Genomic DNA, 47,564 nt, shown 5'->3' on the forward strand with positions numbered 1-47,564 from the left:
CTTGCTCTCCTTGCAAAGGGCCGAAAGTGTAACCCATCTATCCGGAATGAACTGTCACCCATCTCTCGGGAAGGGCAATGCTCTGCCGACGAGACGGCCCCCGAGGCTTGCTGCGAAGACAGCGCCGTTGTCGTTTTGGCAAGTAAATCAAACGATTGTCGAAAAACAGCGCGAACCTCGCCGTCTGCCATGTGCAGTTCGACAGCAGCAGATTCAGAAGCCGTTTCTTTTCACCTGGAGCCTGCCGGGCGAGCAGTTGGCGGGCGTTGCGCGCCAACTCCAGCAACCGCACGCCATCCTCCATGTATGATTCCTCGGCCTCGCCATGCCGCTCGATCTCACGGAGTAGGCGCGTCTGCTCGACCCGCCATTGCGCTGACATTCGATCGTAGAAGGCACTGTCGATGCGTCCGTCGAGCTTATCCAGGTACATTGCCTGAAGCCGATCCTCGAGGCGCCTGTATTCCTTTTGGCACCGCAGGATCGCCTGTTCCTGCTCCTTCCGCTCATCGGCGTGGCTGGCTTTGAGCGCGTCACGGACCCAATCCAGCACCTCCTCATCGAAATGAAGTTTGTCCAGCAAGCCGCCAAAGGTCTCTTCGAGGACCTCCTCGCGGTCGTACTTGCGGCGGCACTCGGCATAGCCGCCGCGGCCTTTGTCGCTGTGGCCGGTGCAGTGGTAGTAGACGTATTTGCCCTTCTTGATCTCGGCCACTACCGCGCAGCCGCATCGGGCACAGGTCATCAGACCGCTGAAGGCAAACTCATGGCCATAAGAGTGGATAGGCGTCGCGTGACGGCCGGTCAGCACGCCTGGACCCGCTCCCACAGCTCGATCGATACAAGAGGCTCGTGTTTGTCATGGTGCAGCTTCCCGTTCCATTGAAACAATCCGGTGTAGAGACGATTCGTAGAATCGAGTGCACCGTGCTCACGGGGACCGGATGCCCACTCTTCGGATATACAAGGCCTTCAGCGTGGGCTGCCTTCGTGATTGCCTTCAGAGAATATCCTCCGGTTGAGTAGCGCTCGAACAGCCTCGTGATCATCGGCGCCACTTCAGCGTCCGGTTCAATGACCTTCTTGCCGTCGCTCCCTGTGACGTTGAGATAGCCCAGCGGTGCCTTGGTAGGCCAGATCCCCTGCTCCGCCTTCTCCATCAGTCCCTTGCGGGCTTCCTCAGAGAGATTGTCAATGTAGTTCTTTGCCATCAGCACCTTGATGCCGTGCATGAACTTTTCCGAAGAGCGCGAGTCCTGTGAGAGGATTACGCCTTCCTTAGCGAGGTGGATTTCGACGTCGAGATCGTCCAGCGTCACCCAATCTTTCAAATTGCGATACAGGCGGTCGGTCTTCTCAACCAGAACGACCCGCACGCCGGGGTGCTTTCGAAGATATTTGACCATCTCATTGAAGTTGGCCCGCCCGCTGCTTTTCGCGGTTTCAACGTCGATGAATTCCTGAGCGATACCAAACTGCTTCTGAGCCACATACTCCCTCAGAAGCTTGCACTGAGCAGGGATGGAAAAGCCTTCCTTCTCCTGTTCTTTGGAGGAGACCCGAGCATAGAGCAGCGCTTTCACCAAGCCGCTGCGAGTTTCGATCTGCGCAGTCTTCTTGACCATCTTCCCAGCCTCGTCTCCTAACCAGCCACGGCGGAGCGAGGGAAGGGACCTCGCTCAATCCTTATTTTGCCATTCGGCGAGGAGGCGGAAGAACCCGGTGACGTTTTCCACGATCTGGCGCGCATCCTCCCTGGTGAGTTTTCGGCCAGTGCGCTGCTCGAACAACTGAGCCGTTCTATCCAGGAAGGCACGATCCACGGCGCGGTCATGGGGAGGCAAGGTCTCCTCAACCGATCGACGGACGTTCCTAGGTCTCTTCATCGTCTGTGCCCGGTTTCAGGCGCTTTGCAGCACCAGGCAAGGATCGCCGATCTCTCTCCAATCTCGAATGGCCAATGTGTACCCTTAAGCCGCCTTTTCCGCGCCGCCGCCTTGGACGGCTAGGCTAATCCCCTACCCTTCCGTTTCCGGGTTCCGTCGGTCTGGGCGCGGACGAAAAACAGTCTCGATCTGCCGACGCAAGGGCAGATTCTTGGCCCAGCCGCAAAACATCATCGAACGCCGAGCGAATCTGCGGCCACGGGAACTCTTCGCCCCCCTCCCGCACCTCGCTCTCAAGAAGCACCGCATTCAATTTGGCCGCTACGCCGGCAAGGGAGGTGGCAGGTGCCGCAGCCAAAGCTTCGAGCAATTCTTCGGCTCGATCAGCTGCCTTCCTTTCCGCCTCTGCCACGGACGAATAGCCAATTCGCCTCTCTGCGGCATCCCAACGTGCTTGATGAGCCGCCAAACGGGCTTCTGCCTCAACGTGAGCGTCATCGGCGTCGGCGCCGAGCACCTCCCGGAGTGCCCCCATGGAATTGATCGTTACGCTCTCGCCACCGGGCAACTGGACGGTCGCGCCCGGGAAGCCGACGGTTTCCACGAGCGTGCGCTCCAAGTGCGCACTCTGATCGCAAAGGCGCTCGCTCAGTTCGTGAGCGTTGTACCATTCCCGCCAAATCGCCAGCGCGGGATCGGAAGCTACATCTGCCGCCGGCGCCTTACCGGCAAAAGCGTTTCTTTCCCATCCTAAGATTGCAATCGCCGTTGCACCAAGTACCCTCCTGCGGGTGACGAAAGACAAAGGCGTGGTATTGTCGGAATCAGCCATGATCCGAGCTCCTAACAGCTTGGTTGTGGTCAGGCCGCACCGAGTGTATCGAGCACCGGTGCGGCCGCTAGCCGCCATTGCTTATGTCACTTTTTGTGACTTTTAACAAGATGAATGTCATGAAAACGGACATACTGCCGCAGCAGATCCGAGCAGCTCGGGCCTTGATTGACTGGACGAGAGAGGACTTGGCAAACGCCTCTGGAGTGACAGTTCGTACGCTCGCCAGAATTGAAAGCTCTCAAACGCTCCCTAGGCCGGCAACACTTCAGGCGATATCTTCTGCGTTGGAAGCGGCGGGGATCGAATTCATTTCGCAAAACGGAGGAGGACCCGGCGTCCGCCTTGCCCATCGACTCGATGGTACGTGACATCAGCACTTTCGTCGAAACCGAAAGATCCAGACTTTCGGTTTGCTAGCAGACCGTCATCTCATCGGCAGCTTTCGGCGGTGATCGATAGATTGCTGCCTACGTCGACGGCCCAGCCCGGAGCAGATTTCCATGTCACATGTTGCGTGGCCTGCCACTGAACTGTCATCCAGCTGCGATTAGAGCCTCGACCGTTTTGATCCGATACCATTCTTTGGACCGCCGGAAGGTGGAGTTTTCCGGCTGTTTCACGATGGCGGGCTGATGGCGCCATCGGGATTGATCAACGAGATCGGAACCTTGTGCCCGATTGCGCCATGTGGGCGCACCTCGTTGTAGTATCTGCGCCAATCCTCCAACTTTTCGGCCGCGTCGGCAAGCGTCAGGAACCAGTGGGCGTTCAAACATTCCGCCCTGAAGCGGCCGTTGAAGGCTTCGATGTAAGCGTTGTCCGTTGGCTTTCCCGGTCGCGAGAAGTCGAGCGTAACGCCCCTGGTGTAGGCCCACAGATCGAGGTCGCGGGAGACGAACTCCGAGCCTTGATCGACCCGGATCGTCTTCGGATAGCCGATCTTGGGGCAGACCTGTTCCAGTATCCTGACCACATCCTCGGCTCGGTAACTGAAGCGCGGGTCGAGCACCGGCACGTAGCGTGAGAACGTATCTACGACCGTCAGGACCCGGATCTTCTTGCCTGTCGCGAGCTGGTCGTGAACGAAGTCCATCGCCCAGACGTCGTTGGGTTCGACGGCTGGCTGGCGATCGTCTCGCAGCTTCGCCTTCACTCGGCGCTTCGGCGTCTTGTTCCTCAGCTGAAGGCCCAAGTCCCTGTAAATGCGATAGGTCCGCTTCATGTTGATATCCCAGCCCTCCCGCGTGAGCATCACGTGCACGCGCCGGTAGCCATAACGAACCCGCGTCGCACAGATGTCTCCGAGCTTCGATGCCGGCCTGGTCACGGCGGCGGGACTTGTAGTGATAGGTCGAGGTGTCGAACTCCAGAATACGGCACGCTCGCCGGATCGACACGTTCCAATCAGCACAGGTATCAGCCACCAGCTCGCGTTTGCGACCAGGCCTCACAGTTTTCGGCGGATCACGTCCTGCAGCATCTCCTTGTCCAGCGACAGGTCGGCGACCAGCTTTCTGAGCTTGCCGTTCTCGTCCTCGAGCTGCTTCAGCCGCTTCATCTCTGTCGGCAGCAGCCCGTTATATTTCTTCTTCCAGTTGAAATAGGTCACCTGGCTGATCCCGGCCCTCCGGCAGATCTCCGCCACAGGAAACCCATCCGCTCCCTGCTTCAGAATGAACGCCTTCTGGGCGTCCGAAAACTTCGATGCTTTCATCGCTTCCGCTCCTCTCCCAGCCGGGAAACTACAGCGGAAAACTCCAATTCTGAACGGTCCAGTTTCTGGGGATCAGATCAGTGCAGCAAACGCTGAAGCAGAATCCGTTCTCGGGTCATCTATTCGCCTTTCGAGGCAAGAAGGCGTCGATGCTGAAGATCCTGTTCTGAGATGGAAACGGACTGTGCCTGTTCACAAAAGCGGCTCGATCGGGGCAGCTTCGCATGGCCGGTGATGGCGGGCTTCGATGGCTCGATCACGCTGACGCCGGCGCAGCTTGCGATGCTGATCGAAGGCATCGACTGGCGCGCTCCCGAGCGTGTTTGGAGGCCTGCCCTGGCCGGCTGAAATTGGCGCGTCGACGGCTACGGAAAGCCCGGAATCCTTGGACTTTGAGACCATTTGTGATGCGATCGACGCTTTGGCCAGAATCTCTACATCCTCGCTCAGCGTCGACGAGAAAGACATGCTCAATCAATGTCTCTCGCAGTGTAGGATTGGAGCATGGTGAACTACTGCTACAAAAAAGCAGCATGACGCTTACGTTCGGCTCCTGGAACTTCAGCGACGATAGCTGGGCAGATGGACACGGCTAGCGAGTGTGTGGCCGGCCGCGTCCAGGGTCTTGCTGAAGCATTCATTTCGAAAGAAGGCCGGGCTCGACTCGAGAAGATCGAGGTGATTTCCAAGGGTCCGACCGGTTCCGGGGAGATGGAGAACCATGAATGCCGGCAAATATCATTTCGGCTTCGCCGTCGACTGGATGCGCGAGGATCTCGGTGCCGACCGCAATGGTGCAAAACTGCCGGTGACAGCGCTCGTCGACAAGTTCTACAAGGATGTACAGGCAATGGGCGCAAGCGCTGGGACACATCCTCGCTGTTCGCGCGCCTGGAAAACTAGGTTTCGACGCGACGCGCTTTTGCGGGTGGGCCATGGAGAAGCAGCGTGGATAATCGTGCCATCGGAATCGTTCTTATTCTTGTGGCTGTGATGTCACTCACTGCGGCTCAGATCGTCATCAAGTCGCGTCTGACCCACCACGGAGTGGTGCCATTCAGTTTCGAGAGTGGCTGGCCGTATCTGCTCGGCCTCCTCGCCGACTGGCGGGTCTGGATAGGCGGCACCTGCCTAGGGGTCTCCAGCCTGCTTTGGTACGCCGCGATTTCCAGAATCCCGCTTTCGCTCGGGTTTCCGTTCGCGGCGTTGTCCTATCCTCTGGTCTTCGCCAGTTCGATCGTCTTCCTGCACGAACGATTTGGCTGGCAGACCCTTGCCGGCAATGGTCTGATTGTCGTCGGCGTGCTGCTGGCGGCGACCCAGACGCCGTAGCTGTCGGTTTTGTGCGCGCTCGGCAGGAGCGTGTGCGCCCCAAAGCGGCTGCGTTCTTTTGGCGACATGCATTATGTGCGCGAAAGCGGCGCCTTCATGAAGTCGCGAGCGTTGTCGCCCGTATTGAACAGCAGGTCGATGACCGACACACCCGGATCGAAACTGCCGTGTAGTTGCGGATAGGTCGGATAACCGGAATAATCCATCCACTCCACCTGAACATTGGCGGCATCGAACTTGTCGGTCTCGAGATAGGCTTTGGCGGCGGGGCCGCTGAGGTAACGGGTGGCGCCAAGTTCACGGCAGATGCCCAGCAACCGATCGGTCTTAGCCCCGCCGGCGGTGAGTTCGCGTGACAGCACGAACTGCGTATCGAAGCCAAGATGCGACGCCAGGGCGGTAAGGAAGTGCCGATTGAGATCGCTGAGGTGGGTAAAGGTGGCCGCGGCCTTGTAGAGTGATTCGAGTTTCGGACCGAAGGTCTTGTAGTAAGGGGCTCGTGCGTAGGCATTGGTTATCGACTGCCAGTGCTTGTCGAGGAACGGCAGGGGCAGTTGCAAAGCGTCGATGTTCTGAAACGAGCCGTCCGCCTTCGACACCGGTACGGTCAGCCATTTCGGACCATGCTGCGTCTTGATGAGATTGCGGTTATGCCAGTGGCCCTTCTGGGGATATTGCACGTCGTCATACACAACGAAAATATCGACCGAGCCGATGATATCGAAATAGCCTTTCCAGGGAATATAGGCCGATTGCAGGATCGCGATCCGCTTGTCGGAAACGCGCCGCGGATTGCGGACTGCTGTTGACGCGGGCATCCCATGTTCTATCGAAACCATTGGGCATTGGTATATCGCGGCAGAGGGAGCAATCAAGGCACGATCTGTGCTGCGCTCTGACTCGAACCTTCGGGAGCTGCGGTGGGTCAAGACCAGTTCAGGGTCGCCTTGCCACCACCAAGCGCGATCCGCCGGCTGGCAGGGTGACGCCCGTCGCAAGTATCAGGCTTTCGAGCCCCATGACCGCCCGCAAGGATGCGTTGGCTGCCGATCCGATGCGCAACTCCCTGCCGGCGTCGAACCGTTGGCCAGCGCTGTTGCGCCGTCGCGACAGGAACATCAGCGGCAACAGAAGCGAGACGAATGAGGTGCTGTAGACGATGTCGAGCCCGGCGCCTTCGATCTTTTTATGCAACTCCCTCATTTCATAGCGCCGGGAATGAAACGAATACTCGTCGAGTTCGCTCCACAGCCATTTGTGCTGAGGCACGGTAATGATCACGCCGCCTCCTGGCTTGACGGCATGTTTCAGATTGGCCAGCACCTCGACATCCTCGTTGATGTGCTCAATCACGTCGAACGCCCCTACCACGTCGAATTCCGCAGCATAGGGCAGTCTTCTCGCGTCCATCTGCGCAAAGCTTGCCGAAGGCACGCGGGCAGCCGCAAAACCCAGGGCGGCTGTGAAGATTTCAGTTCCTACAAGCCGAACGTCGGGAAATGCACGCGCGACGCCACTCAGGACGAATCCCGTTCCGCAGCCAATCTCCAGGAACGACCGGAACTGCGGAAAAAACCGCTTCAGCATCCGAGCGACGATGGCATTGCGGGCCTCGAACCAGAAATTTCCGGCCTCGCTCGTGGCGAGCTCTGAAAAAAAGGTCTCGTGGAATCCCCCGCCTACTGTTGCCATTTCAGGGGCCCAGGCAGGGAAACCATCCTTACTCGCAGGGAAAAAACCGCAATTCGGACAGGCCGCGTCCCTGAATGCATGCTGCAGACTGCAATGCGGGCAAATGATCATGTGTTCAATCTAGCCTTGACACAGGAGCGCATCCGGCCCTTTCCGGAGGCAAAGGCTTTCTTCATGGTGTTTCCCGATTTCGGCTCCGTCACCGTTCCAGGATGGCGACGCCGAACCCATCCCTCCCATAACCATTGCCGTTGTAGAGCAGAAAGCTAGCCTCGCCAGCATGCAGCAGGCTGGCATAGCATACCATCTCGGAATCCCACCCATTGGGGCTCGTGTCGAGCAGTGGCGCGATGTCGCGCTTCCAGTCGATCCCGTCGACAGATGTTGCACGATATACCCGGTAAGTTTCGCCTAAGCGCCTGGCACAATAGAGCATTTCGTAGCCCACGTCCGTCTTTTGGACGGCCGGCCGGGCGATGGCGTGCTCGCCCTCATGGAAGGGCACACAGATGTGCTCGTCGGTCATCCAGGTCATGCCGTCGAGACTCGTCGCGTGTTTGATGGTGTAGTAGTGGATCGGTGCATTTTCCCCTTCTGGGTCGACCTCCCAGCGCAGGCCGGACACGTACCACATTCGGAAAGTGCCACCTTCCACGAGCACCCAGGGCGCGCCAGCAAGCAGGGGATCGTAATGGTTCCGGCCAAGCACCGGCGCTTCGGATAGACGATCGAAATGAAGGCCTCCGTCGTGCGATTCCGCGACCCCGATAGAGAAGGTGAAAGGCACCGTGCAGGTGAGTGACCAGCCGGTATAATAGAGTAACAAGCGATCTTCGTGATTGACGAGGCAACCCGGCATGGCGCCGGCGTCGTCGAATGTCCCCGGCTGGCCAATATCGAGGGACGGTCCATCTGAGCGAGCGATCGGTGTGAGGCCTTCAGCAGTCGCGGTGACCTCGACCCAGCCGCCCCGCGAGCGATTGCTGTCATCGCGACTTGCAAAATGAATACGGTATTTTTCGTTGCCGAGCCTCTGGGCAAAGGGGTTCTGGCAATGCGAGCGCTCCCAAGGAGAGCCGCTCGGCGAGCACAATAGCCCAGCGCGCTTGAAACGCCTTCCCGCCCCGACTGAGTCAACGCTCAAAGCGGAACTGGAATGGGTCGCACTGGGTTTCACTTTGGTCTCCTAGGTAAATCCGGCCTAAACGACGTGAACTGTCTGGGAGCATTGCGATACATCCCGAGATACCGAAATAGATTCCGAGCAGAGTGCGCGAGATGTGCTCGGCAATCGGCATGGTGGCGCGCGAACACATCCATCCGATATGGTCTGTCGAGCGGAGCAGGCGGCTGAGTTTCTCCCTTCACACCGCGTCAAATCCTTCTGAGCCGCGAGCTCGGCACTTTTGACCGCTGCGTTGCACTGCCGAGGTAGACGCCGCCGGGCGCCGCATCTCCCAGAATCAGCGCCCCGGCACCGATCACGCACTTCTCGCCTATACGGATATGATCGCGAAGTGTCGCATTGACACCCACGAAGCAGGCCTCTCCGATCTCGACCCTGCCCGAAACCACGATTTGCGACGCGAGAAAGCAATGGTCGGCAATGCGTGCATGATGCCCGATATGATTGCCGCTCCACAGCGTCACGTTGTTGCCGATGGACGCAAAAGGCTGAATGGTATTGTCCTCAAGAATGAAACAGTTTTCGCCAATTCTGCCGTCATTGAACAGGCTGGCTTTCAAACTGACGTAACTGACGAGTTCATAACCCATTGCCTTGACCGCTAGGTATTTCTGGCGGCGAACCTCATTCAATTGGCTGTAACTCAGCGCCACGAACGCCGCACATGCGTCTGGCGGATAGTCCTGCGCCAAGGCGTCGAAAGGTACGACGGGAAGCCCCGCCAGTCGATCCGCGCTCAGAAATGCTCTGTCTACGGTGAACGCGACGACATCATGCGGCGAATCGTGCGTGAAATAGTAGTGGGCAAGTTCAGCGATTTCCCCTGCCCCAAATATGATGATCGGGCGCTTCATGTCTTTCGGACCAGAATGGTAAACTCGTAGAGACCGTAATCGTGCAGCAATGCCACCCGTTGCGCGTATTTTGTCTTGCAGATGTCGAAAAGGTGCTTTGGATCCGCATAAAAGAGATCGGCTCTTCTCTTGTCTGGATCAGAATAAGAGGAAAGGCAGTTGAAGGCGAAGCCGCGTCGGCTGGTGACATGGAGTATATCCAGCGCCGCCTCCAGATATGCCGCCCATTGATCGTCCGGACGGGTAAGCCTGACGTTGAAAACGCCACTCGCAAAGCCGAAATCGGCAACCTGCATAGGCGCTGATCCGACAGTAAACTGCGCGTATGAACGATCGCCAAAAAGACTGACCGCGACTTCGATCATCTCTCCAGCCACATCGCAGCCGTAGTACCGTACGCCGGGGAAGCGATCGGAGAGGAACGGTAGCAAGGCGCCGTAGCCGCATCCCAGGTCGTTGACCGTGAAGTCGCCCGGCAGGTCGATCAACGAAGCCAATTGCCTGAATCGGAGGATCTGACCTTCTTCCGTATTCCAGTCCACACCCTTGGGGTTAGGGCCGTGCGCCTGTACCTTGTCGCCATAGTAGCGGGCAACCTCAAGCAGCATTGCCCCACTTTTGTCAGGTGCCGGGGCGCCAATAGACGTCATAAGGATAACCATCGGTGGATTGTCACACAGAGAATCGTGTCGCGAAGTGTAAATGGACGGTGCCGCGAATGATACCGAAATTGAATTTTGTTTCCCTCGACCAAACAGCCGCTGACGAAGGCGCCGGACGGTCTTACGTTGTTGGACGGGCCAGACAAGCGCTCATCCAGTCGCCAATCCAGTCGATTGCTTGAGCCTTTGACAACTAGTTGATTTTGAAAGGCAGTTTACCTTCTCTCAACAGAGACATCGCCGAACTACTTCTTCGCTCGCGCGCCGAACCACGAGTCCACCGAGCGATGTTCGTCCAAACCAAACCCGAGAATCTGCTTCTGATCCGCGCTTAGTCCCGCGAAATCGGACAGGACTGACGGAAGATGGAGCTGCTGCCGCACCATAGGTATCGTGAAGACGTGGTTCACACCGCGTCGGTTTCTGTCGGTGTGGTTGGTCGATCCCGCGTGGTAGAGCATGCAGTCCAGAATGATGAATGTCCCCCGCGGCACGGCTATCTGAATCTGCCGCCGCCGCACTGTCTCGTCCGAGGGAAAAGCCTCGCGATGATGGCTTGCGGGTATGACCTTGGTAGCACCATTTTCAGCTGTGAAATCATCAAGCGCGAACAGGGCATTTATTGCAAGCGGCCTTGAACTGACGAAGTGCTGGTAGGGAAGGTCGCGATGGAAGGATGCCTGTCCGTATCTGCTTTTGTTGGCGCGATTAATCAGCCCATTGACCTGATTGATGATGTAGTAATCACCGAGCATCCTTGAGAGCAATTGCGCCAGTCGTTCATTGAAGGCTATGGTCATGAACGCTGGAGCGTATTTCGGAAGGACGCGGATCGTGTCCCGCTCGCCGATCGTCGAAAGGTCGTACCCGGCGGTTGCAGCCTGTTCGGCGTATTTCACTTCAGCGACGTCAAAGTCTCGGGACAGCGCGTCCAGTTGCTCGCACGACAACCCTGCATCGAGCGTCGTATAGCCGGTGAGCCACAGATCCTCGATCAGGACATCGATCTCATCGCGTACGACCGCGGTTTCCTTGATCCCGTAGCGATCTATCTCGTTCACAGGTGCTCCTTGAGACGGCTGGAGAAGAGGTAGGGATGGACTATGTGTATGCCGCTTTCTCGAAAGTTTCCGGCCACGGCCGGCCAGCTTCGCGGATTCACAGCGGCCACTATGACAGTCCGGGGATGTGCGGAAGCGTAATCGCCGGCTCTCAGCCACGGCCGGTCGTCGAGAGTGGTCGCGAGTGGCTCGTCTGTCAGGAATGCTTCGGCTCCTTTGACGAGACGGGGGGCATAGGCCCGCAGTAGATTTCGGAATTCCCCGGCTCCAAACATCGCGTAGGGCTTGTCATCCAGCCACCGTGACGCGCCGTCATCAATCTCCGACCAGCCATTCAGGAAATCCGATCGCGCCTGCGCCAACGGCAGGTACTGGAGATCCCTGGGGTTCTGCAGCGCGGTCGGCTTGGAATTCAGGAGAGTCAGTCGAAAGCCCTTTTGCTGGCCGCGCAGCGCAACGCTTCCAATGACGCGCAACCCCGCTGCGGCCGCGACCATCTGCAGCGACAGTGTGGAAAAACTCGAGACATGGTCCAGGAACAACAGTTCCGTGTCAGTGACGTCACCGTCGGGGCAGATCACGACCACGTAGCCTTCATCCGAAAGGACCCGCTTGGATGCGGAAAGGAAAGCCTCCGGGCTAACGGCGTGCTCAAGGACGTTTACCGAGAGAGAGACGGCGTGCTGTCCGGCAATCTCACCGGCGACATCTTCGGCATAGCCCTGCCGGATCGTCGCCCGCGCGTGATCTCGCTGCTGAGCGGCGGTGACCAGTGGAGATGCCGCCTCGACGCCCAGCGCTTCCCTCAGTTGCCATCGCCGCGCTAGTTCTTCGAGCAGGGCACCCGTCCCTGCCCCGAACTCGACGACGCTGGGGGGACGAAGAGCGTGTCCAAGTAGCGCGACCGCGGATTCTTCTATGCAGTTGGCATAACCTTCGGCCCGAGCGGCATCGGCGGCCGGATCTACCAAGCCGAGGTCGTAGGCGTCATTGTACACAGCGTCCCGCTCTTCGAGCTTCAGTGGGGTGGCATGAAAGCCATGTCCGCACCTCAGACATGACGCCTTCTGAAGGGGGCGGCTGAGAATTGCGCCGTCGCTTGTCATGGAAAATGATGGATGGGGTAGCGCCAGCTTCAACAGTGCGCTGGCCCCGCAAGCAGGACAAACGGATCTAATCAACCTGTTGACCCTCCGTCGTTTCTATACTCTGCCGATAACCGTCTTGCGTAAATGCCCAAGACGCCATCAAGGTCCGTTCCGCAGCCAATCTCCAGGAACGACCGGCACTGCGGAAAAAACCGCTTCAGCGTCCGAGCGACGATGGCTCATCGGCTCAGGCCAATTGCAAGCCTCTTCCGAAAGCCAGGCCTACTACCGCGACCGAGCGGGCGAATACGATCGGGGAGTGGAGGCGATGTTCGCCATGCCTGGCAGACGAAGAGCAAACTCGCAACCATATGATCGCCCAGCTTGGGCTTAGGCCGAGTGGTGGCCTGCCACTGAACTGTCATCCAGCTGCGATTAGAGCCTCGACCGTTTTTGTTACGCCTTGTGGCGCGGGTTGAGCAACCGGCGGAGGCGCGGAGCCTTCGATTAGCGCAGCGTCGGAGCCGGTTGCGGTGATGACCTCGGCATAGGCTGCCGGGGTCTGGTAGCCGAGCGAGGAATGTGGCCTGGCGGTGTTGAAGTCCTCCCTCCATTCGGCGATGGCACTGCGGGCGTGATCCAGGCCGAAGAACAGGCTCTCGTTCAGGAGTTCATCGCGCATCCGTCCATTGAATGACTCGACATAGCCGTTCTGCATCGGCTTGCCCGGCGCGATGTAGTGCCATTCCACCCGATGATCCTTCGACCAGGCGAGAATGGCGTTCGAGGTGAACTCGGTGCCGTGGTCGGATACGATCATGCCGGGCTTGCCGCGGTGGGCGATCAGTTCCGTCAGTTCACGCGCCACCCGGCGGCCGGAGATCGACGTGTCCGGGATCGCCGCCAGGCATTCGCGCGTCACGTCGTCGACGATGTTGAGCACCCGGAACCGCCGGCCGCAGGCGAACTGGTCATGGACGAAATCCAGCGACCAGCGCGCGTTCGGCTTTGCCTCGACCAGGATCGGCGCCCGCGTGCCGACCGCTCGCCGCCTTGCCCGGCGGCTCACATCGAATCCGCTATTTCGGCAAGCTGCAGCGGTTTCGCCCGAATTGCGCGGCAAGGTGCTGGATGCGGCAGCTGCCGAACGGATGTCGGCGGTAGCATGGTTGGAGAAAACCCTGGGCACCGCCGTGCAGAATTCCGCCCATGATTCTGTCGACGACAAATTTAGTCGACAACGCCGGGCGAACCGGGGGACGACAGATTTTCTCGCGCATCGTTGCCCGCCCCACCGACGCCGTGATGGATGTCTCGAATTATCGTATAGGGCCGCCGTTTCGCCTCCGACAGAATATTGGCGATGTAAACACTGATAACGCCCAGTACGAGCATGGTCATGCCGCCAAAAAACCAGATGGAGACGATCAGCGAGGTAAACCCGGTCACGCCGATCCCTGACACAAGGTATCTCACGATATAAAAAAAGATCAGAAGAAATGAAAGGACGGACACGGACATCCCGAAATACAGAACAATGTATAGAATTCGTGTTGACGTCGTCATCAAAGAGCGCACCGCCATTTGAACGCGACGGCTAACCGAATAGGTCGTGGGGGATAGGGAGTGCTTAGCGACAACCTGCGAACCCTGCCGGTAGCCGGTCAACTGAAATAAATGAGCGATGATAAACTCGTGATCCTGATGGCTGACAAGCGCGGTAACGTAGGCGCGCGTCATGAGCCGCGCGATCACCAGATTGCGTGGCAGTTGGAAGTCGCTCAGCGCATCGTTGATTAAGAAGAACAAAGCGCCAGTCCATCTCTCAAAGGCGCCGCCACGTCGAGATTGCTGGACCCCATAGACCACATCGAGCTGGCGTTCCGACATCTGGCCGGCAAAGGGCAGCAGCCACTCGGGCTCTTCCTCGAGATCGCAGTCGATGAGAAAGACCCGACCGCCGATAGCATGGGCCAACCCAGTCATCATGGCCTTGTGGTGGCCGAAATTCCGTGACAGATCGATAATGGTCAGGTGTCGATCGACAGCGCTGCGCGCGAGCGCAAGGTCCAGACTGTGATCCGGCGAGCCATCATTGACCAGGATAATCTCAAATTCATCGCCGACAAGGTGACGCGCGACGGCAGAGATCCGGTCGCAGAACTCATCGATGTGAGCCTCGGACTTGTAGAGTGTGCTGACGATGGAAAGCTTCATCAAGGAGCGGTGCCTATTATGCCATGTGTCTGTGATCGATGAATTTAAACTCGAAATGTTCGTGAAAACATCGCGCCGTCACCCTGCCCTGCTTCGTTTAAGGCTCTCGTTTAATCTCGGAGCGACCCTGGTCGGCTCGCCACTGGTGGAAGCGTGACCCTTCGAGTATAGCGCTACTTCGTTCCCACGAAACTGGAGCACCGCCGTTCCTAGCAGAATCGCGGGCCATCCTTCAAACTTGGTTTTGATGACCACCAAATCACTCCCCATCGGTTTCAACCGCCCCCACCTGACTGGTCGCGAGATGCTTTACATCACTGAGGCCAGAGCGGCCAAGCATTTGTCTGGTGATGGCGAATTTACCAAGCGCTGCAATGCCTGGCTTGAGCAGCATCTGGGGTGCGCCAAGGCATTGTTGACCCATTCGTGCACGGCGGCGCTCGAGATGTCCGCTCTCCTTCTGGACATCACGGCCGGTGATGAGATCATCATGCCGTCATACACGTTCGCGTCGACGGCGAATGCGTTTGTGTTGCGTGGCGCCCAGCCGGTCTTCGTTGACATCCGTGAAGATACCCTCAACATCGACGAGCGGCTGGTCGAGGATGCGATAACCCCGCGAACGCGGGCGATCGTGGTTGTCCACTATGCCGGGGTGGGTTGCGAAATGGACGCCATACTTGATATCGCGCGCCGGCACGGTTTGAAAGTGGTCGAGGATGCCGCCCAAGGTGTGATGGCGCGCTACAAGGGCCGTCCGCTCGGTGGCATTGGCGATCTGGGAGCCCTGAGCTTTCATGAGACCAAAAATCTTATTTCCGGCGAAGGCGGTGCTCTACTGGTCAACGACGGCCGACTTGGCCAACGGGCCGAGATCATCCGTGAAAAAGGCACCGACCGAACGCGCTTTTTCCGCGGCGAGGTCGATAAATACACCTGGCAGGAGGTCGGCTCGTCCTATCTGCCCAGCGACTTGCTGGCTGCCTTTCTCTACGCCCAACTGGAGGATGCGGAATCGATCACCGCCGAGCGGTTGCGCATCTGGAACCGCTACCATGAGTTGTTGGCGCCACTCGAGTACACCGGTCAGTTACGCCGACCTGTCATTCCCGCCGAGTGCGAACACAATGCCCATCTCTACTACGTGTTGATGCCTCAGGGAGTGGATCGGCATGGTGTGCTCGCAACTTTCCGGCAAAACGGCATTGCAGCCATTTTCCACTACGTTCCGCTGCACATATCGCCCGCGGGGCGACGCTACTGCCGCATTCACGGCGATCTGCGGGTAACGACACAATCCGCGGAACGTGTCATCAGATTGCCGCTCTGGCATGGCCTCGACATCGCCGCCCAGGAACGTGTGGCAGCGGTTCTGGGCACCATTCACAACTAAGAAATCTGCATGCTTTAAGAGTTTTTGATGTGTCGCCTGAGGATAATGACGGCTGCGGCCCCGCGCGGCCGTCCCATCTTCGCTGCCACAGGCATCAGCGGTGCGATCAATTTCATTTCTCATCCGTCATAATCGGTTTCGTATCGCAGGTCTTTCCAGTGGGGGCTTCGTAGATTCCCGCTGGTTGCACTCGACGAAGTCCCGTGGAGGCGAAACAGCCTGCATGACCTTCAATGCAGACAAAGTTCGTTTGAATTCTGTGCTCGAATAAGCCAAGAACGCAGCTACGAAATCAAGCAACTTGGCGAGTCTAGCGCGCCCAAAGGTGACATTTGCCCTCCAACGCTTCCATTCCGATGAACGATCTCGGCCGGCTGTTCGCAGCGCATCAGCCGGCGGTCGAGGCAGCGGCCTTAGAGACATTGCGCTCGGGCTGGTGGCTCAACGGACCGAGGATAAGGTCTTTCGCCGACCGTTTCGCTGAGTATCTCGGCGTTTCAATCTGCATCCCGGTGGCCAACGGCACGGATGCGCTTGAACTGGCCCTGCGCGCGCTCTCGCATCAGTGCAGACCGGGCGCTGAGATCGTAACCGTCGCCAATGCCGGCGGTTATACGACTACGGCTTGTCGACAAGTCGGCTTGGTACCAGTGTACGCCGATATTGAGGTCAGCAGCCAACTGCTGGCCATCGAATCGGCTGTCGCCGGGTTGAGCGAGCACACCGCCGCGGTAGTGGCGACCCACCTCTACGGCAACACAGTAGACGTGCCAGCCTTGCGATCGGCGATGGATGCGGCCGGCTACAAACATGTGGCGATCATCGAAGACTGCGCGCAGTCGCATGGAGCAAGCATCGGCGCGACTATGGCGGGCGCGCTAGGCGATCTTGCGACCTTTAGCTTTTATCCGACCAAGAATCTCGGCGCGGTGGGGGATGGCGGCGCGGTCGCCACCAACGATCCGACACTCGCCGATACCATCAGGCGGCTACAGCAATATGGTTGGCGCGCGAAATACGAGATCAGTCACGCCGGCGGCCGCAATTCGCGTATGGATGAGATCCAGGCGGCGATTTTGGAGACCATGCTGCCGCATCTCGACGCACAAAACGCCGAACGTCAGCAAATCCTTGACCGCTACAGCCTTGTGGAGAATGAACAGGTGCGTTTCATCGCCCGCCGTGACGGTTCAATCGTCCATCTTGCCGTTGCGCTTTGTTCGGATCGCCAAGGCTTCCGCAAGTTCCTTACGGAACGCAACATCGCTTCGGACATCCATTATCCCATCCTTGATACCGACCAGGCGGGCTGGTCCGGCCTGCCGATGCGGGAGTCATCGTCTGGACTGAAAGCGTCACGCGACAGCGTCGCTCGTATCTTGTCACTGCCCTGTTTTCCTGGGATGACGGAGGGCGAGGTCGATCGCGTCTGTTCGGCGATCGTCGATTGGAAAGCCTGATGACCACCCATTCGCTCGTGATCCCGGTCTACCGCAATGCCGAGAATATCCCTAGCCTTGCCGCAGCTCTAGAAAGCCTCAACGCAAAACTCGGCGGCGATCTCGAAGTCGTCTTCGTCGTCGACGGGTCTCCGGACCGGTCCGGACAGCTCTTGATCGAGCTTGCGCCTAAAACCCCCTATACTTGCAAGGTGGTGTTCCACAGCCGCAATTTCGGCTCGTTCGCGGCAATCCGCACCGGGATGGAAAAGGCATCGGGAAAATACATCGCAGCGATGGCCGCCGACCTTCAGGAACCACCCGAACTCGTCCTCGAGTTCTTCCGGATTCTGGCCGCCGATCGTGCCGACATTGCGTTCGGCAAGCGCGAGGGCCGCAACGACCCGGCGCTGACGCGGTTCTTGTCGAATGCGTTCTGGAGCACCTACAGGGCTTTTGTGCTGCCTGATATGCCGAAAGGCGGCGTGGACGTCTTTGCCTGCAACCGGGCGGTTCTGGACGCCGTGTTGGCGATCGAAGAACCCAACAGTTCGCTGGTGGCGCAGCTGTTTTGGGTCGGCTTTCGCCGTGAATTCGTTGCCTATGCGCGCAAACCGCGCCTGCACGGCAAAAGCGCGTGGAATTTTTCGCGTCGATTTCGTTACATGATGGACAGCGTACTTTCCTTCTCTGATCTGCCCATCATGCTGGTTCTTTGGCTGGGAGCCATCGGCTGCGCGATAAGTTTGGTCATGGGTGTGGTAACGCTTATTGCGCGCATAACCGGCTATATCAGCCAGGCCGGCTATGCGACACAGATTGTGCTGACCTTGTTCCTCGGGTCCCTTATTCTGACTGTGCAGGGCATTCTCGGTCTCTACATCTGGCGCACGGCGGAAAACACCAAACGGCGGCCACTGCGCATCATCAGCCACATCGTTTCGGGAGGCAGGGGATCATGAGGGGTCGTGCGCTCTTCGGATGCGAGCAATTGTACCTCGTGATAATATCAAGTGAGCAGCCCTCCTTTTTTAGGACTCTTGAATGACCTTCTGTTCGATCTGCGGCAGTAGCGACTTCCAAGACAGGAGCGTTCTCTGGCCTGAACTCATCGCGGAATGGAGGCTTTCGCCGGAGGAGGTACGCTATGTGGATTTGCAGCAAGGTCGGACCTGTCTCGGATGCGGCGGGAACCTTCGTTCCATTGCCTTGGGCCGGGCACTGATTTCTGTATGGGGCGCCGGGCCGGTCCTCGCCGAATTCACTTGCAGCAATCGGGCGGCAGGGCTTTCGTTGCTTGATCTGAACGGGGCCGCCGGCCTCTCTGATACGCTCCGGGGGATGTCAGGATACCGGTCTGCCAGCTACCCGAAAGAGGACATGCAGGCGTTGAGCTTCCCGGAATCTAGCTTCGACGTGGTGGTTCATTCCGACACGCTGGAGCACGTGCCAGATCCGATGGCTGGCCTAAGAGAATGCCTGCGAGTTTTGAAACCGGGTGGCAGCCTCTGCTTTACCGTTCCCATTATCGTCGGACGCATGACCCAGAGACGTGACAACCTCCCGCCCAGTTATCACGGTGATCCAACGCAGACCGGCGAAGACTGGCGAGTTTATACCGAGTACGGCGCCGACGTCTGGTGCGGGGTGATCGAGGCAGGTTTCGAGGGAGTCAGTCTAATCGCGGTCGAGTACCCGGCTGCGATTGCTCTCACCGCTAAACGCTCATCCGGCGTTAGCCGCCGAGCGCCATAAGTTTCTCGCAACGTTGCGGCAACGTGCCAAGGATTCTTTTCAGGCCAGAGTGTGATATCCGGCGCTGGCAGATTGGTTGGGCTTGCCGTATGGTCAGTCCTTCCGGCCTCGCGAGCAGGTTGATGATATTTAGGATCCTCGGATAATGGTGGGCAGCGGCCGTCGATGGCCTACAGATACGGTAGCTACCCCATTCTCAATTTTGGTTCAGAGAACAGCACAGCGCACGTCATGGCCCACTGCGATCCAGTATAGAGGCGACATAGACGGGCTGCGTGCCGCCGCAGTGATCTTGGTCTTAGGCTTTCACGCCTTCCCGCATTTTGTTCCCGGTGGGTTCCTCGGCGTTGACGTGTTTTTCGTTATCTCCGGCTTTCTGATCACTTCGATCATTGTCAGCGACACATTCACGTACAAGAATTTCTACGCGAACCGGGTGCGTCGAATATTCCCAGCACTTGCCTTGGTGCTGGCATTTGCTTTTGCCATGGGGTGGACTTTACTAGATCCCGAAGAGATGACAAGACTTAGCAAGTCGATTGTCGCCTCGTCGCTCTTTATTCCGAATTTCCAGTTCTGGAGCGAGGCGGGATATTTTGATGCCGCAGCGGAGACAAAGCCGCTGCTCCATCTCTGGTCGTTAGGTGTCGAAGAGCAGTTCTATCTTGTGTGGCCGCTGTTTTTAGGGGTGCTGATCAGGTTCAAGCATCCCATTTTGGCAGCTCTTATCCTAGTCACGCTGGTGTCTTTCGCGTTCGGTTTTTTGTTGTCCCTCCGAGATCCTACCGCCGCATTCTATGCCCCTTGGGCAAGAGCCTGGGAGCTTTCGCTGGGCGGAGTTCTAGCGGCACTTAATCTTCGCTATGGCCACCTTGGCTACGACGTTGCGGGTTATAGAACCGACATTGTCGGGGTCACTGCGGTCCTCGCGATATCAGCGGCGGCATTGTGGTCCGGCTCAACGTCTCCACTTCCACACCTTGTTGCATCTGGTGGGGCAGCAGCGCTGATTTGGGCTGGACCGAGAGGGATCGTCGGCCGACTGCTTGGCGGCAAAGTCTTGGTCGCCGTTGGGCTGATTAGCTACCCGCTATATCTGTGGCACTTGCCGATCCTAGTCTTCGCAAGGTTGCACAATGGCGGCTCGATTCCGGTTGCGCAAACCCTCGCCTGCTTGGGAGGAAGTTTTTTCCTGGCAGCAGCCACGTACTGGTTGATCGAACGGCCGATCAGATTGGGGACCTGGAACAGATGGAGCGTTGTTCCCTTGGTAGGCGCCATTGTCCTCTTGGGGACAGTGAGCTTCGCGGGAGTCTCCACGCAGGGGTTTCCGCTGAGATTTCCGGAGGGAGTTCGCGAAGTTCTCGCCTACGGCCACTACGAATATGCAAAAGAAGGTCGAGCTCTGGATTGCTGGGTCAGGGCTGGAGACCCATTTGAAGCTTTCAATTCGAAGTGTTTTCTCAAATCTCCGACAGCCGGCCGGAAAAGAGTGATTGTATGGGGAGACTCCCATGCCGCGCGGCTCTACGCTGGGATGAGGCCGACGCTTGCGAGCGACCTCGACATCGCCCAATTCACTAAAGATAGCTGTCCACCTCTACTGAATTTCGCTGGACCATGTGGCGAAAGCAACCGCGCCGTCCTGGACGAAATCCGACACGGCCAGCCGGATACGGTCGTGCTGTTCGCGGCTTGGGGATTCTATGGCGACTGGAAAGAAGGTACACAACTCGAGGGCGACCTGGCAGCGACAATAGCAGGGATAAAGGCTGCTGGGCCCGCAAGGATCGTGGTCGTCGGTCCCGCGCCTCGGTGGTCGGATGCATTGCCCAAACTCGTATATTACGCCTGGCTGAACGGCGGAAAGGAATTACCCGACCGTCTCAACGGTGGATTTAGTCCGGATACCTTTGCCACGAACAACAGGATATCCGCCATCGCCAAAGCGGCTGACGCCGATTATGTTTCGCTCGTCGATTTGCTTTGCAAGGATGCTGGCTGTTTGACCCATGTCCCGGGAAATCTGAGCAAGCTCACGTCTTGGGATTACGGCCACCTCACCACTGATGGTGCGGCCCTGGTCACAAAATACATGGTTGAACGACAGCTATTACCCTGACTGCCACCCGAAACTTGGCCCGCTTCTCGGGACCTGATCCGAGCACCTCTCATGTCATGCTATGGCTGGCCACTCGATCGCTGGCAGTTCTGCGAGGAAGCCGTCGACGGTAGGAACCTCGCGATCGCCAGCCGCCACTTTGTCAAGTTCGCCATAGGCAAGTTATCATTTCGATCCCATAACCCAGTCAAAAGTTTCTCGGTTCGCGTCAATGACGGCTCGAACTCCTGCGGGTAATAAATGATTGATATCTCTGTATAAAATTGCGTTGTGGCGATACGGGCGGCACCAGGTGTCATCACACATAGCAGGTACAGGATCAATGATCCTTACGTATGGGAATTGGGCTGCAACTGCCTCCAGCAACTGCATTGCGCCGGTCCGTCGATCCTTTGACGCAGCTTGAGTAACCGAGCATAATTCGTCGACATCAAAACCATATCTCAATGCTCTAACGACACAATCCGGAGCGAAACGAGGCATCTCTGGGACAGGAGCAAACAGCGCGATCCTTTCGACCCCCAGGGAATGAAGTTTCTCTATAGTTTCCGTGAGCTTGCGCTGATAAAAATCGCGCTGCGCGGGAGCTGGCGCATCAGCGCCTAATTCAGCAAGGAACCTACCTTGTTCTCCGGGTCCAGGTTCGCCCGACCATTTCCCATACATTGTCCAGAGGGAGATCAAAATTGCACTCTTGGCATGAACATCGGTCTCCAATTGTGCGAGACCGCGCGACTTTAGGTCGACGCAGTTCGCTTCCGTAGTAGCCTGAAATCCGACTACTCGAATATCGAAAATCGATGGACAGTTAGGAAGCATTAGGCCGGCCATTGCGGGATTGTGATACGCGGCCTCAATAGCTCCGTAACTTACGCCCGCGTGAGAGTCCCCAAACACCAGGATTGGTCTTTTCCCATCGAGATAGGTTAAGCAAGCAGTTGTGCTTTCGATGACACCTAAATTGCAAGCCATTCCATTCGACGGGTAGGGTTCGATACTGGCAAGCAAGGGGGACAAATTCACCACAATCTTCGGAGCCAAATAGACGAATCCCAGGCCGGCGATACAGGCAATAATACAGGCAACTACCCCATTGATGGCTGGATACCAGCCAAGTCGGTATTTCCCCTTCTCTCGTCGCCATGTGAGAATCGGCCGCTCGATCCAGATGTGAGTGCAAATCGCGAGCGCAAAGGACAAGACGCCGACCGCAGCCATCCATTTCGGGCTCGGGTTTCCGAAGTTGTAAATGCGAGCCAATGCAAGAGCAGGCCAGTGCCATAAATACCAAGCGTATGAGACAACACCAATGCCAACCATTGGTGGCGTCGCAAGCCACCAGGTCCCGACACCGCGTCGCAACGCGACGCCTGCACCAATTACCATCGCGGTGCCGACGACGGGAAGCATCGCCCAATAAGACGGGAAAGGTGTTTGTGAGTTGAAACAGAAAACGGCATAGGCAATCAGCACGATACCGAGCACGCCGATCACTTCGATTGCAACCGCCGGCAACCTTTGAAGATACGACACCGCCCCCAAAATCGCGCCCCCGACAACAAATTCCCATGCGCGGAACGGCATCAGATAGAAGGCGTAGTTCTTGGTGATGCCCGTACCTGTATAATAGATGCAGCCCACGAGTGACGTGATCGCGACCACGACGCCGAAGCCGAGGATCGAGATTCTCAGTCGGTACGCCAACCAGAGTAGGAGAGGTGCGAAAAGATAGAATTGTTCTTCCACAGAAAGCGACCAAAGATGAAGAAGAATCTTCGACCCGGACTCCGTATCGAAATAACCTTGCTGGTCGAGAAATAATTGATTAGCAACCATTCCAGCAGAATAGATAACCTCCTGCCCGAATTCTTCAAATTCGCTTGGAAGTACAAGGACGTAGAGGGCTACAATTGTGCTGGTTAAGACAACAAGAAGGTATGGTGGCAGTATCCGCAGCGCCCGTCGCGACCAAAAATCAGAAAAAGAAAATGAGCCCTTCTTCAATCCGAACAAAATCTGATTTATGATGAGGAAACCTGAGATGACAAAAAATATATCTACGCCGACGTACCCGCCTGATACATATGGAACACCCAGGTGGTAAAATACGACACTTGTTACAGCAATGGCCCGAAGTCCATCCACAAAACGGAAATACGAGCTTCCATTAAGGTCATTTGAAATCAAGTCTAAACCTCATTGCCTCGCCGACAGCTGGGCGCGTTCTAGTCCTACGCTTAGGCATTTTCATTGAGTGTCAATGAGAAATTCCGCGCTGACGAGGTGCATGGATATCCAGTGACAATTTTCTTGGTGGGAAGAACCGGTATTCCAAGCGTATCGATGTCCATATTGCGCGCACCACACATCTACTCGCTGTGATACGGCCGGCTACCTCGTTGGCTCGCTTCATGAATTCGAACAGTCATACTCGCCTAGCTCGCTTAGATCGTTGGGTTCGGTTATCGAACGCCAATCCTCTTGAAGATCAAGATACCCCCACCGAAAGCGGCATCGGGTATTAGCGCTGGATCAGAAAATAATCCGCTCTGCCTAACGGCGTCGACAAAGCGTCGCCGAAACGCGGCACTCGCGGTGGGTAGGTTTGGAATGACGTCGGTGAAATCAGGTGTATAGGCGACGACTATATCTGCCTTCTGAATTTCTCGCTCATGCTCATCAAAATCTGCGCTCAATTGCGGAACGGTCCAGCGAGGAAGGGGAAGTCCCTTCTGGCGGTAATTGAATTCTAGTGTCAAGAAATTCGAGTAGTTTGAAGATGTCGAAAACAGGATAGTTTGATCGTCCACGTTATCGCCAATAATTTCGGTCATCTTATCGACCAATGCATGTCGGCTATTTGCTTGCGCTGTAGTGACGTATGCGTGTGACATCGTGAATTCCCACTCAAACTGCCATAGCGAAACCGCTAGAACCAACGCGCAGAATGCTGTCGAATAGATGCGCGGCAAGCTGCGCGCAATTACAGTCGCCGCTAGCGCGGTAGACACTAGCAGTGCAGCAGCGAACGGAAATCCGTGCGGGCCCTTAAAGGTGGGGATTGTGACTGCGACATAAGCGATGAGCACAAGCGCAACAACCAATAGTGCTCTTCGCAGTGCTGTTATGTCGGCTCCGATCCAAAGGACTATGAAGGCGAGAAGGGCGACAACCGGCGCACCGTAAACCCACCAGCCAATCGATATTTTCCCGTAGTATCCTGTCAGGTAAAAGTTGAGGGTTTCGGCAAGAGGAAGAGGATGAACCCAGATATCAGCCTGGCTTCCCAAAACTACGGCATATATATATGAAACAACGCCATCTAGGGAGAAGGCATAGTACGGCAAGCTTATCGTTATCGCCAAGCCGAACACGACTATGGCGGAATAAAGAATCGCTTTATATTCTCTGTTGAAGGCTGCGGGAAGAGATATAAGCAGCACCGCGATACCATAAAGCGCGAGCGTGAGCGGAAATATCGTCGGCTTTCCCCATAGCGACAAACCGCAAAAGATGCCGCCGATTATTTGCGCTCGACGGTTCGCCACCCAGTCCGTTCGCGTGACGATATAAACGGTGCCAATGGCGACAAGCAGTGCCGCAAGCATGTCAGGACGAAACCATATCAGCGTCATGCCGATATACGGGCCGCACCAAAGAGCCGAAAGAAGCAGTGTGGACTGCGCTATCGTTAGGTCTCGTGCAACTGTAAGAAATAAACGTGAGAAAAATAAAAGTATGACTGCGTTCGTTACCGCTCCTATCCAATCGTGAACGCCGAAAAGCGCAAGTCCAGCGAAGGCTGCGCCTGTCGAAATCGGAGCGTGAGGTGGGCCGGCGAGATAGGTATCGAAAAGGCCGGTGAAGCCTTGAGTATCGAAGATCGAAAGATAGTACCCACCCTGGTTGAGGTAGGAGACGTCATCGAAGGTCGGTGGGAGAGCCAACCTGCCATGCTGCAACGACTGCCGAATCATCAGCGCGCTGAAGAACGCCGTCACTATCGCACCCTGTAGCCATAACGATCCCGAACTTCTCTGGACGCTCCTGTCAGTCATTGTCTATTCCCTCATGAATCTTGGCGGCCAGCACTTGCGCAGCAGCGGAGCGCAAGATCATATATTGTAGTGGAATCGCGGTAATGATTACGACAGCCATAGCAAGAAACGCTGGCAGAGCGAACATATTTACCAGTATATTCAGTGCTGTAAGGCCGTAGAAATATTGAAGGAGGTATGAGGCAATCACGGCTGCCGCCATTCGCTTGCTGTGCCCCGATCTAAAAACAAGAAAAGTGTTTAAAAGGTACGCGATGATAAGACCAACGGAATAAGACAGCGTGTAAGAGAGTGATGAAGGGTAGGCCTGATTGAGTATTAGAAATAAGGTGTAGGTAAGTCCGGTATTTAGCGCGCCAGACCCAAGAAATCTGATTATCTCCCATACCTTTTGTTGGGACATCTTTCGATCAATCGGCATTTGAACCGGAACAACGCTTCTGAAATTCCTCGTATGTTCGGATATAATCCGTCGGATCATAGAAGTGAGAAGAAAAAACCAATAAGACCGATTCTTTAGAGTATTTATACTGAGTCCCCCAAATCATCTCAGGCATGTAGATGCCCATTCCAGGGCTGTCCAGAATTAATTCTCGGCGGAATTTGCCATCATCAAGCAGTACTCCTACAGACCCCTTCAGGCAGATCAGGAATTGCTTGCATTTTTTATGGGCGTGTTCGCCCCTGACTTCGCGAGAGGGGACGTCGAACACCACGAAATATCGTTGAGGTATAAAAGGAATGTCACGCTCGAACTCGCCGGCGGTAAGGCTGCCGCGCATGTCGGCCACCACTTTAAGATCATGCAAGGTGGCGCCGCCAACCCCCAAGTCCTGCACACCGCTCGCAATGGCACCCTGAGTCGGAGACAACGAGACGGGCTTGGACATTTGTCCGCCGCCTATCTGGACGTAGCCTTTTATTCGAGCTGGGTTGCCGGCTACGATCGCGTTCGGAGGTACACTTCGCGTGACGACTGCCCCGGCGCCGATCATCGCGCCAGGTCCGATCTCGATGCCGGGCAGAATGGTGGCATTGGCGCCTATGGAGGCGCCTTTCCTAACCATCGTCCTGTGAAAGGCTGTAGGATAGACCTTGCTGCGCGGAAACCGATCATTGGTAAACGTTGCGTTGGGACCGACGAACACGTTGTCTTCCAGTGAGACGCCATCCCACAGCTGAACGCCGCACTTGACGGTGACATTATCGCCCACAACAACATCGTTCTCAATGAAAACTCCGTCGCAGATATTGCATCCTTCGCCAATCTTCGCGTCAGGCAGGATATGGGCAAACGCCCAAATGCGCGTCCCTTTGCCAATCGTCGCACTTTCGCAGAGTGCTTTTTCATGCACGAAAACGTTGTCCATCTCGATCATTCGGCAGATCCCCTAATCACGTTCTGAGGATTGGAAAGCACGCGGGGCCGGAAGCTCTTTCGGCTGCCAGCCTAATTCCTGTTACCAGTTCGTGCCAGGCACGCGCAAACCAGCGGTATCGAATCCGGCCTTGCGCGCAACAAAAGGCAACAAGCGCTCGATCGCATGGAGGACGGTGCCGTCATAGGGAACGGGCTCCGATGGGTAGTCATTCCAATCGAGATCCAGTTCGAGTAGCGGAAACAACACCTTTGGTCGGCACCAGAACATGGTCCCCAGCGGAAAATCGAAAAAGTCCGCCAGCGGCGTGGTGATGCCCATCCGTCTTGCCAAATCTTCAGCGATTTCTCTGTTGTCGTTCCAACCGACGAGGTGTGGATCCTCCGCCATCAAAAGACCTATCACCGGGTTCGATGCGAAGACTGCTGCAGCCAGGTCGAGCATCGCATGTTCGCCGCCAACCAAGTTCTCCCAAAGGAAGTGACGCCATGCCTCACCCATAGCCGCGTCCGTGCCCACGCTCTTCTTGGCGTGGACGTGGCCGATTAGATTGTAGCTGCCATCAAGCAATCGCGGTAAGAATTCAGTAAGAAGCGGTCCGACATCGCGCCCCCTGTTGGGGACGATTTTGATTTCAACCGAACCGTGGTGGTCGCCAAACGCGGCTCGAAGATGTCGGGCTTTGGCATCGGTGTCCGTGGACAAAAACAGATCGCAGCGAGTGCGGTTACGCTTGAGCCGGAAAGCCAGGTCGTCAGCCAGATCTTCATAGTAAAAATGGGCATGAAGGGCCACACGCTGCATACCTTCCAAGGGCTGGTAAACACCGTTGGTAGGTTTGAAAACGTCCCGGGACCAAGAGCCGACGGGCCGCCCGGCGCGGAGCCAGTGAGCCAAGGGATGGGCTTGTCCCGGGCCGCACTCTTCTGGATTCGCTTGTGCATAGCTTTGCAGATTGAAGCCCGGACAAGGACGACGGAACTGTGGATTGGCTGTTGAATCGGTCGAAAGGCCCATGATGCTCCATTGCTGGAGTGTGCGCCGCGCAGCTTCCAACTCGTCGACGGGCGCCATACCTGGAGGAAGAACCATATCGAGATCAACAGCAGTAGCCTCCATCAGGGTGGCAAGATCCTCGTCATGGAGCGCTGCCGCAGCTGTTTTGCCCCATTCATCGACTTTTTGAACATACGTGTTCATGTTGTAAGCCAAATGTCCTACCCGCGCCACTTCGGCTCCCAAGGCCTTTGCCTTGTCGCGGTCGTCTGCCAGCCCGCACAGGATGACGGCAGCAGCATGAACGTCGAGATGAGGCGCGATGAGAGGGCGTGTCGCAACGTCGGCGCCTAGGATTTCCGCTGTTCCACAGGCGTCCTGGAAGCACACGGTCGGTATCCCACGCACAATCGTATCGATCGCCACATTTGGCTGCGGATCGAGGCGGGAACTGAGAAAGAAGGCGTTCGCAACGGCATATGCTGGCTCCAAATCGGATACCGCATCAAGCATGACCAAGCTATCTCCTAGATCCGACTTGGCTATCTGATAGGCGAGATACGCGGAATAGCCACTGTCATGTTCCGGATCGTACCCATGACCGATCCAGACAAATCGAAAGCGAACATTCGGTCGCAGTCGTTTCGCTGTGGCCGCTGCACTTACAAAAAGATCAACGCCCTTTCGAATATGCACCGAGCCGGCGCCAAGCACTAGAAAGGAGTTCTCCTCACCTTCGGGCTGCAAACGAAGCAGGAACTCGTCTCTTTTTTTGTCAGTCGGCTCATGAGCTAAGGATGTCGGGGGCGTATCGCTGCGCCCCTGAGCCATGACATGAATTCCGGGGCGCTTTTCGAGGCCAGGAAAGGCATCATACGAAGACTGCGCAACGATCTGGGCTGGAAATACGATATGCTTTGCCCAGTCATAAACGTTACGCATCTTGGCTACAGGACGCGTATAGGCAGCAAATTCGTGCACCAGGGCAACGCTCGGCACCCCAAAGGACGCCAAGGCAGGCACCATGATCTGCGTCTCTATACTGTTGGCGATGGCATAAAGTGGCTTGAATTCCTCTACGATTCGCTTGGCTAGGCGGGTTGCATCCGCAGCGTGCCAGTCCTCCCATGTCAAAGGACCAACGGAGGAGGCAGCAACAGCGATGAAGTCGTTTTCCAGTTCTCCACCGCGCATCATCAGGGAGACCACCGTTGCCTTTTTCGCCAGCTCCCGGGCAAGGTTCCAGCCCAACATCGGCGCGCCCGTTCTCGAAGCCTCATGAGAAATCAAAAGCACAACCGGTTTTTCGGATTGCGGCAAGGGCGGAAACTCTAACCTGTCAACGACGGACACTCCTCGCCGACCTTCGCGCCGGCCATGGCGGTCGAAATGCAGTAAAGGCGAAAACCCAGCGCTCGCTATTTCTGGGTACCGTTCTCGATAATAAGCCGCATCAAACAAAGGCGATGCGCGCCAGCCCAACGGCTCCCCGACCAGTGCATAGTGCAATACAGGGTCCATGCCGGCAGGCAAACGGTGGGCGTAAAATTCAGCATCTAAAGTCGGCGACAGTCGCAAGTCCGCAGCGACCTGGTCGGCCTCGTGTCTATTCGCGGGCAGCGGTCCCACCAGAGCAGAGAGTTCTAGCCAGACGTATGCAGGCGGCTTGAAAATTCCTGCCGCCTCGTAGAAGGGACGCAAGAAATCGCCGTTGAATCGCGCATTCGGCTCCAGCCCAATCCGCCAGCCAATTTCCGCATAGTGTCCCACTGGATCCCGCAGTTCCGGCCGGCCAAGGGAGGAACGATAATAGTCGGCATCCACGAACCCTGTCATTTCCAGCATAGCGACGAATTCCTGGCGAATTTCATCAGCTATTACGCTATCACGACTCTTCATTGTGTGCGTCCCGGTCCAAGAACTCGATTACGGACAAAGGCGCGGAGTGGGCGAGGAAAAAGCCGCGACGCGCTGAGTACCCCAAAGCGTTTCAGGATGGCCTCGAGGCGGCGCCGCAGGCCAAAGTAGCGTTGCTCCCATTCGGCAGCTTTGCGCTCCAATTCAGCATTCCGCTGTCGTAGTTCGTTGGCCTCCGTAGCTTGTCTGAGGCGCGATTCAGAGAGGATATTTGCGTGTCGAAAAGACGTTCTCAACACGTCTCGCTGCACGCCTGCCACGGCCAGTTCCGAGCGCACTTGTGTCAACTCGGCCCGTAGCCGCTCGAGTTCAGCCAAAGGTGCGGAGGCTGATTGAATTTCGATTGCCGCCCCATCAAAGGACCCGGTGGGATGCTGCTGGTCCTTAGCAGTTTCGGCAACGCTCCGCGGCTCCTTAATGTCCGCACGGCTCGCCGACTGAGCCAAACCAAAAGCGGCTTCCGTTTTTTCGACTTCTGCTTTGATGGTTTCCCTCGCCGTTTGGATACCGGAAACTAGCAATTCCGACTGCTCCATATGGCCGCGAAGCTCCGCGTGAGCGCCACTTCCTGCTTGCGCCAAGTCAGCACGGCTGTCCGGCGGAGCCAAGGCCAAGGCAGCTTCCGCTTTTTCGGCCCGTTCGATTTGTGCTTTGATGGTTTCACTAGCCGTTTCAATCTCGCGGCGGAGACCGGAAACCAGCAATTCCGTCTGCTCCATGTGGCTGCGTAGCTCCGCGTGAGCGGCCGCGCCACTCTCTGCTTGCGACAGAATTTCGCCGATCTCGCTTGTTTCGATGAACAACGAATTAGGAACACTGGGAAGGTCCGATTCGGACGCAATCGCAATATTGTAAGGCGGCCGAGGCAAGCCGTGACTGACCTCGTAGTGCTTCACTCCTCGTCGCTCGAACGTTAGCGTTCTCGATATTCCAGCCTCGTCATCTGCGATGAGCGTTGAACCGAGCAGCGGTCTCTGCAGGAGTATCAAGACATTGCGGAATGCCCCCTTCAGCAGGGCTTCGAACTCGACACGCGAGAGTTCGTGCACATGATAGGGATTGGCAGGGCTTCCGAGCGGAGAATAGACATCTCGTTCAGGAGACGAAAGGATGAGAAAACCGTCTGGTCGCAAAACGCGCTGAACCTCTGCGATAAACAGATCATGTTCAAGAAAATGCTCGAGCGTTTCGAACGATACGACCACGTCGACACTTGCATCTCCCAACGGCAACTTGCGAGCGTCTCCTTGCTGATAGCGAAGGTTGGGCGCGACATACCCCCCCTGGGCGTGCTCTACTGCCTCGTCGGACAACTCGATGCCAACAACCGATCGCGCGACTTGAGCCAAGAGAGCGGAGCCGTAGCCCTCGCCTGATGCGACATCGACAACATCCAGGTCGCGGCAAAGAGCCCGGGCAAGAAAATAGCGATGAAGGTGCTCAATCTCCACCTGACCCGCCGTAGCGGTTGTCAACCGTTCGCCAGTCCACTCTAGTGCTTGCCGCGGCAGGACCCGTTCAAATATTTCTCCCATTTGATCTCCTCTCACTGATCTAGGGTGCCGCGCCACTTACCGCTGACTTGTCACGATGCGTCGCGCTACCACCAAGATCCGCAAGTGTCTGGCTCAAGCCTTCAGAAAAGGAGAGGATTGGTCGCCACCCCAACACTTCCCGAATAAGGGAGATATCGAGCACGCTCACTGGAACATCAAATTTCCGACCGCGCTCATAGCGAACATCCAATTTATGGGGGAGCTTTGATTCTAGTTCGGTAATGACCCCGTTCAGGCTGACGCCTTCGCCGCTCCCGATGTTGAATACATGATGGCTGTCGAGCGGTGCTGCGCGCGCCAGCGCAACCAAGCCTGCTGCTGCATCGGAGATGTGAATGAAATCGCGTACGACTTCGCCATCCCCCCAGACGACTATTGGTTGGTGCGACAATGCGTGGTGTAGGAACGTGGTTACCGCACCTAGGCCTTTTGCAAAATTCTGCCCTGCTCCAAAAGGATTGGCCAGACGTGCCACACGACAGTCGAGACCATACAGGGCTCGATAGGTCCCTAGATAAAGTTCAATCGCAGCTTTACCTGCGCCGTAGACGGTAATCGGGTTTAAACGGTGATCTTCATGCACCGGAACGCGCAGCAGTTTGCCATAAACCGTGCCTCCGGACGAAGCGAAGATCAGCCTTGGCGCCTGCGCCCCTTTTTTTCGAAGCGCCTCTAGCAAACCCAGCGTTGACGCCACATTGGTCGACAGATCAAGGGTGGGATCGTTGTTGGCGCTGGCAGGAACGGATGACCATGCATAATGGTGAATGACCGTGACCCCGTCGATGAGGCTATCCCATTGCGCGTTGGCAAGATCGAAACTCCGCCAAGCGATTCGCTCGTCAAGCACAGGCGTAAATGTCGGCTTCGAAAGAGAGCGCCCAGCTAGGACAACTTCATGCCCGCTTCGCACCAGGAGTGCAGCAACATGTCGGCCAATGAAGCCGCTTCCTCCGAGAATCAGGTGGCGTTCCACGACGCTGGGCTTTTCTACCTGAGATGACATGCGGATATGCACTGCCGCTCCGAATACGGTTGACTGCAATTGCGGGAAACAGCATAGAACCGCAATTCTTGACGGGCAGGAGTACAAGTCGCCCTGCCCAAGTAGGGCCGTACCCTGACTTCGCCGGCGCGTCAAAGCATATTGGTGACGGATGGATATTATCAGAGCCGTCGCATATTCTGCTCAGGAAGCTATCAGCGAAGCGGCGCAGCCGCAGGACCAGTCAGGAGCGGAGCGCGAATCCGTCGCAATCTTGCGCAGGTCCGCCTCGGTGGCGCCGGCCTTCACATAGCGGCGGAAATTGGCGAGCGTGACGCCCTTCATGGTGGCGCCACCGGTGAGCATTCCGTCCCCGACCCGAACAAGCCCGAGGCCGTCATTGCCTATGAAGAGCAGGTCGCTCGGGACATTCTGGAAAGTGGCGTCTTGAAGATCGACGGCTTTTCCCATGGCTTCTGGCGCGTTCCGGCCGGCTGGACGTATCAGGATGCCTTTCGAGCTTCAGTCCGCTCAAACCACCCCTACAAACCCGATATGAGCGCCGGCCGCTCTTTGAAGTAGAAGCTCGTTACAGGGCGGAGCCGGTTGTTGTCGAGTCACGGCTTGCTGTCGCAAAAAGACCGTAGAGGCCTGTTTCCGGCGCGCTATTTGTCAAACCGGAACAGCAGCCACTCGCCGGCCTTTAGGTCCGCTTTGGCCCCAGTCGGGTCCCATTGCGGCGGGCGACTGCTGTTTACCAGATACCATCGTATCCCGGCTCGTTCCAATAGTGACCCGGCCTTGTCGTAGCTGCTTGCCTCCTCCACGGACTTGAGGAGAAGCTCCCGCTGCTGAACTGTTTTCGCCAAGCTGTCCGATCTTAGCGAGTATACTTTCACTCGACTTACGAAGGCGGGCATGCCTGTCAGAGCGGTGACCACGGTCGCTTGATCCGCGAGCGTGACTTCCGGGTCAGGCCTGTCGAAGGTAAGAACATCACGGGGGCCCGCGTGAATACGAAGGTGCTCGGCGAGAGAAAAAAGCGCGGGGTCGACCCGGGTATTGAAGAAGTTCGCCGCCCATGCAAATCGGGGCGTCGACATTTGCCGGCCAAAGAGCAGGGGAACGGCAATAGCAACGACCCCTGCCAAGCAGAAAACTAGATTTGCAAAGGTCCTGTTCGGGGGCGGGAATAACCGTCTGCAAAGCTCGACGACAGGGAGCACGGCCCACGGTACGATTATCGCATAGACGAGCACAAAGCCACGATGTTTGAATTCGGTGATGTCACCAGTCCAGGGCGGAGGTGCCAGAACTGTGACTGCGACAAACGACAGCACGAACAGGCCTGGAATGAAATCCGTCAGCTTTCCCTCATGACCGAAGAGCTTCTGCGCGAGATACGCGGCATAGAAGAGCAATGGAGCGCCAAAAGCACTGAGTAGCAGCACAGCGACGCCAAAGATGGCGGCAAGGACGACACTGTGGGCCTTCAGCAGCGTGTAAACGGTGTCCGTCCGCACCATCGCGTCCTGATGCTGGATGACGTCGAGATATGGAAGCAGATCCAAGCGATAGCCAAGCGCTTCCCGTAGCGGGGCAACGAGGACGAAGGTCACGAGAAGGGTAAGCACAAGGGCGATAGTTGCGAGCTTGACTAGTTGCGTCTGCAACGAAGCGCCGCCCAATCGAGCGAACGTGACCGCCGCCCACACAGGTGCGAAGAGCATCGTGCAATGGACGCGCAAGAGAACCGAACAAAGCCCTAGGACCGCACTGCCGACGAGCAGGAGTTTTCGCGGCCGCGATGTCCACAGCAGTAGTAGGACTGTGGCAGCGGACACGATTCCGATCCCGTACCCCGATCCTGGTGCGGTTACCAGGAGCCAGTGAAAGCCGAAGAAACCATTCCCGAGCCAGTAGAATGACGGATCAGGAACAGCGGTAACAGCCGCGACGCTCGCTATGGCAAGCGTTCCGCCGCGCAGTGCCGTTGCGACCGCAGCGACACCAAGCGTCAGCATGAGGAAGGACATCCCCAGCCAGGTTGAGACAGCCACCTGCAGTGGCGTGGCGTTCGAAAGGCTGGCGAACGTCGCAGGCAGGACATAACTGGCGAGATGATAGAATCCGGGGGCGACATCAACCATTGAGGCGAGCCCGCGCCCGAATGCGGCATAGGGCCCGAACCTGGCGATCTCTCCGGCGTGAATGAAATAGTCTGTCCAGGCCGGAAAACGGCCTGTCACCACTAGGACGTCGGCTGCTCGACTCGTTGGCAGCGCCCATGCGTAAGAACTGGCGCAACATAGCAGGAAGAGGCCCAGTTCCTCTAGACGGGTCACGCGGAGGCCCGTGCGTGCAAGGCCGGGAAGGACACACACGGTAATGGCGAGGCTCCAAGCGGTCATGGCGCTCCAGGCGGTGAAGCCTGCCCAAGTGATTATCGGCAGGAGCGCCAGGCTGGTGGCTGCGATCCCGATGACAGTCTCAAGCATAAGGGCGGCCGGAAAATCCTTTGCGCGAAGGAAACCAAGCGCCAAGGAACCTGACCAGATCGTAGAGATGCACCACCACCACAAAGTGAGCCATTCGGGGATTCCGCGGACCGCGCTCGGATCGAGTGCGCCGATCATCGCGGCCATCGCCAATCCGGAAACGACTCGCGTGACAAGCGTTGCCGGCTCCTGATCTGATTTTGCTGCGTGCATTGGTTGTTCTATCGATCGTCGGTGTGATAACGCGCTCCTTGTCACGCCGACGGCTGTCGGACAAGGCCATAAAATGCGAAGGCGCTGCGCGGCTTCGCAGAGCCTTCATTGCGACAACGGGAAGGAAGGGAGATCAACATGAAAACCTTGCCGAAGGTGCTCGGCCCAACTGAACTCTCCAACAGTTTTCTCGGCAATCTCGTTCAGGTTTGCGTGTTCACGCGCGATTATCGCCGCACGCTCGAGGGCTTCATCAATCTGGGCGTCGGTCCCTGGACGATCCGCACCGTCGATTCGTCGAAGAACATCGAGGTGATCTATCGCGACCTACCGGCCGACTTCTCGGTGAAGCTATGCCTTGCGAACAGCCAGAACATGAATTGGGAGATCATCGAGCCGTTGCGGGGCCGGTCGATCTACGCCGATTCCTGGAACGGCATGGTGATGGCCTCCAGCACCTTGCCTTCAGTCGCAACTCATCGGCTACGCCGAGCGCGTCCGCCAGTTCGAAGAGCGCGGCTACCGGTCACTGCAGCACGGCGACATCTTCGGCGGCATCGAGTTCCATTATTTTGCCGCTGAGGACGATTTACGCACCACGATAGAGATCTACCGGGTGCCCTCAGGTTTCGTCTTTCCTGCGCCTGAAGAATGGTATCCGGGGCCGCCGCCGGCGGCATCATAGGCGCGGGAATGCCACGGCGCAGGGTGGTGCCGGCTTCGCCTTGCCGCTTGCTAGTCTGTGTAGGCCTCGGTGATTCCCATCTCCGTCAGGCTGCGGCGGCCTTGATGTTCTGGTTTAGGCTAAAGAAATTCGTTGGATCGTATTTCCGCTTCACCTTGGCGAGCCGATCATAGTTTTGGCCGAACGACCTCCTGATCACATCGTCGCCTGCCTCGCTCTGAAAGTTCAGGAAGTGATTGCCACTCGAGTATGGCTCCAGAGCTTCGTACATCGCCCTCGCCCAAGCGATATGTGTGGCGCTTTCGGCCGGATCGGACCATTGCGCAGTGATGCCGATGTTGTATTCGGCCTGGCGCTGGGCGAAGGCGGACTCAGCAGCGCCCACCCGACCGGGCGCACCGCCATAGAATTCGATCACCACCGCCGAGAGGGCTGATTGCATGCGGTTGCCGTGCTCCACCAAAAGATCAATGACATCATCGGTCAGCTTGGGCACGAAACTCGCCTTCCAGTAATTGTGAGAACCGTCCGGGAAAGCCATGTTGAGAAGGCCCTGCATCGCAGGGAAAGGCATCGGCTGGATTGCGTCGAGGGCTGGTGGCCCATAGGCGCGCAGCGGCGCCAGTACGCGTTCTCCCTCGGCCATGTCGCCGCTCCAGCAGCCAACCATGGCCACGGCCGGCATCCCATCCGGCGTCGTCACCATGGCAGCATAGGCGGTTAGTTCCTCAGGTGCCGTTGCCATGAAGTCGCGGTAGAAACGCAGCATCTCGCCGGCCCGCTCACGGGGATGCGCGATCAGTCCACCGAGGACCATGGAAATCGGCTGAGCCCGAAAGCGGAAGCATGTCACGATGCCGAAGTTGCCGCCGCCCCCGCGAAGCGCCCAGTACAGATCTGGGTTCTCTTCTGCACTGGCCGAAACGAGATCGCCCGCTGCCGTGACAACCTCGAACGAAATCACGTTGTCGCAGCTTAAACCGTGCTTTCGAACCAGCCAGCCGACGCCGCCACCGAGCGTTAGCCCGGCGACGCCTGTCTTCGAAACGACGCCTGTAGGCACGGCTAGCCCGTGCAAATGGGTCTCCCGATCAAGATCGCCGAGCATCGCGCCGCCCTGCACCTGGACCGTTCGCGCTCGCACATCCACAAGCACCCCTCGCATGGCCGACAGGTCGATGACGATACCGTCGTCGCAGAGCGCCCGTCCTGCAACGTTGTGGCCACCACCGCGCACCGCGACGAGAAGGTCGTTCTCGCGGGCAAATTTCACCGATTGGATCACGTCAGCCACACCGAGGCAGCGCACGATCAGCCCCGGACGGCGGTCGATCGCCGCATTCCAGATTTGGCGCGCCGTGTCGTAGTCAGGATGCGCTGGCTGGATAATCTTTCCGGCGAGACCGGCAGCAAACTCTTCGACTATCGCAGAAGCAATCGGCGCTCCGTTGCGGTTGCACAGCCTTGTCGCCATCGCAAATCTCCATTGTTGTGTTTTGGGTCGCTCCAAATTCCGAGTGTGTGGCCGTCGGAGTCAAGCTTCGTCAGTTCATTGACATGGCGTGCACCACCGGAAATGTGGGCAGCAGTTGTGGAAAGACCGACACTGCCGCACCGTAGAGCAGCAAAGCGGTACCCGACAGCTTTGCTATTCTCTCTCCTCCCGGGAAGGTCTTTTCCGCAAAGATCAGCAGGGTGACCATGGCCATGGCCGCAACATTCATGATCCCGAGAGGAAAAAGAGCAAGAAACAAAAGCCAGCAGCAGCCCAGGCAAAAGAGCCCATGCTTCCAGCCCATGCGCACCGCGCCGGATTGTCCATCGCGCCATGAGGTGAGGATGAAACTCATTGGAGTACGGCATTTGGTCAGGCAGAGATCCTTAAGCGGCGAGAGTTGATAGGCGCCAGCAATGATCAGCAGCACGCCGCCGATGCGGGCGGCCGTCGCCGCGGACATTCCCGCCTGCGCGGCAATCATCTCCGCACCCGCCGCACCGGCAAAGACGAACATGCCCGCCGCACCCCAGACCAGCATGTAGCCCCCCACGAACACCCAGGTTGAGACAAAGGTCTCACCGCGCCCCTGCCGACCGGCCTGGACCTGGTGAAACGTCAAGATCATAGGAGCCGCCGTCGGGAACATCATGGCGATCATCATGATGATCCAGACTGCAAGGAACAGCGGCGCATTCATGCCCATGGTGGGCGTGTTCATTTCCATCGGCATGTCCATGCCGCTCTGCTGCCAGATGAGCATGAGCCAAGCCGCCGCCGCGAAGGTGATCAACAGCGCGACAATGACGTTTCGCTGCAGCGTCAGCGATGGAGTCCCCGCATTGGCCATGGGCGAGCCCCGTTCCGAAGCGCGGCCTATTGTTGGCCAGACCAATTGATCGGAGCGTAATGCCCGTTTCGGCGGGAATTGTCCCAGCGCATGCCGTGGTCGCTGAACGTGCTGCCCTGCACGCCCATCGCCATACCGAGCCAGTCGGGGTTGACGGGATGGCCGGTTGCGGCCCACATCTCGCCGTCCTCGCGCATTGTCGGCAGCGGTTCGACCGCTATCTGCATGACACCCGGAATCTCCACCGACCGCTTCTTGCCGTCGATCTGATACTTGATCGGCACCTTCCTGGCTCCCAGGTTCGTGCCGATCAGGGGCGCGAGTATAGCCATTGGGCCACCGGCGGCGCCGGTGAAGATCGCCCCCAGCGCCTCCATCTGCCCTTCATCGGCCCGTTCGTCGATATAGGCGGCAGCCGTCCAACTGCCGTCCGCCATCGGACCCGGCGTGTGAGCAATCATTGCAACGTTGAGGCCATCCAATCGAGCGTCACCGTAGTTGCCCGTCTCGATATGGAAGGCCATGGCGACCTCGCAAACGCCTCGCGTCGGCCTTGATGTCAGCTGCGCGTTGGGCGACATCAGACAGGGACATACGACGTCGCAGCTACAATTCTCGAAATAGTTTCCGGACAATTGCCAACCGGTTGCCATCGGCTCCTCCCCATCGTGAGGCGCGTCGGCGTATCGCCGCTTTCTTGGCAGGTGGCGCCGCTTCACCTCAATTGGCGGGCGGCAAACAAGCCAACACGGCGAACGATCGGCGCGCTAGACCAGTCAATTCAGGCTACATCGTTGCCTGGAACTGTCAAGCCGCAACCGCCGCCAGCACCCCCGGCGCGGGTGCTTGATCAAGTTTGTCCCATTGCGTGTCCTGCTATCTCAATCTCTTTTATAAGCAAGCGCAATTCGGTTGGGGGTGCCAGAAGGAAAGTTCGAATAGCTTCCAGGAAGCCCAGCCAAGCGCAGACTTCATTGAGACTGAAGCACGCACCGAATCGACCCTGCACCAACCAAGAAGTGTCCCGCTCGGCCGTGCCTCGGCGATCTCGCCAGCCACTTAGATGTCAAAGCGCGACCAGAACATGTTGGCAATGGGGGTGGCCGGACAAAACCCTCCTTCGGGTGCCCTTATTGCCTGCACGAGAGCAACCTTATTTGCAGACACCCGTCAGCATGTTGTCAGAACAGGCTTGCTGTTTGCCATCTCCATATCTTGTTGTGGTGCTTCAAGTTTCGACGCCGGCACTTGATCCCTCCGACATCTCAAATGTGTGCTATTTTTGCTACATTTTTTGGCCGTCTGCCCAAAATCTATCGTTTAGTCACAGCTTAATAATGAAACGTCCACGTTAATTTGTAAGATAGCGAACAAAGCCAGGCGCTCCGAGCCCGGCTGGGGCGCTCTTGAAAGGGCGGGGAAACGTGGGTGGGAAAATGAAGACGACAGGTCTGTCGACCAAGGTCATGGGCGTTGGCCTCTTGATGACGGCTACCATGCTGAGCTGCTGGGGCGCGCATGCATTGACGCTCAAGGAGGCCATGGCGGTTGCGGTGGAATCCAACCCGGAAATCGGCCAGGCCATCGAAAACCGTGAGGCGATCGAGTTCGAGCTGCGGCAGGCGAAAGGGCTTTATCTCCCAAGCGTCGACCTGCAGGCATCTACTGGTGCTCGCCGCTTGGACAACTCCTCCCGCCGCGCGCTCTCCATCGAGCACGATGCGCTTTATCCCGCGGAGACCGATCTGACGGTTTCACAAACGCTTTATGACAGCGGCGCAAGACGAGCCGAACTCAACCGTCAGGCCTCGCGAGTCGATGGCGCCTCGTTCCGCGTGCTGGAGCGATCCGAGTTCATCGGGCTGTCGGTTGTCCAGGATTACCTGGAATACATGCTTCAGGGCTCGATCGTGGTAGAGGCAAAGAAGAATCTGGGCTTTCATCAAGCGATTCTCCATGACATCCGGGAAGGCATAGCAGGCGGCGGGTTGAACGAAGCCGACCGGCAACAGGCCGAGGAGCGCTTGTTTGCGGCCAAGGCCCGCATGCAGGAAGCCTCCGAGGAACTCGAGGCCTCGAGGATACGCTTCTTCAAGACAGTCGGGAAACCGCTGACCAATGCTTCGCGGCCTGGCGATGTTTCCTCCGCGCTGCCAAGGTCCCTCGACGACGCACTGGGCATTGCGCGGGAGAACAATCCGCGCGTCCACATGGCCAATAGCGATATTGCGGCCGCAGCCTCGCAGGTTGACGCCGCTCGGGCGAAATACGGCCCTTCGATCGTCGCCGAAGGCACCGCCCGGGCCGGATATGACATTGACGGCGACAATGGAGATACCTCCGATTTGCAGGCACGATTGGTGCTGCGTTGGAACCTGTACCGCGGCGGCATCGACAAAGCGAATGAGCAGGAGCAAATCCGCCGCGCCAGCGAGCAGCGGCTTGGGCTGCATCAGGTTCTGCGGGAGATCGAAGAGGCCGTTCGCACGTCCTGGGATCGCCGCTTCCGGCAAGCCGATTTGGCAAAGACCCTGAAGCTGCAAGCCGCTTCCAGCGAGAAGCTGGTTGCCTCTTATCGCGAGCAGTTCAAAGTCGGACAGCGCTCGCTGCTCGATGTGCTGGATGCGCAGAATACACGGTTCAACACAGCAACGTTGGCGGACACCGCGTCCTACGCATCCCTCTTTGCCCAATACCGGCTTCTGGCAGCGACCGGGCAGTTGCTGAAAACGATGGACATCCATCCGCCAAAGCAGGCCACGGCCTACGCCAAAGACGAATTTGCTGTTCCGGCGAACGCGGACACCGAAACCTATGCACGGACCCCGTCCGAACAGACGAACAATATACCTTTCGACATCCTTGCCCCGGTCAGGAAGAAGTGAGTTGGTGTAAGGGAAGTTGAGGGTCCTGGCGGGCAGGTCGTGAATCAGCAGCCACATATTCTGTCGCCCAAGGAGGCATTCAAGGCCTGCTTTTCGGCGGTTGCCGCCTATCTCGGCAGGCCGAGCGCGGAAACCGTGCTGTTTGCCGGGGTACCGATTTCGGACACGCGCATCGAGGTCACCGAGATCAGGCATCTTGCCGAACGCATCGGTCTCGAGACCCACGAATTCAACCATCGCGACTTCTTGCGCGGTCGCCTCGATCTTCCGGCAATTCTCTTCCGTGTCAGCCAGTTGCCGATCGCCCTGCTGGCGGAAATCGACGGTAACGGGTATCTCACTGCCCCGCAGGAAGACGGGCGCACGACTGTCGGCAAATCCGAGCTGGCCGCAAGTTACATCAGCGGCGGCGTATCCTTCTCGATCACCTATGCCAACGCCACCGAAGGCATGAAGGTCGGGTCGGCGCAGCAGATCGAACGGCGCCATTGGCTGACAGGAACGATGGGCGCTTTCTGGCGCACCTATTCGAAGGTCGTGCTGTCGGCGATCTTCATCAATCTGCTGGCCATCGCCTCGCCGATCTTCACCATGAACGTCTATGACCGCATATTGCCGAACAAGGCGATATCGACGCTTTGGGTGCTGGCGATCGGTATCGGTGCCGTCATTCTTTTCGACCTGCTTCTGAAGACGGCCCGGGCCTCGCTCATCGACTATGCCGGGCGCAAGGCGGACCTGCGGATATCGTATTTGCTGTTCGAGAAGGTGCTGAATTCATCCTTGTCCGCGCGCCCGGGCTCGACCGGCGAATATGCAAATCGCGTCACTCAATATGAGTTCGTCAGGGAGTTCTTCACCTCCAACACCATCAGCGTCTTCATCGACACGGCCTTCGTCTTCATCTTCCTGCTGGTCATCTACGCGATCGGCGATTGGTTGGTCATCATACCGGCCTTGGCATTCGTGGCGTCGGTGATAGTCGGCCTCGTCACGCAACGCCGCATCGGCAAACGGGTCGCCGCCTCGATGAATGAAGCATCCCAGCGCCAGGCCTTGCTGGTCGAGTCCATCTCCACGCTGGAAACAATCAAGTCCCTGCGCGCCGAAGCCTATTTGCTGAGGAAGTGGGGCGAGCATTCGAAGAACGCGGCCAACACCTCCGAGAAGATCAAGCAGCTCTCTGCGGCGGCCGGCAACATCACCCAGGCCATCCAGCAGCTCGTGACGGTCGCCCTGGTCGTGGCCGGGGCCTATGCCTTTTCGGAAGGGCATGTTTCGACAGGAGCCATTATCGGCACGGTGATGCTGGCGAGCCGGGCCGTGGCTCCGCTCGGCCAGATCGCGATCACCTTGTCGAGATTTCGCCAGGCCATGCTCTCCCTGAGAATGGTGAATTCCATCATGGCCCAACCGGAGGACCGGCCGGACACGGTGGGCTTTGTCAATCGCCCGATCCGCAATGGGGCGATGACGTTCAAGAATGTCGGCTTCGTCTACCCCGGCTCAGAAAACGAGGTTCTGTCCGGCCTGAACTTCTCGGTGAAGCCGGGCGAGCGCATCGGCATCATCGGCCGCATCGGGTCAGGCAAGACGACGATGGGACGCCTGATCGGCAGGCTTTTCCTGCCGAGTTCAGGCGAGCTGCTGCTGGATGGCATCGACATCCGCCAGTATCACCCGTCGGAGGTGCGCGCCGCCGTGGGTATCGTCGCGCAAGCCGGCGATCTGTTTTCGGGCACCGTGAAGGAGAACCTGCTCATGGCAGCTCCCGAGGCTACCGACGAACAGATCATCGAAGCCGCAAAAGCCGCCGGCGTCGACGAGTTCGTCTCTCGCCATCCACGCGGCTACGACATGAATGTCGGCGAGCGGGGCACCAATCTTTCCGGCGGGCAGAGACAGACGGTGGCGATTGCCCGGCTGCTTTTGACCAAGCCGAAGATCGTCTTTCTGGATGAACCGTCCGGCTCGATGGACTTGGCTTCGGAACGACAGCTGATCAAGCAACTCAAGACAGCATTTGACCGCAACACGACGCTGATCGTCTCGACGCATCGCTTCAGCATGCTCGAATTGGCTGATCGCCTTATTGTTGTCGAGCAGGGAAAGATCGTTGCCGATGGACCAAAAGAACAAGTCATTCAGGCGCTGCAGAGAACCAATACCTGAAGGAACAAATTATATCGGGCTGAAACCGATATAATAACGGGGCGTAGGAAATGCTTGCCAGGGAAGACCGCCCGCCGCTTTTTGCGACGGCGTCCATATTCATCATAGCGGCGCTCTTCGTCGCCTTTGTCGCTTGGTCATCATTCGCCGAGGTCGACGAGATCGCGCGTGGCGACGGCAAGGTCATACCGGCTTCCAAGACCCAGGTCATCCAAGCCAGCGAGCCGGGCGTCGTTCAGGAAATCGCTGTTAAGGTGGGGCAGGTCGTCAGGAAGAACGACCTTATCATTCGTCTCGACAACACTTTGAACACGTCCAGCCTCGGCGAACAGCAGGCCAAGGCGCGGGCCCTGCAAACACGGATCGCCAGGCTCAAATACGAACAGAGCGGCAGCATCACCGGATCGTTTCCGTGTCCGCAGGATATTCAGGCGGTGGCGCCGGAAATCTGCGACAACGAGCAAAATCTCCTCGTTGCCCGGCGCGAAAACTTCGACAACAAGCTGTCGGTGCTCAAGTCGCGCCTCGATCAGCGCGAAAAGGAACTCGACGAGGCGAACGCCAATCTCGACCGCCTGACAAAAAACCTGGACGTGAGCGACCAGCAGGCGAAGCTGGTCGACGCGATGGTCAAGAAAGGTCTGATGGCAAGGACCGAGCAGCTCAAGGTCGAGCAGGAGCAAACCGAACTCAACGGCCAATTGAACCTGGCCGGCGAGACGATAAAGAAGGCCAAGTCGGCGATCACCGAGGCGCAGCTTCAGGTCGAGGAACTCGGGCTGCAGTTGAAGCAGGAAGCGCTCGATGACCTGACGCAGGCCTTGGCCGATCTTTCGGTGGTGGACGAAACCATTCGCGGCGCGACCGACAAGGTCGCGCGAACGGATATCCGTTCTCCGGTGGACGGGATCGTCAACACGATGGAACTGAACACCGTCGGCGCTTTCGTCCAGCCCGGAACTGTCGTAGCCGGCATCGTGCCCACTTCCGAGACATTGCTGGTCGAAGCACGTGTTTCGCCCCGCGATGTCGCCTTCATCCGCCCCGACCAGGATGCCTTGATAAAGGTCACGGCTTACGATTTCTCGATCTTTGGCGGCATCGAAGGCAAGGTTTCCAATATTACCGCGGACAGCCTGGTCGATCAGAAGACTGGCGAGCCCTATTATCAGGTGCGCGTTTCAACCGACAAATCGACACTGGAGCGAGACGGAAAGGCATATTCGATCATCCCCGGCATGATCTGTTCCGTGGATATCAAGACCGGACGCAAGACGATCCTGAGCTACCTGCTGAAGCCGATCAACAAAGCACGTCAGGAGGCAATGAGTGAGCGCTAGCGCCATCTCTCCCCCGCCCCCCGAAGACCGTTTGCTTCTGCCGCAGCCGACAGAAGATTTCGAGCTCGAGTTCCGCGTCGTGGCGCGCGGCGGCACAAGGCGCGGCATCCGTCTGGAACGGGCCTTCTGGCTTTCGCTGAAACAGATGGCCGAGAGCCGCAAATGCACCATCGGCATGCTGGTCGACGAGATCGCCGAAAGTCACGCGGAGAACGGAAACCTGACCTCGGCAATTCGGGTGGCCTGCATTCGCGCGTTGGGACACGAGAACCTGAATTTGCGCAGGCTTGCGTCGATCAGGACGGTAAACGCCATTCTGCTTGCCTGTCCGTCGCCGGCTTTCGCTTTGGCATCGACCAAGAAGATCGTGACGTTCAATGCGCCATTCCAGCAATTGGTCAAACGGCAGTTGCCGACGGCGTTCGACGGAGACACGCGGCAGGACCTGAAGCTGGCGCTGGATCTCAACGTGGCGGATATATTCGCGCGCCTCGACACCAACGGCGACGTTGCCGTTGCGAGCGGATTTGTGATCGGCGCCGGTGAGCGCCGTTACCGGGGTCAGCTTAACGTGGTGCGCGCGCCGGTGCTGGACCTGGAATTGCTGATGGCTTTTGTCTTCAACGGTTAGAGCCGCTCATCGTTTCGCAATTCCCGGCGGCAGCGCTATGCATTTTTCCTGAAATTGCTCTGGGCATTCGGCCAGGACAAAAACGCGGCCGCGCTTTGCCTTTACTTGACTTCCATCTGCGCGCCTTCGCCAGGCGCGACGGTTTCGAAACCGCCCTTGACGTCGGCCATCTGCGCGGCCCCCGGTTTGGACCCATGGATCCATGCCCGGTCGGTGCTGAACGAGTACAGTGGCTGATAGTCCGGAAGAGCGCTGTCCTTGAGCACCGTATTGTTGAGACTGTCGAGAATGTAAGCGCCGCTTGCAGTGCTCACCGAAAGCACGGCGTGGAAGAAACCTCGCTTGCGGTCCTGGAGAACGACGAGCGACATACTGCGTGCCGGAATGCCGGTCCTCAGCAACGCCGTCATCTTGAGAATGGCGAAGTCCTCGCAGTCGCCGGCGCGATTGGCGAGGATTTCCGAAGGCTTCGCCCAATAGTCAAGCTTGCCGTAAACGACGCTGTCCTTCCTGTAGGCGATCAGGTGGTTGATGCCGCTGTTGATGAACGACAGTTTTTCGACAAACCCCTTGCCTTGGGCAGCCGAAACCATGGCCGCGAAGGCCGGGCTCTTGTGGTCGCAGGGACTGCCGGCGGTGCAACTGGTTATGGCCTGATAGACCGGTGCCCAGCGCGCCGAAACCGGAAAATTGCGCATGGACAGCGCAACCGACCCGAACACGCCCGGGATAATCGACGCAGTCTGCATCGGGTCGATATCCCTGCCTTCTTGCGCCATCAAGGCGCTGGACCGGTCTTGCACGGAAACGGGATTGTAGCCGTTCAGGACGAGGCTGATCTGGTAGGCGGCGGCCGGCTGCCAGGGCTGGTACCTCCGCAGCGAAATGCCGCCGAGGCCAGGCGGCGCCTGGACCGTCCCAAGCAGTGCCGTTTCGGGCAGGAAATCCCTGATGACGGGCCCGGCAAGGGCTGGCTGCGCCGCGCCGGCCATCCCCAGCGCCAGCAGAAGCAGCTTGAGTTTTCTCTTCCCCGGAGCATTCTTTTGTTTTTTCATGACGCCCACCTTTGACCGTGGACGCTACCAATCTTGTCTCAAATTACTGGAAATGAAGGTGGATAACTTTCCCGCAAAGTGATTTTGCTATTTTGTGTAAAATTTTATACGCATTTATACTTCTATTTACCAAGTTTTTCGCGCTAGTCGTGGCAAAGCGCCGCGCATTCCAAGCAAGATATAACTGATTATATCTTCACAGTTTACCAAGCGTAAAAAAAGTCATCGAACGCATATCCAAATATATAGAATGGATTGACGGACCGTTGCAAAGTCGAGGCGCCGCCTGTCTCTTTCCGGGAAATGCCGGAGGGGTTAAAGCTATGACGACCAGTATTGAGTTGGACAACGTTTCGAACTCGTGGGACGAGCATTCCGTCTCCAACGATCACCACGACCTGACAGCGCCGATCCAGTTGGTGGTGCAGGCCGCGCCGGCCGAGCAAGCGGCGGCGCCGGCTCAAACAGCGCCGGCAGCGGCCGAGCCTGTGCCGGTCGATGTCGGGGGCGGCGCGCCGGCGGCTGCTCCGCCAGCGGCAAATGCCCCCCACGAATACGTGGCGGACGCAAGCAACGTCGTAAAGCTTCCCGCCAACGTCTCGATCGACAACATCAAGGTCGACGGCCAGAACCTCGTGCTCGAGCAGGCGGACGGCTCGGTCATCGTCATCAAGGACGGTGCCCTGAATGTGCCGACCTTCATCATCGGCGAAGTCGAAGTGCCGCGTGTGGCCTTGATCGCCGCGCTGGAAGCGAGCCATGTCGATGTCGCCTTTGGCGCGGACGGCTCGATATCGGCGGGCCCGGGAGGTTCGACCTCGAGCGCCGGCGGCAATTTCGAACAGCCTGCCGGCGGGATCGGCGACGGCTTCGGCCTGTCGGCCCTCCTGCCACCAACGGACCTGCAATTTGGGCAGCCGGATCATCGCGAATTGTTCCCGAGCCTCCTGGAAAATGATTCCACTCCCTCCATTGGCGCCATAGGGGAAGCGACGGTCCATGAGGCCGGCCTTCCGGCCCGTGGCGGCGAGTCGGCCGGCTCGGATGCAGCGTCGGACTCCGAGACGATATCGGGCACGATCGGCTTCACCTCGCCGGACGGCGTGTCGGAAGTGACGCTGGGCGGCCATGTGCTGACCGGTGCCCCGCAGACCTTCAGCGACGCTACCGGCTCGCTGACCGCAAGCTATGTCTATGATGCTGCCTCGGGCGTTGGCACGATCAGCTACTCCTATACTCTCGGCGACAACACCTCGGGCGACAATACGAGCGTGAATTTTGCGGTTGGGGTGACGGATGGCGATGGCGACACGGCTCCTCCCGGCAATCTGGTCATCAACATCATCGACGATGTGCCGACGGCCCATGCCGACAGCAACGACGTGACCGAGGGCGTCCTGCTCACCGTCACGGCCGCGGCCGGCGTGCTGACCAACGACATCGCCGGCGCCGATGGCGCCACCGTCAGCGGGGTGCGCGCCGCTGGTGCGGACACTTCAACCGCGGTGACCGGCGGGGTCGCCACCGACATAGCGGGCCTGCACGGTACGCTACATCTCAACGCCGACGGGTCCTACACCTATCAGTCGACCGCCAACAACATCACCTCGGCG

Annotated in this window: 39 protein-coding genes and 5 pseudogenes; 16 read left to right on the forward strand and 28 right to left on the reverse strand. The window is 57.8% G+C overall.

Translation table 11 applies throughout. From position 1 onward, the window contains the following. Nucleotides 1–37: 37 nt before the first annotated feature. From FJ434_RS30390 to FJ434_RS27235, 5 genes and pseudogenes are all read right to left on the reverse strand, one after another. On the reverse strand, nt 38–811 hold the full coding sequence (locus FJ434_RS30390; protein ID WP_246678417.1) for a zinc ribbon domain-containing protein: 774 nt from the start codon (nt 809–811) through the stop codon (nt 38–40). Next, a complete protein-coding gene (locus FJ434_RS30640) occupies nt 805–891 on the reverse strand; it encodes a hypothetical protein (protein ID WP_348640987.1) in 87 nt (28 codons plus the stop codon). The genes FJ434_RS30390 and FJ434_RS30640 overlap by 7 nt, the downstream gene beginning before the upstream one ends. Before the next feature lie 257 nt (nt 892–1,148). Next, a pseudogene (locus FJ434_RS30645) lies at nt 1,149–1,625 on the reverse strand (recombinase family protein); the annotation flags it as partial. A 54-nt stretch (nt 1,626–1,679) separates the two neighbouring features. Beyond that, the gene (locus tag FJ434_RS29930) at nt 1,680–1,823 is read right to left on the reverse strand and encodes a hypothetical protein (RefSeq protein ID WP_181166148.1); all 144 of its coding nucleotides are present in this window, start codon (nt 1,821–1,823) and stop codon (nt 1,680–1,682) included. 187 nt (nt 1,824–2,010) lie between these two features. Continuing rightward, nucleotides 2,011–2,718: a hypothetical protein gene (locus FJ434_RS27235; protein ID WP_181166149.1), complete on the reverse strand. Its 708-nt coding sequence runs from the start codon at nt 2,716–2,718 to the stop codon at nt 2,011–2,013. A 119-nt stretch (nt 2,719–2,837) separates the two neighbouring features. On the opposite strand from FJ434_RS27235, the gene FJ434_RS27240 reads away from it, so the two are divergent. Further along, a complete protein-coding gene (locus FJ434_RS27240) occupies nt 2,838–3,089 on the forward strand; it encodes a helix-turn-helix transcriptional regulator (RefSeq protein WP_140752713.1) in 252 nt (83 codons plus the stop codon). 248 nt (nt 3,090–3,337) lie between these two features. On the opposite strand, the pseudogene FJ434_RS27245 reads toward FJ434_RS27240, so the two are convergent. Beyond that, a pseudogene (locus tag FJ434_RS27245) lies at nt 3,338–4,435 on the reverse strand (IS3 family transposase). A gap of 80 nt (nt 4,436–4,515) precedes the next feature. On the opposite strand from FJ434_RS27245, the gene tnpB (FJ434_RS30540) reads away from it, so the two are divergent. From tnpB (FJ434_RS30540) to FJ434_RS27260, 4 genes and pseudogenes are all read left to right on the forward strand, one after another. Then, nucleotides 4,516–4,605: an IS66 family insertion sequence element accessory protein TnpB gene (tnpB, locus tag FJ434_RS30540; protein WP_281406457.1), complete on the forward strand. Its 90-nt coding sequence runs from the start codon at nt 4,516–4,518 to the stop codon at nt 4,603–4,605. Nucleotide 4,606: 1 nt separating this feature from the next. Beyond that, a complete protein-coding gene (tnpB, locus tag FJ434_RS30000) occupies nt 4,607–4,783 on the forward strand; it encodes an IS66 family insertion sequence element accessory protein TnpB (RefSeq protein WP_181166150.1) in 177 nt (58 codons plus the stop codon). A 252-nt stretch (nt 4,784–5,035) separates the two neighbouring features. After that, nucleotides 5,036–5,338, forward strand: a pseudogene (locus FJ434_RS27255) (oxidoreductase); the annotation flags it as partial. 90 nt (nt 5,339–5,428) lie between these two features. Further along, a complete protein-coding gene (locus tag FJ434_RS27260; RefSeq protein ID WP_181166151.1) occupies nt 5,429–5,767 on the forward strand; it encodes an EamA family transporter in 339 nt (112 codons plus the stop codon). A 71-nt stretch (nt 5,768–5,838) separates the two neighbouring features. Here the strand turns inward: FJ434_RS27260 and FJ434_RS27265 are convergent, their stop codons facing one another. The 9 genes and pseudogenes from FJ434_RS27265 to FJ434_RS27305 all read right to left on the reverse strand — a co-directional run bounded on the left by FJ434_RS27265 (nt 5,839) and on the right by FJ434_RS27305 (nt 14,527). After that, complete coding sequence (locus tag FJ434_RS27265) at nt 5,839–6,585, reverse strand: WbqC family protein (RefSeq protein WP_140752657.1); 747 nt, start codon at nt 6,583–6,585, stop codon at nt 5,839–5,841. Between the two features lie 118 nt (nt 6,586–6,703). Beyond that, nucleotides 6,704–7,570 carry a class I SAM-dependent methyltransferase gene (locus FJ434_RS27270; protein WP_140752659.1) on the reverse strand — a complete coding sequence of 289 codons (867 nt, stop codon included), beginning with the start codon at nt 7,568–7,570 and terminating at the stop codon, nt 6,704–6,706. 88 nt (nt 7,571–7,658) lie between these two features. After that, on the reverse strand, nt 7,659–8,636 hold the full coding sequence (locus FJ434_RS27275; protein ID WP_140752661.1) for a hypothetical protein: 978 nt from the start codon (nt 8,634–8,636) through the stop codon (nt 7,659–7,661). Between the two features lie 197 nt (nt 8,637–8,833). Next, nucleotides 8,834–9,499 (reverse strand): acetyltransferase, encoded by a 666-nt coding sequence (locus FJ434_RS27280; RefSeq protein ID WP_140752663.1) that lies wholly within the window; start codon nt 9,497–9,499, stop codon nt 8,834–8,836. Beyond that, entirely contained in the window at nt 9,496–10,107 is a 612-nt protein-coding gene (locus tag FJ434_RS27285) for a class I SAM-dependent methyltransferase (protein ID WP_140752665.1), read from the reverse strand. The genes FJ434_RS27280 and FJ434_RS27285 overlap by 4 nt, the downstream gene beginning before the upstream one ends. A 299-nt stretch (nt 10,108–10,406) precedes the next feature. Continuing rightward, nucleotides 10,407–11,222, reverse strand: coding sequence for a phytanoyl-CoA dioxygenase family protein (locus FJ434_RS27290; protein WP_140752667.1), 816 nt, complete (start codon nt 11,220–11,222; stop codon nt 10,407–10,409). Then, complete coding sequence (locus FJ434_RS27295; protein ID WP_181166154.1) at nt 11,219–12,220, reverse strand: methyltransferase domain-containing protein; 1,002 nt, start codon at nt 12,218–12,220, stop codon at nt 11,219–11,221. The genes FJ434_RS27290 and FJ434_RS27295 overlap by 4 nt, the downstream gene beginning before the upstream one ends. Before the next feature lie 511 nt (nt 12,221–12,731). Beyond that, nucleotides 12,732–13,373 (reverse strand): annotated as a pseudogene (locus FJ434_RS27300) (integrase core domain-containing protein); the annotation flags it as partial. A 167-nt stretch (nt 13,374–13,540) separates the two neighbouring features. After that, on the reverse strand, nt 13,541–14,527 hold the full coding sequence (locus FJ434_RS27305; protein ID WP_140752671.1) for a glycosyltransferase family 2 protein: 987 nt from the start codon (nt 14,525–14,527) through the stop codon (nt 13,541–13,543). Nucleotides 14,528–14,774: 247 nt separating this feature from the next. Between FJ434_RS27305 and rffA the strand changes: the two genes are divergently transcribed. From rffA to FJ434_RS27330, 5 genes are all read left to right on the forward strand, one after another. After that, entirely contained in the window at nt 14,775–15,920 is a 1,146-nt protein-coding gene (rffA, locus tag FJ434_RS27310; protein WP_140752673.1) for a dTDP-4-amino-4,6-dideoxygalactose transaminase, read from the forward strand. A 356-nt stretch (nt 15,921–16,276) separates the two neighbouring features. Beyond that, nucleotides 16,277–17,380: a DegT/DnrJ/EryC1/StrS family aminotransferase gene (locus FJ434_RS27315; RefSeq protein WP_140752675.1), complete on the forward strand. Its 1,104-nt coding sequence runs from the start codon at nt 16,277–16,279 to the stop codon at nt 17,378–17,380. Then, on the forward strand, nt 17,368–18,321 hold the full coding sequence (locus tag FJ434_RS27320; protein WP_210242199.1) for a glycosyltransferase family 2 protein: 954 nt from the start codon (nt 17,368–17,370) through the stop codon (nt 18,319–18,321). The genes FJ434_RS27315 and FJ434_RS27320 overlap by 13 nt, the downstream gene beginning before the upstream one ends. An 82-nt stretch (nt 18,322–18,403) precedes the next feature. Further along, nucleotides 18,404–19,114: a methyltransferase domain-containing protein gene (locus FJ434_RS27325; RefSeq protein ID WP_140752677.1), complete on the forward strand. Its 711-nt coding sequence runs from the start codon at nt 18,404–18,406 to the stop codon at nt 19,112–19,114. Nucleotides 19,115–19,259: 145 nt separating this feature from the next. Then, entirely contained in the window at nt 19,260–21,236 is a 1,977-nt protein-coding gene (locus tag FJ434_RS27330) for an acyltransferase family protein (protein WP_140752679.1), read from the forward strand. 165 nt (nt 21,237–21,401) lie between these two features. On the opposite strand, the gene FJ434_RS27335 is transcribed toward FJ434_RS27330, so the two are convergent. From FJ434_RS27335 to FJ434_RS27375, 9 genes are all read right to left on the reverse strand, one after another. Continuing rightward, a complete protein-coding gene (locus tag FJ434_RS27335) occupies nt 21,402–23,423 on the reverse strand; it encodes an acyltransferase family protein (protein ID WP_140796820.1) in 2,022 nt (673 codons plus the stop codon). Between the two features lie 275 nt (nt 23,424–23,698). Further along, nucleotides 23,699–25,294: a hypothetical protein gene (locus FJ434_RS27340; RefSeq protein ID WP_140752683.1), complete on the reverse strand. Its 1,596-nt coding sequence runs from the start codon at nt 25,292–25,294 to the stop codon at nt 23,699–23,701. Beyond that, on the reverse strand, nt 25,287–25,697 hold the full coding sequence (locus FJ434_RS27345) for a GtrA family protein (RefSeq protein WP_181166155.1): 411 nt from the start codon (nt 25,695–25,697) through the stop codon (nt 25,287–25,289). Before FJ434_RS27345 ends, FJ434_RS27340 begins: the two co-directional genes overlap by 8 nt. 7 nt (nt 25,698–25,704) lie before the next feature. Then, on the reverse strand, nt 25,705–26,673 hold the full coding sequence (locus tag FJ434_RS30545) for a WxcM-like domain-containing protein (protein ID WP_210242200.1): 969 nt from the start codon (nt 26,671–26,673) through the stop codon (nt 25,705–25,707). Between the two features lie 81 nt (nt 26,674–26,754). Beyond that, nucleotides 26,755–29,568: a rhamnan synthesis F family protein gene (locus tag FJ434_RS27355; RefSeq protein ID WP_140752687.1), complete on the reverse strand. Its 2,814-nt coding sequence runs from the start codon at nt 29,566–29,568 to the stop codon at nt 26,755–26,757. Then, nucleotides 29,565–31,121 (reverse strand): class I SAM-dependent methyltransferase, encoded by a 1,557-nt coding sequence (locus FJ434_RS27360; RefSeq protein ID WP_140752689.1) that lies wholly within the window; start codon nt 31,119–31,121, stop codon nt 29,565–29,567. Before FJ434_RS27360 ends, FJ434_RS27355 begins: the two co-directional genes overlap by 4 nt. 19 nt (nt 31,122–31,140) lie before the next feature. Next, entirely contained in the window at nt 31,141–32,160 is a 1,020-nt protein-coding gene (locus tag FJ434_RS27365; RefSeq protein WP_210242201.1) for an NAD-dependent epimerase/dehydratase family protein, read from the reverse strand. Nucleotides 32,161–32,331: 171 nt separating this feature from the next. Beyond that, nucleotides 32,332–32,598 (reverse strand): hypothetical protein, encoded by a 267-nt coding sequence (locus FJ434_RS27370; protein ID WP_140752691.1) that lies wholly within the window; start codon nt 32,596–32,598, stop codon nt 32,332–32,334. 194 nt (nt 32,599–32,792) lie between these two features. Continuing rightward, the gene (locus FJ434_RS27375; protein ID WP_140752693.1) at nt 32,793–34,772 is read right to left on the reverse strand and encodes a hypothetical protein; all 1,980 of its coding nucleotides are present in this window, start codon (nt 34,770–34,772) and stop codon (nt 32,793–32,795) included. 213 nt (nt 34,773–34,985) lie between these two features. Here FJ434_RS27375 and FJ434_RS27380 point away from each other — a divergent pair, with 213 nt between their 5' ends. Next, complete coding sequence (locus FJ434_RS27380) at nt 34,986–35,420, forward strand: VOC family protein (RefSeq protein ID WP_140796821.1); 435 nt, start codon at nt 34,986–34,988, stop codon at nt 35,418–35,420. A 188-nt stretch (nt 35,421–35,608) separates the two neighbouring features. Here the strand turns inward: FJ434_RS27380 and FJ434_RS27385 are convergent, their stop codons facing one another. The 3 genes from FJ434_RS27385 to FJ434_RS27395 form a co-directional block, all read right to left on the reverse strand. Beyond that, on the reverse strand, nt 35,609–36,997 hold the full coding sequence (locus FJ434_RS27385) for an FAD-binding oxidoreductase (protein WP_140752697.1): 1,389 nt from the start codon (nt 36,995–36,997) through the stop codon (nt 35,609–35,611). A gap of 70 nt (nt 36,998–37,067) precedes the next feature. Then, nucleotides 37,068–37,868, reverse strand: a complete 801-nt coding sequence (locus FJ434_RS27390) for a DUF2182 domain-containing protein (RefSeq protein WP_140752699.1) — start codon at nt 37,866–37,868, stop codon at nt 37,068–37,070. Between the two features lie 26 nt (nt 37,869–37,894). Continuing rightward, nucleotides 37,895–38,521 (reverse strand): DUF1326 domain-containing protein, encoded by a 627-nt coding sequence (locus FJ434_RS27395; protein ID WP_140752701.1) that lies wholly within the window; start codon nt 38,519–38,521, stop codon nt 37,895–37,897. A gap of 783 nt (nt 38,522–39,304) precedes the next feature. On the opposite strand from FJ434_RS27395, the gene FJ434_RS27400 reads away from it, so the two are divergent. From FJ434_RS27400 to FJ434_RS27415, 4 genes are all read left to right on the forward strand, one after another. Then, nucleotides 39,305–40,753 (forward strand): TolC family protein, encoded by a 1,449-nt coding sequence (locus FJ434_RS27400; RefSeq protein WP_140752703.1) that lies wholly within the window; start codon nt 39,305–39,307, stop codon nt 40,751–40,753. A gap of 39 nt (nt 40,754–40,792) precedes the next feature. Beyond that, entirely contained in the window at nt 40,793–42,925 is a 2,133-nt protein-coding gene (locus FJ434_RS27405; RefSeq protein ID WP_140752705.1) for a type I secretion system permease/ATPase, read from the forward strand. A gap of 50 nt (nt 42,926–42,975) precedes the next feature. Beyond that, the gene (locus tag FJ434_RS27410; protein ID WP_140752707.1) at nt 42,976–44,265 is read left to right on the forward strand and encodes an HlyD family type I secretion periplasmic adaptor subunit; all 1,290 of its coding nucleotides are present in this window, start codon (nt 42,976–42,978) and stop codon (nt 44,263–44,265) included. A gap of 79 nt (nt 44,266–44,344) precedes the next feature. After that, on the forward strand, nt 44,345–44,896 hold the full coding sequence (locus FJ434_RS27415) for a ribbon-helix-helix domain-containing protein (protein WP_281406156.1): 552 nt from the start codon (nt 44,345–44,347) through the stop codon (nt 44,894–44,896). 101 nt (nt 44,897–44,997) lie between these two features. Here the strand turns inward: FJ434_RS27415 and FJ434_RS27420 are convergent, their stop codons facing one another. Continuing rightward, nucleotides 44,998–45,951: a transglutaminase-like cysteine peptidase gene (locus FJ434_RS27420; protein ID WP_140752711.1), complete on the reverse strand. Its 954-nt coding sequence runs from the start codon at nt 45,949–45,951 to the stop codon at nt 44,998–45,000. Nucleotides 45,952–46,274: 323 nt separating this feature from the next. Here FJ434_RS27420 and FJ434_RS27425 point away from each other — a divergent pair. After that, a pseudogene (locus tag FJ434_RS27425) lies at nt 46,275–47,564 on the forward strand (hypothetical protein); the annotation flags it as partial.

Origin of the sequence: Mesorhizobium sp. B2-5-13, from assembly GCF_006440535.1 — a bacterium.
In the GTDB taxonomy this organism is placed as follows: Bacteria; Pseudomonadota; Alphaproteobacteria; order Rhizobiales; family Rhizobiaceae; genus Mesorhizobium; species Mesorhizobium salmacidum.

Coding starts and splice junctions, on each gene's coding strand:
- FJ434_RS30545 (WP_210242200.1), bottom strand. CDS start 26,673: ATGATCGAGATGGACAACGTTTTCGTGCATGAAAAAGCACTCTGCGAA.
- FJ434_RS27385 (WP_140752697.1), bottom strand. CDS start 36,997: ATGGCGACAAGGCTGTGCAACCGCAACGGAGCGCCGATTGCTTCTGCG.
- FJ434_RS27360 (WP_140752689.1), bottom strand. CDS start 31,121: ATGGGAGAAATATTTGAACGGGTCCTGCCGCGGCAAGCACTAGAGTGG.
- FJ434_RS27390 (WP_140752699.1), bottom strand. CDS start 37,868: ATGGCCAATGCGGGGACTCCATCGCTGACGCTGCAGCGAAACGTCATT.
- FJ434_RS27235 (WP_181166149.1), bottom strand. CDS start 2,718: ATGGCTGATTCCGACAATACCACGCCTTTGTCTTTCGTCACCCGCAGG.
- FJ434_RS27240 (WP_140752713.1), top strand. CDS start 2,838: ATGAAAACGGACATACTGCCGCAGCAGATCCGAGCAGCTCGGGCCTTG.
- FJ434_RS27305 (WP_140752671.1), bottom strand. CDS start 14,527: ATGAAGCTTTCCATCGTCAGCACACTCTACAAGTCCGAGGCTCACATC.
- FJ434_RS27270 (WP_140752659.1), bottom strand. CDS start 7,570: ATGATCATTTGCCCGCATTGCAGTCTGCAGCATGCATTCAGGGACGCG.
- FJ434_RS27375 (WP_140752693.1), bottom strand. CDS start 34,772: ATGGCCGCGATGATCGGCGCACTCGATCCGAGCGCGGTCCGCGGAATC.
- FJ434_RS27340 (WP_140752683.1), bottom strand. CDS start 25,294: ATGACTGACAGGAGCGTCCAGAGAAGTTCGGGATCGTTATGGCTACAG.
- FJ434_RS27420 (WP_140752711.1), bottom strand. CDS start 45,951: ATGAAAAAACAAAAGAATGCTCCGGGGAAGAGAAAACTCAAGCTGCTT.
- tnpB (WP_181166150.1), top strand. CDS start 4,607: ATGGAAACGGACTGTGCCTGTTCACAAAAGCGGCTCGATCGGGGCAGC.
- FJ434_RS27370 (WP_140752691.1), bottom strand. CDS start 32,598: ATGGGAAAAGCCGTCGATCTTCAAGACGCCACTTTCCAGAATGTCCCG.
- FJ434_RS27325 (WP_140752677.1), top strand. CDS start 18,404: ATGACCTTCTGTTCGATCTGCGGCAGTAGCGACTTCCAAGACAGGAGC.
- FJ434_RS27345 (WP_181166155.1), bottom strand. CDS start 25,697: ATGTCCCAACAAAAGGTATGGGAGATAATCAGATTTCTTGGGTCTGGC.
- FJ434_RS27410 (WP_140752707.1), top strand. CDS start 42,976: ATGCTTGCCAGGGAAGACCGCCCGCCGCTTTTTGCGACGGCGTCCATA.
- FJ434_RS27315 (WP_140752675.1), top strand. CDS start 16,277: ATGAACGATCTCGGCCGGCTGTTCGCAGCGCATCAGCCGGCGGTCGAG.
- rffA (WP_140752673.1), top strand. CDS start 14,775: ATGACCACCAAATCACTCCCCATCGGTTTCAACCGCCCCCACCTGACT.
- FJ434_RS27395 (WP_140752701.1), bottom strand. CDS start 38,521: ATGGCAACCGGTTGGCAATTGTCCGGAAACTATTTCGAGAATTGTAGC.
- FJ434_RS27280 (WP_140752663.1), bottom strand. CDS start 9,499: ATGAAGCGCCCGATCATCATATTTGGGGCAGGGGAAATCGCTGAACTT.
- FJ434_RS27260 (WP_181166151.1), top strand. CDS start 5,429: ATGTCACTCACTGCGGCTCAGATCGTCATCAAGTCGCGTCTGACCCAC.
- FJ434_RS27400 (WP_140752703.1), top strand. CDS start 39,305: ATGAAGACGACAGGTCTGTCGACCAAGGTCATGGGCGTTGGCCTCTTG.
- FJ434_RS27265 (WP_140752657.1), bottom strand. CDS start 6,585: ATGCCCGCGTCAACAGCAGTCCGCAATCCGCGGCGCGTTTCCGACAAG.
- FJ434_RS27330 (WP_140752679.1), top strand. CDS start 19,260: ATGGTGGGCAGCGGCCGTCGATGGCCTACAGATACGGTAGCTACCCCA.
- FJ434_RS27355 (WP_140752687.1), bottom strand. CDS start 29,568: ATGAAGAGTCGTGATAGCGTAATAGCTGATGAAATTCGCCAGGAATTC.
- FJ434_RS27285 (WP_140752665.1), bottom strand. CDS start 10,107: ATGCTGCTTGAGGTTGCCCGCTACTATGGCGACAAGGTACAGGCGCAC.